Source organism: Neobacillus niacini (genome assembly GCF_046591715.1).
Classification (GTDB): Bacteria; Bacillota; Bacilli; order Bacillales; family Cytobacillaceae; genus Neobacillus; species Neobacillus niacini_L.
The window spans coordinates 1-57671 of record NZ_JAWVNQ010000006.1 but is presented as its reverse complement, the minus strand read 5'-3'; the positions used below and the strand labels follow the sequence as shown (position 1 = coordinate 57671).

The 57671-nt window shown below is 36.9% G+C and carries 64 protein-coding genes and 1 pseudogene; 15 read left to right on the top strand and 50 right to left on the bottom strand.

All coding sequences use genetic code 11. From position 1 onward, the window contains the following. Positions 1 to 72: 72 nt before the first annotated feature. The 4 genes from SFC47_RS16220 to SFC47_RS16200 all read right to left on the bottom strand — a co-directional run bounded on the left by SFC47_RS16220 (position 73) and on the right by SFC47_RS16200 (position 2924). Positions 73 to 468, bottom strand: a complete 396-nt coding sequence (locus SFC47_RS16220; RefSeq protein ID WP_411255346.1) for a hypothetical protein — start codon at positions 466 to 468, stop codon at positions 73 to 75. 236 nt (positions 469 to 704) lie between these two features. Then, entirely contained in the window at positions 705 to 1925 is a 1221-nt protein-coding gene (locus SFC47_RS16210; protein WP_411255487.1) for an FtsW/RodA/SpoVE family cell cycle protein, read from the bottom strand. A gap of 55 nt (positions 1926 to 1980) precedes the next feature. Then, the gene (locus SFC47_RS16205; protein WP_411255345.1) at positions 1981 to 2388 is read right to left on the bottom strand and encodes a PadR family transcriptional regulator; all 408 of its coding nucleotides are present in this window, start codon (positions 2386 to 2388) and stop codon (positions 1981 to 1983) included. Positions 2389 to 2390: 2 nt separating this feature from the next. Continuing rightward, on the bottom strand, positions 2391 to 2924 hold the full coding sequence (locus tag SFC47_RS16200; RefSeq protein WP_411255344.1) for a sigma-70 family RNA polymerase sigma factor: 534 nt from the start codon (positions 2922 to 2924) through the stop codon (positions 2391 to 2393). A 113-nt stretch (positions 2925 to 3037) separates the two neighbouring features. Between SFC47_RS16200 and SFC47_RS16195 the strand changes: the two genes are divergently transcribed. After that, the gene (locus tag SFC47_RS16195; RefSeq protein ID WP_411255343.1) at positions 3038 to 3421 is read left to right on the top strand and encodes a DUF1398 family protein; all 384 of its coding nucleotides are present in this window, start codon (positions 3038 to 3040) and stop codon (positions 3419 to 3421) included. 58 nt (positions 3422 to 3479) lie between these two features. Here SFC47_RS16195 and SFC47_RS16190 read toward each other — a convergent pair whose 3' ends face one another. The 13 genes from SFC47_RS16190 to gnd all read right to left on the bottom strand — a co-directional run bounded on the left by SFC47_RS16190 (position 3480) and on the right by gnd (position 13899). Further along, positions 3480 to 3992 carry a YcxB family protein gene (locus SFC47_RS16190; protein WP_411255342.1) on the bottom strand — a complete coding sequence of 171 codons (513 nt, stop codon included), beginning with the start codon at positions 3990 to 3992 and terminating at the stop codon, positions 3480 to 3482. After that, a complete protein-coding gene (locus SFC47_RS16185) occupies positions 3983 to 4666 on the bottom strand; it encodes an alpha/beta family hydrolase (protein WP_411255341.1) in 684 nt (227 codons plus the stop codon). The genes SFC47_RS16190 and SFC47_RS16185 overlap by 10 nt, the downstream gene beginning before the upstream one ends. A gap of 152 nt (positions 4667 to 4818) precedes the next feature. Beyond that, positions 4819 to 5319, bottom strand: coding sequence for a YbaK/EbsC family protein (locus tag SFC47_RS16180; RefSeq protein ID WP_411255340.1), 501 nt, complete (start codon positions 5317 to 5319; stop codon positions 4819 to 4821). A gap of 346 nt (positions 5320 to 5665) precedes the next feature. Continuing rightward, on the bottom strand, positions 5666 to 6298 hold the full coding sequence (locus SFC47_RS16175; protein WP_411255339.1) for an FMN-dependent NADH-azoreductase: 633 nt from the start codon (positions 6296 to 6298) through the stop codon (positions 5666 to 5668). 586 nt (positions 6299 to 6884) lie between these two features. Beyond that, positions 6885 to 7496, bottom strand: coding sequence for an NAD(P)H:quinone oxidoreductase (gene wrbA, locus SFC47_RS16170; RefSeq protein WP_411255338.1), 612 nt, complete (start codon positions 7494 to 7496; stop codon positions 6885 to 6887). Between the two features lie 134 nt (positions 7497 to 7630). Then, a complete protein-coding gene (locus tag SFC47_RS16165) occupies positions 7631 to 8239 on the bottom strand; it encodes a flavin reductase family protein (RefSeq protein WP_411255486.1) in 609 nt (202 codons plus the stop codon). Positions 8240 to 8265: 26 nt separating this feature from the next. Then, complete coding sequence (locus tag SFC47_RS16160; protein WP_411255337.1) at positions 8266 to 9201, bottom strand: ring-cleaving dioxygenase; 936 nt, start codon at positions 9199 to 9201, stop codon at positions 8266 to 8268. Positions 9202 to 9292: 91 nt separating this feature from the next. After that, positions 9293 to 9691: a DoxX family protein gene (locus SFC47_RS16155; protein ID WP_411255336.1), complete on the bottom strand. Its 399-nt coding sequence runs from the start codon at positions 9689 to 9691 to the stop codon at positions 9293 to 9295. A 53-nt stretch (positions 9692 to 9744) separates the two neighbouring features. Beyond that, a complete protein-coding gene (locus SFC47_RS16150) occupies positions 9745 to 10167 on the bottom strand; it encodes a MarR family winged helix-turn-helix transcriptional regulator (RefSeq protein WP_411255335.1) in 423 nt (140 codons plus the stop codon). Between the two features lie 77 nt (positions 10168 to 10244). After that, positions 10245 to 10649 carry a transcriptional regulator SpxA gene (gene spxA / locus SFC47_RS16145; protein ID WP_411255334.1) on the bottom strand — a complete coding sequence of 135 codons (405 nt, stop codon included), beginning with the start codon at positions 10647 to 10649 and terminating at the stop codon, positions 10245 to 10247. Positions 10650 to 10692: 43 nt separating this feature from the next. Further along, positions 10693 to 11661, bottom strand: coding sequence for a ring-cleaving dioxygenase (locus SFC47_RS16140; RefSeq protein WP_411255333.1), 969 nt, complete (start codon positions 11659 to 11661; stop codon positions 10693 to 10695). A gap of 659 nt (positions 11662 to 12320) precedes the next feature. Continuing rightward, complete coding sequence (gene fsa, locus SFC47_RS16135; RefSeq protein ID WP_411255332.1) at positions 12321 to 12980, bottom strand: fructose-6-phosphate aldolase; 660 nt, start codon at positions 12978 to 12980, stop codon at positions 12321 to 12323. A 25-nt stretch (positions 12981 to 13005) separates the two neighbouring features. Next, on the bottom strand, positions 13006 to 13899 hold the full coding sequence (gnd, locus tag SFC47_RS16130) for a phosphogluconate dehydrogenase (NAD(+)-dependent, decarboxylating) (protein WP_411255485.1): 894 nt from the start codon (positions 13897 to 13899) through the stop codon (positions 13006 to 13008). Positions 13900 to 14164: 265 nt separating this feature from the next. Here gnd and SFC47_RS16125 point away from each other — a divergent pair, with 265 nt between their 5' ends. Further along, complete coding sequence (locus SFC47_RS16125; protein WP_411255331.1) at positions 14165 to 14605, top strand: YaiI/YqxD family protein; 441 nt, start codon at positions 14165 to 14167, stop codon at positions 14603 to 14605. A 47-nt stretch (positions 14606 to 14652) separates the two neighbouring features. Here the strand turns inward: SFC47_RS16125 and SFC47_RS16120 are convergent, their stop codons facing one another. Both SFC47_RS16120 and SFC47_RS16115 read right to left on the bottom strand, forming a co-directional pair. Beyond that, entirely contained in the window at positions 14653 to 15513 is an 861-nt protein-coding gene (locus SFC47_RS16120) for an amidohydrolase family protein (RefSeq protein WP_411255330.1), read from the bottom strand. Between the two features lie 157 nt (positions 15514 to 15670). Beyond that, positions 15671 to 16054: a hypothetical protein gene (locus tag SFC47_RS16115; protein WP_411255329.1), complete on the bottom strand. Its 384-nt coding sequence runs from the start codon at positions 16052 to 16054 to the stop codon at positions 15671 to 15673. Between the two features lie 152 nt (positions 16055 to 16206). On the opposite strand from SFC47_RS16115, the gene SFC47_RS16110 reads away from it, so the two are divergent. Further along, on the top strand, positions 16207 to 16659 hold the full coding sequence (locus SFC47_RS16110) for an NUDIX hydrolase (protein WP_411255328.1): 453 nt from the start codon (positions 16207 to 16209) through the stop codon (positions 16657 to 16659). Between the two features lie 88 nt (positions 16660 to 16747). On the opposite strand, the gene SFC47_RS16105 is transcribed toward SFC47_RS16110, so the two are convergent. Continuing rightward, positions 16748 to 17611, bottom strand: a complete 864-nt coding sequence (locus tag SFC47_RS16105; RefSeq protein WP_411255327.1) for an AraC family transcriptional regulator — start codon at positions 17609 to 17611, stop codon at positions 16748 to 16750. Positions 17612 to 17754: 143 nt separating this feature from the next. Continuing rightward, positions 17755 to 18348 (bottom strand): DedA family protein, encoded by a 594-nt coding sequence (locus SFC47_RS16100; RefSeq protein WP_411255326.1) that lies wholly within the window; start codon positions 18346 to 18348, stop codon positions 17755 to 17757. A 361-nt stretch (positions 18349 to 18709) separates the two neighbouring features. On the opposite strand from SFC47_RS16100, the gene SFC47_RS16095 reads away from it, so the two are divergent. Beyond that, the gene (locus SFC47_RS16095) at positions 18710 to 18901 is read left to right on the top strand and encodes a DUF2187 family protein (protein ID WP_411255325.1); all 192 of its coding nucleotides are present in this window, start codon (positions 18710 to 18712) and stop codon (positions 18899 to 18901) included. A gap of 132 nt (positions 18902 to 19033) precedes the next feature. Here the strand turns inward: SFC47_RS16095 and SFC47_RS16090 are convergent, their stop codons facing one another. The 7 genes from SFC47_RS16090 to SFC47_RS16060 all read right to left on the bottom strand — a co-directional run bounded on the left by SFC47_RS16090 (position 19034) and on the right by SFC47_RS16060 (position 23521). Continuing rightward, a complete protein-coding gene (locus tag SFC47_RS16090; RefSeq protein ID WP_411255324.1) occupies positions 19034 to 19897 on the bottom strand; it encodes an aminoglycoside phosphotransferase family protein in 864 nt (287 codons plus the stop codon). Positions 19898 to 20021: 124 nt separating this feature from the next. After that, positions 20022 to 20573: a GNAT family N-acetyltransferase gene (locus tag SFC47_RS16085; protein ID WP_411255323.1), complete on the bottom strand. Its 552-nt coding sequence runs from the start codon at positions 20571 to 20573 to the stop codon at positions 20022 to 20024. 44 nt (positions 20574 to 20617) lie between these two features. Continuing rightward, positions 20618 to 20833 (bottom strand): hypothetical protein, encoded by a 216-nt coding sequence (locus SFC47_RS16080; RefSeq protein WP_411255322.1) that lies wholly within the window; start codon positions 20831 to 20833, stop codon positions 20618 to 20620. Next, a complete protein-coding gene (locus SFC47_RS16075; RefSeq protein ID WP_411255321.1) occupies positions 20834 to 21697 on the bottom strand; it encodes a hypothetical protein in 864 nt (287 codons plus the stop codon). Continuing rightward, positions 21690 to 22208 (bottom strand): sigma-70 family RNA polymerase sigma factor, encoded by a 519-nt coding sequence (locus tag SFC47_RS16070; protein ID WP_411255484.1) that lies wholly within the window; start codon positions 22206 to 22208, stop codon positions 21690 to 21692. The genes SFC47_RS16075 and SFC47_RS16070 overlap by 8 nt, the downstream gene beginning before the upstream one ends. 322 nt (positions 22209 to 22530) lie before the next feature. Beyond that, positions 22531 to 22941, bottom strand: a complete 411-nt coding sequence (locus SFC47_RS16065; RefSeq protein ID WP_411255320.1) for a hypothetical protein — start codon at positions 22939 to 22941, stop codon at positions 22531 to 22533. A 124-nt stretch (positions 22942 to 23065) separates the two neighbouring features. Next, the gene (locus SFC47_RS16060) at positions 23066 to 23521 is read right to left on the bottom strand and encodes a GNAT family N-acetyltransferase (protein ID WP_411255319.1); all 456 of its coding nucleotides are present in this window, start codon (positions 23519 to 23521) and stop codon (positions 23066 to 23068) included. A gap of 434 nt (positions 23522 to 23955) precedes the next feature. Here SFC47_RS16060 and SFC47_RS16055 point away from each other — a divergent pair, with 434 nt between their 5' ends. Next, the gene (locus SFC47_RS16055) at positions 23956 to 24147 is read left to right on the top strand and encodes a hypothetical protein (RefSeq protein ID WP_411255318.1); all 192 of its coding nucleotides are present in this window, start codon (positions 23956 to 23958) and stop codon (positions 24145 to 24147) included. Between the two features lie 75 nt (positions 24148 to 24222). Here the strand turns inward: SFC47_RS16055 and SFC47_RS16050 are convergent, their stop codons facing one another. The 4 genes and pseudogenes from SFC47_RS16050 to SFC47_RS16035 form a co-directional block, all read right to left on the bottom strand. Further along, a complete protein-coding gene (locus SFC47_RS16050) occupies positions 24223 to 24645 on the bottom strand; it encodes a VOC family protein (RefSeq protein WP_411255317.1) in 423 nt (140 codons plus the stop codon). Positions 24646 to 24670: 25 nt separating this feature from the next. Beyond that, positions 24671 to 25093 (bottom strand): DUF1801 domain-containing protein, encoded by a 423-nt coding sequence (locus tag SFC47_RS16045; protein WP_411255316.1) that lies wholly within the window; start codon positions 25091 to 25093, stop codon positions 24671 to 24673. Between the two features lie 140 nt (positions 25094 to 25233). Next, a pseudogene (locus SFC47_RS16040) lies at positions 25234 to 25350 on the bottom strand (DUF5661 family protein); the annotation flags it as partial. Positions 25351 to 25426: 76 nt separating this feature from the next. Next, positions 25427 to 26032 (bottom strand): DUF4352 domain-containing protein, encoded by a 606-nt coding sequence (locus tag SFC47_RS16035; RefSeq protein ID WP_411255315.1) that lies wholly within the window; start codon positions 26030 to 26032, stop codon positions 25427 to 25429. A 530-nt stretch (positions 26033 to 26562) separates the two neighbouring features. Between SFC47_RS16035 and SFC47_RS16030 the strand changes: the two genes are divergently transcribed. The 5 genes from SFC47_RS16030 (at position 26563) to SFC47_RS16010 (ending at position 28680) form a co-directional block, all read left to right on the top strand. Beyond that, a complete protein-coding gene (locus SFC47_RS16030; RefSeq protein ID WP_411255314.1) occupies positions 26563 to 26820 on the top strand; it encodes a hypothetical protein in 258 nt (85 codons plus the stop codon). Positions 26821 to 26832: 12 nt separating this feature from the next. Beyond that, positions 26833 to 27279 (top strand): conserved phage C-terminal domain-containing protein, encoded by a 447-nt coding sequence (locus tag SFC47_RS16025; RefSeq protein ID WP_411255313.1) that lies wholly within the window; start codon positions 26833 to 26835, stop codon positions 27277 to 27279. Further along, on the top strand, positions 27272 to 27526 hold the full coding sequence (locus tag SFC47_RS16020) for a hypothetical protein (RefSeq protein WP_411255312.1): 255 nt from the start codon (positions 27272 to 27274) through the stop codon (positions 27524 to 27526). Before SFC47_RS16025 ends, SFC47_RS16020 begins: the two co-directional genes overlap by 8 nt. A 295-nt stretch (positions 27527 to 27821) precedes the next feature. Then, positions 27822 to 28220 (top strand): (deoxy)nucleoside triphosphate pyrophosphohydrolase, encoded by a 399-nt coding sequence (locus SFC47_RS16015; protein WP_411255311.1) that lies wholly within the window; start codon positions 27822 to 27824, stop codon positions 28218 to 28220. Positions 28221 to 28245: 25 nt separating this feature from the next. Further along, positions 28246 to 28680 (top strand): very short patch repair endonuclease, encoded by a 435-nt coding sequence (locus tag SFC47_RS16010; RefSeq protein WP_411255310.1) that lies wholly within the window; start codon positions 28246 to 28248, stop codon positions 28678 to 28680. Between the two features lie 343 nt (positions 28681 to 29023). On the opposite strand, the gene SFC47_RS16005 is transcribed toward SFC47_RS16010, so the two are convergent. The 8 genes from SFC47_RS16005 to SFC47_RS15970 all read right to left on the bottom strand — a co-directional run bounded on the left by SFC47_RS16005 (position 29024) and on the right by SFC47_RS15970 (position 41121). Next, complete coding sequence (locus tag SFC47_RS16005; protein WP_411255309.1) at positions 29024 to 30721, bottom strand: DNA cytosine methyltransferase; 1698 nt, start codon at positions 30719 to 30721, stop codon at positions 29024 to 29026. Between the two features lie 303 nt (positions 30722 to 31024). Continuing rightward, entirely contained in the window at positions 31025 to 32839 is a 1815-nt protein-coding gene (locus SFC47_RS16000) for an AIPR family protein (protein ID WP_411255308.1), read from the bottom strand. Beyond that, entirely contained in the window at positions 32836 to 33864 is a 1029-nt protein-coding gene (locus SFC47_RS15995) for a PD-(D/E)XK motif protein (protein ID WP_411255307.1), read from the bottom strand. The genes SFC47_RS16000 and SFC47_RS15995 overlap by 4 nt, the downstream gene beginning before the upstream one ends. Positions 33865 to 33886: 22 nt before the next feature. Further along, positions 33887 to 36523 (bottom strand): Z1 domain-containing protein, encoded by a 2637-nt coding sequence (locus SFC47_RS15990; RefSeq protein ID WP_411255306.1) that lies wholly within the window; start codon positions 36521 to 36523, stop codon positions 33887 to 33889. A 1-nt stretch (position 36524) separates the two neighbouring features. After that, on the bottom strand, positions 36525 to 38000 hold the full coding sequence (locus SFC47_RS15985; protein WP_411255305.1) for an ATP-binding protein: 1476 nt from the start codon (positions 37998 to 38000) through the stop codon (positions 36525 to 36527). A 148-nt stretch (positions 38001 to 38148) separates the two neighbouring features. Beyond that, positions 38149 to 38823 (bottom strand): uracil-DNA glycosylase, encoded by a 675-nt coding sequence (locus SFC47_RS15980; protein WP_411255304.1) that lies wholly within the window; start codon positions 38821 to 38823, stop codon positions 38149 to 38151. A gap of 77 nt (positions 38824 to 38900) precedes the next feature. Further along, complete coding sequence (locus tag SFC47_RS15975) at positions 38901 to 39095, bottom strand: hypothetical protein (RefSeq protein ID WP_411255303.1); 195 nt, start codon at positions 39093 to 39095, stop codon at positions 38901 to 38903. Next, a complete protein-coding gene (locus SFC47_RS15970) occupies positions 39070 to 41121 on the bottom strand; it encodes a glycosyltransferase (RefSeq protein ID WP_411255302.1) in 2052 nt (683 codons plus the stop codon). Before SFC47_RS15970 ends, SFC47_RS15975 begins: the two co-directional genes overlap by 26 nt. A 188-nt stretch (positions 41122 to 41309) precedes the next feature. On the opposite strand from SFC47_RS15970, the gene rfbF reads away from it, so the two are divergent. Genes rfbF through SFC47_RS15945 form a run of 5 tightly spaced genes read left to right on the top strand, consistent with a single transcriptional unit; the run spans position 41310 to position 45529 of the window. Further along, a complete protein-coding gene (gene rfbF, locus SFC47_RS15965) occupies positions 41310 to 42086 on the top strand; it encodes a glucose-1-phosphate cytidylyltransferase (RefSeq protein ID WP_411255301.1) in 777 nt (258 codons plus the stop codon). A gap of 4 nt (positions 42087 to 42090) precedes the next feature. Continuing rightward, the gene (gene rfbG, locus SFC47_RS15960; RefSeq protein ID WP_411255300.1) at positions 42091 to 43200 is read left to right on the top strand and encodes a CDP-glucose 4,6-dehydratase; all 1110 of its coding nucleotides are present in this window, start codon (positions 42091 to 42093) and stop codon (positions 43198 to 43200) included. Further along, entirely contained in the window at positions 43193 to 44137 is a 945-nt protein-coding gene (locus tag SFC47_RS15955) for an NAD-dependent epimerase/dehydratase family protein (protein WP_411255299.1), read from the top strand. Before rfbG ends, SFC47_RS15955 begins: the two co-directional genes overlap by 8 nt. After that, positions 44134 to 44709 carry a P-loop nucleotide/nucleoside kinase family protein gene (locus SFC47_RS15950; protein WP_411255298.1) on the top strand — a complete coding sequence of 192 codons (576 nt, stop codon included), beginning with the start codon at positions 44134 to 44136 and terminating at the stop codon, positions 44707 to 44709. Before SFC47_RS15955 ends, SFC47_RS15950 begins: the two co-directional genes overlap by 4 nt. Positions 44710 to 44746: 37 nt before the next feature. Beyond that, positions 44747 to 45529 carry a helix-turn-helix domain-containing protein gene (locus tag SFC47_RS15945; RefSeq protein ID WP_411255297.1) on the top strand — a complete coding sequence of 261 codons (783 nt, stop codon included), beginning with the start codon at positions 44747 to 44749 and terminating at the stop codon, positions 45527 to 45529. A gap of 340 nt (positions 45530 to 45869) precedes the next feature. On the opposite strand, the gene SFC47_RS15940 is transcribed toward SFC47_RS15945, so the two are convergent. The 10 genes from SFC47_RS15940 to SFC47_RS15895 form a co-directional block, all read right to left on the bottom strand. Beyond that, a complete protein-coding gene (locus SFC47_RS15940) occupies positions 45870 to 46994 on the bottom strand; it encodes a GerAB/ArcD/ProY family transporter (RefSeq protein WP_411255296.1) in 1125 nt (374 codons plus the stop codon). Positions 46995 to 47012: 18 nt separating this feature from the next. Then, complete coding sequence (locus tag SFC47_RS15935; protein WP_411255295.1) at positions 47013 to 48116, bottom strand: Ger(x)C family spore germination protein; 1104 nt, start codon at positions 48114 to 48116, stop codon at positions 47013 to 47015. A gap of 22 nt (positions 48117 to 48138) precedes the next feature. Next, the gene (locus SFC47_RS15930; protein WP_411255294.1) at positions 48139 to 49659 is read right to left on the bottom strand and encodes a spore germination protein; all 1521 of its coding nucleotides are present in this window, start codon (positions 49657 to 49659) and stop codon (positions 48139 to 48141) included. 380 nt (positions 49660 to 50039) lie between these two features. After that, complete coding sequence (locus SFC47_RS15925; RefSeq protein WP_411255293.1) at positions 50040 to 51137, bottom strand: sensor histidine kinase; 1098 nt, start codon at positions 51135 to 51137, stop codon at positions 50040 to 50042. Then, positions 51134 to 51814, bottom strand: coding sequence for a response regulator transcription factor (locus tag SFC47_RS15920; RefSeq protein ID WP_411255292.1), 681 nt, complete (start codon positions 51812 to 51814; stop codon positions 51134 to 51136). The genes SFC47_RS15925 and SFC47_RS15920 overlap by 4 nt, the downstream gene beginning before the upstream one ends. Before the next feature lie 90 nt (positions 51815 to 51904). Next, positions 51905 to 52720, bottom strand: coding sequence for an ABC transporter permease (locus SFC47_RS15915; protein ID WP_411255291.1), 816 nt, complete (start codon positions 52718 to 52720; stop codon positions 51905 to 51907). Next, positions 52720 to 53733: an ATP-binding cassette domain-containing protein gene (locus tag SFC47_RS15910; protein WP_411255290.1), complete on the bottom strand. Its 1014-nt coding sequence runs from the start codon at positions 53731 to 53733 to the stop codon at positions 52720 to 52722. The genes SFC47_RS15915 and SFC47_RS15910 overlap by 1 nt, the downstream gene beginning before the upstream one ends. 184 nt (positions 53734 to 53917) lie before the next feature. Then, positions 53918 to 54568 carry a FusB/FusC family EF-G-binding protein gene (locus SFC47_RS15905; RefSeq protein ID WP_411255289.1) on the bottom strand — a complete coding sequence of 217 codons (651 nt, stop codon included), beginning with the start codon at positions 54566 to 54568 and terminating at the stop codon, positions 53918 to 53920. 119 nt (positions 54569 to 54687) lie between these two features. Next, complete coding sequence (locus SFC47_RS15900; protein ID WP_411255288.1) at positions 54688 to 54972, bottom strand: CD3324 family protein; 285 nt, start codon at positions 54970 to 54972, stop codon at positions 54688 to 54690. A 622-nt stretch (positions 54973 to 55594) separates the two neighbouring features. Further along, positions 55595 to 57340, bottom strand: a complete 1746-nt coding sequence (locus SFC47_RS15895) for a GMC family oxidoreductase (RefSeq protein ID WP_411255287.1) — start codon at positions 57338 to 57340, stop codon at positions 55595 to 55597. Positions 57341 to 57671: the final 331 nt, after the last annotated feature.

The window sequence follows — 57671 nt, the reverse complement described above, 5'->3', positions numbered from 1 at the left end:
TCTACATCAAACCAAGACAGTTCTACATAAAACCGTTCGGTTCATCTGTCCACCTGTCCGTTACCCCAATTACTAATTTTCCTGTTTATTAATGAGAAAGGTAATTGGCACAAATAATAAAAAAGCAAGTAAAAGTAAACTACCTCCTACGATAAAGAACACCATTACAAAGGTCTCATTAAGATTGAATGGATTTAAATTGTACATCCACATTCCTGCGGTCATACCTAAAGCACCTAGCATTCCAAGTATACTGTGAATAGGTACAAGCTTTTTATATTTAATACTATATACTTTATAAAAGATCCCCCAGGCAAACACAGATAACCATCCTACTAATAGAATATGAGCATGGATGGGTCTCATTGAATAATCCATACTTCCTGACATTTGAGAGCCAAGAAAAGTACCAATGATACCGAAAATAGCTGCGAATCGAATGAGTCGTATACTCCAAGTTTGTTCCATTTTTTATTCCTCCAATTTTTTATTTATAATAGGAAGGATAATTGTGAAGGTTGTCCCTTAGGGCCTTGCTATCAACCTTAATTTCTCCTCCATGCAGTTCAATGATTTGTTTTACGATCGATAAACCAAGTCAACAGAAGGATGGAATGTGAAATTTCTCCTGCTGTCTATTATAATGTGGAGTCATACGATGACTCCACACTTTTTAATGGAATTCGTGCCGATTTCCTCTTTTATCAGCTTTTCCATACCAAATCTTTTCGCCGATACACACTTAACACCACTCCAATCAGGATCGCATTAAGCAAAGTTGGCATTAAACCGTAACTCATAAATGGCAGTGACATGGTTGTCAGCGGAAAGAAGCCTAGTACCATCCCAATATTGCTAAACAGCTGTACACTAAAAAGGGCAACGCCGCCTATTAAAAGAAGCTTTCCATAGGAATCCTTTATCTTTGGATGAATGACAATCATTCTAACTGCAAAAAGAACAAGAATCATAACCATGATAACGGCTAAAACCCAACCATAATGATAAGTGAAGCTGACAAAAACAAAGTTAGTATGCGCCTCTGGAATAAAATCCTTATTCACTGGATTCCCAAACCAGCCGGCTTTTGACATCAGTTCTTTTATTCTTAGGATTGTATACCCTTCACTGGCGGCATATTTTTCAGGCTCTATGAACGCTAACAGTCTAACAACCTGATATTCCTTCATAAATGGCCAAACCAATATGCACGTTAGAACAAGTACACTGAATGTTCCCGTTGAAATCAACCATTTAACTTTCTTACTGAATTTACTCGCCCAAAGCATCACGAATGCCATCACACTATAGATGTAGACAGTTGAGATACTTGATAAGGGAAGAAATAGAAATATAGGAAGGAGAAACAATAGAAAAAACTGCCATACCTTAAACTTTTCACTGTAGAAAAACGAAGCCCATGCAAGAAAGAAAAACGGTAGTGCCATCATGCTTTCAATGGTAACAGGTCCAAACTTTATTAGTGGAACTCCATTAATCATACTGTTAGGAAAAAACATCAGGAGGAGAAGAAGTACAACTCCCACAAGGTAAAATTTCCAGCCATATTCTCTCCATTTCCGGTAATCCACCAGCATGAGCCCTGCGGCACAAGCAGCACCGATACCGACAATTAGAATCTTATTGATTAGAAAGTAGCGGTCTCCCATATACCCCAGAGATACCATCGGCAAGAAACTTAGTCCCAAAACTGCAGCTAACAGCGTAAGCAGCCACCAGTCAACCTTTGGGCGATGGAGCTTATTCATCTGGATACCTAGTTTCGTAGGGCTTCCCATCTGTTCGACCGCTTTTTCTTCCGCTTCCCCTTCGGTTAACCCTTTCTCCATCCATGTTTTTTTGGCTTCCTTTATATGATAATTTAACTCTCTTGCAACATATGTTTTTGCTTCCTTAGATTTCATTTGATCAGTGACCTCATCTAAGAAAATCTGTTTTTTATTATTCGCCAATGATCGCTCACCCCTCAAGTAATTCTTTCATAACAAATCGGCGCTCTTTCCGCTTTTGTTCCGCTTTGTCTAATAACTTCCTGCCTTTATTCTTTAATACATAATATTTAGCTCCCGTTTCATCCCAGTTGGTTTCGATGCACCTAGTCTGCTCTAAACGATGTAAAAGGGTATACAAAGATCCCTCGTCCCCCTCGAATCTCTGGATTCCACGTCCTCGCAGCAGACCCGTTAATTCGTGACCTGTTTTTTCATGGACAAGAAGCTGCATTACAGCAAGAAGAATTTCCTCATCGCTAACGTCCAGCTGGTTTATTTTTTTGTGTATGGCCTTTTGGTGCTGATCAGTAAATTCCAAGTCTGTAAATGTTTTTCTATCCATTACCTTTTTTAAGTTCTTTAAGCGGTCTTCCACACCTATTCCTCCAATCTTTCTTTCAGAAGTTCTTTAGCCCGCCTTAGTCTTGTTTTCACGGTATTTACCCCAGTTTCCATTACCACAGCAATTTCCTTAAGCGGCATCTCTTCATAGTAAAATAGGTAAATCACTTCTCGATATTTTATCGGCAGCGTCATAATCGCAGCAATCAATTCATCATCTTCTTCCTTTTGGATCACTGACTGCTCCACAAGTTCTTTTTTAGTACCGGTACTGGGCATTTCTTCACCGGCAATAACCACATTTTTGTTATACCAGCTTCTATGGAAATCTTTACAATGATTGATGGCAATCCGCCACAGCCATGTCCTCAATTTAGATTTACCGCTATATGTATGGAGGCTTTTATAACATTTTACGAAGATATCCTGCGTTAAATCCTCCGCAATCGCTTTATTATTCACATAGGAATAGGTTAGCTGTAAGATTTCCTGTCCATATTGATTCATGATCTCATCCATTAGGAGTTCTTTATCTTCGGCTAAAAATCCATCAATAATCAATTCTTCCACTACTTTCACTCCTTCCTATACTTAGACGATGTGCCTAATCAGGAAGTTTTTAGATATCTTTATTTTTTATTAAAAATGGGTAAAATGATGAAAACATTAGAGGAGGAATCTTCATGAATTCCCAGCACCTTAAGGAAAAGGTCCATGAGATTATTGAGAGAAGAAGTACTGGCAAGACTAGCTTTGCTCAGTTTTTGGAGGAATTACATAGAATAGGAATTATTCAATACGATATTGATGTTGCCACGGGCCGGGCCACTTACAAAGCAGAGCACTCGGAAACAGCAACAGAACCTCAGGTAAACTTTGTCATTTCAACTCACTTCAATCGAAATCATGCCTTACAAACAATCGCAAACATTTCACTTCCGTTTTTAGACTTTCTAAAAGAAATGGCTAATGCCGGGATTGTATCCTATACCGTGAATATTAACGAAAAAAAGGCTGTTTACACGGGGGGAAATGGAGAACAAATTGTCGAACCACTTCAGCTTTAATAGTATCGATTTTAAAAATAAGAGGTACTAATCATATCGATTTGTACCTCCTAATGGATTATTGTGATAACTTACTTTTGATATGATTCCTTACTTCTTCTACATCATTAAGTTCTCGTTTAGGAATGATATAGGCACTTACCGAACTATTGTATACATAGAGGTTGGACTCATCCTCAACTAACTTAATGATACCAGACCAATGAACCTTGGTTTCACCTTTTGTATTGCTGTCTACAATCCCTTCTTCACTCAATATCATGGTATGTTCCCCAAGCAGTCCCTCATTCTTCCCTTCCCTAATCATTTTCTTGGTCTGACTAAGGATACGGCTTTGGAAATACTTTGGATAAAAAATAACCCATAGGATTCCGACAATCAGAAAAGGAATTAATGAATATAAAAATGGGATATCTGCTATATTCGCAAATATGTAAGCAAAAATAATATAAACAAATGGAGTCGCAAACCTTTGTGTTTTCAAGGATTTATTAGCTGACTCAGAATGACTGATGTGAAACATGTTAAACTTTAGATAGTCTTCTTCGGTTAAATTGTATTTTATTTCCATTCCCAATCTCCCAATATTATGTTAATGAATTCATCTATCCTCTTCATTATAACTTTCATGGCATCGATTGTCGCTGAAACATCACCATTCACTTCTAAACTATGATCCGCATTGGGAATAACGCTCATACGAATTAAACTATTATTCTCTAGTAATGAAACTCTTTCCCCTATATAATGATGGTCTTGATTCCCGATGATACAAATAGAGGGTATATCCGTTTTCAATAGTGTTTCAAAAACTAGATCTTCTTTTAGCAGCGGTGTTAACCAAATCCCAATTGGATTTTGGATAAAGTTTCTTTCTTTCCATTCCATAGCCATTGGGATGCTTCCGATCGATTTACTTAATAGAAAACATTGCTCATAGTTGGAGGTATTTAGAATTTCACTCACAACAGCCTCTACATCGTTATACATCCACTGCTCCTGCTCGGCTTCATTAAGATTAGCAAAATGTTTATTTTTCGTAAAATGATAATTGATATGTAAGACATCCACTCCATTGTCTGTAAGCAGGTTAGTGGCATAATGAAACAGCGGCCGTTGGGTTGTATATCCAAGTCCCGGGAGCATGATGCAGATTCTTTTATTTTGCTTTTTACTGCGAATCCATAAATATGGAATCGTTGAATAGTCATTTCTTATCACTTTGTTTTCAATTAACTCATACATTCGGGACACCTCTTATATCCTATTATTCTATTAGCTATTCGATTATATAAGCTAGAAAACCTTCTGCCATATTTTTTATTTTTATTAGGAAAACTTTAAGATAAAAAACAAGCCATCTTTATCAACGGCTTGTTGTACAAATAACATTCTTTTTAACTAACTTTCTCTTCTTGCACAGATTCTTCCCAGCCTTTACAAACATCCACCCATTCTTTTGCATATGAATAGCGATAAATCTCTTCATTCGATAATTCGATCGCTGAATTGGTGCTGCCACATGCCGGGAAAAGAGTATCAAACCTTTTCATGGAAACATCAAGGTAAACATCTAATTCATTTCTTAATCCGAAGGGACAAACTCCACCGATTGCATGTCCGGTCTGCTCCAGCACTTCTTCCGGAGTCAGCATTCTGGCCTTGAACCCGAAGGTTTGACGAAATTTCTTGTTATCAATTTTCGCATCTCCTGCAGCGACAATTAAAAGGGCTTTTTCCCCTTCTCCTCTAAGAGATAATGTTTTTGCAATGCGGGCCGGGATTACTCCAATTGTTTGTGCTGCTAGATCCACTGTGGCACTTGATGTGTCAAATTCCATCACATCTTGTTCTCTGTCCCATTGCTTGAAATGGGCTTTTACACTTTCGATTGACATCCTGTCCATCCTTTCCTATTTGTAATTATGGAAAATAATAACACACTTTAGTTAGGAAAAGCGAAAAGATGCTCACCGCCCAATAGTAAGTAATCCTTAATCGTTTTTATTAATGGAATTCTCCAAGTATTGTTCCCATGAACCTTTGTTTTGGCCGTTCAAGGGAATAATTCTTCAAGTATTGCTCCCTATAACCTTTATTTACTTCACTCAAGGGAACGATTCCTCCAAAATTGTTCCCTTGGAGCCTCATTTTTTCTGTTCAAGGGAACAATTCCAATTCAAGCAATAAATAAAAGGAAGGCGCTTGAAATCAAGCACCTTCCTTTTTGTATACTACAATATATTAGACAGCTACTGGAGATAATTTCATTGCTGCTTGTTTAACCTTTTCTAAACCTTCAGCAATAATTTGCTCAGCTTGAGCACGCATTGCAGCGTGACCTTCAATAATCACTTCGTCTACGATTTCCATACCGAAAACGCCGCCGACAACATTTTTAATATACGTTGCTGCCATTTCCATAGGTGCAGCCTCTGGTGTTGAGTAAACACCCCCACGTGCACTTAGGATAATTGCTTTTTTGTGTGTCATTAATTGTACAGCTTGACCATTTTCATCGTACTTGAATGTGAAACCAGCTTGGTATACATAATCAATGAACGTTTGTAATGGTGCTGGGATTGTTAAGTTCCATAATGGGAACGCGAATACAACTAAGTCAGCTGCTGTAAGAGCATCCATTGCTTTTTGTTTTGCAGACAGCAGGCGTTTTTCTAGGTCGGTCATTTCTTCGCCTGACTCCAATTTACCGAAAGCATTAAATAAATCTTGGCCAAAGTATGGCATATCTTCAGCGAAAACATCAAAAGTTGTTACATTCACACCTGTTAAGTTTTTCATAAAAGTTTCATACATTTTACTAGAAACCGCTTCAGAAGCTGGACGATTGTTTGCTTTAACTACTAACACGTTCATTTATATGACTCTCCTTTTATCTTTAATTTAATTATTTGTATTTCATATATCTCGAATTAATAATATATTAACCTAGTTTTTATGTCAATTAAACGAGACTAGTAGATATTCCCTGTTTTTTATTTGAATTAACTATTAAAAAAGTTCGAGGGATAATGCGGAGCACAAGTACTTTTTGCCTAATTAGCTTCACTTTTATTATTCTAAAATAGTTTAAAGTATCTAGTTCCTAATCGAGTAACCAGCAGGTGAATAAGCGGAGATTTTCCGGTTAATTGTAGAATGGGGCTCGTTTTAAGGGATATAAGCGGAGCTTTTCCGCTTATGTAATGAAAACTCTCTCATTTTTGAACTTTTTGAACCAATAGGCGGAATCTCTCCGTCTAATCAGGGCTTTTTTAGTCCTAATTACCAAATAGGCGGAAATCCTCCGCCTATATTTATAAATATCAGATCGGGTCCAACACATATGTGCCAACCGGAGTTAAAAAAGACGTATGCCAATTGGATACGTCAATTTTTGTGTTCCCAAAATCGGATCCCTTTAGAAATGCTCCGATAAGCGTGTTGGGCTTAGATTAAATTTTTATTGGTTCCCTTTTTTAACCCATTCTGCAACAGTAACCGTACGTTTTGCTTGATGTTTAACCGCTGCTTGAACATCATCAATCATCTTGCCATCTTGGCCTACTGTAACACTTGTTCCATACGGGTTTCCTCCTGCTCCAAATAGAACTGGATCTGTATACCCTGGTGCAGCAATAATAGCGCCCCAATGCATCATGGATGTATATAATGAAAGAAGTGTCGCTTCTTGACCGCCATGTGGATTTTGCGCAGAAGTCATGGCACTCACTACTTTGTTTACTGTTTTACCAGTTGCCCAAAGTCCACCCTGGATATCAAGGAATTGCTTCATTTGTGAAGGCATGTTACCAAATCGAGTCGGAACACTAAAGATGACCGCATCTGCCCATTCAATATCATCCCCAGTTGCAATTGGAACATCTTTTGTTGCTTCTACTGTGTTTTTCCACACTTCATTTTTCTCAATAATTGAATCCGGAGCTAATTCTTGTACTTTTAATACTTTAACCTCAGCACCCGCTTCTTTTGCTCCTTCTTCAGCCCATTTTGCCAGCTGATAATTTGTTCCACCCATACTGTAAAAAATAACGGCCAATTTTACATTTGTCATCTTTTCTTCCTCCTTAGCAGTTGCACTTCTAATAAATAGACAAGAAATCTTTATATAACAACTCCTATTATTTCTTATCTAAATAATTTTCATTCACTTGTAATCAGCTCTTCGAGGTTTCAAGAGACTAAAGTTTACTTAGGTCGTTCTATTTCAAAAATCTCACCGATTTTGGCATAGCTATTGCCAGCCAATCTGCTCACCGCAGCTAACCCACTAGGGTCAATTCTTCCTTTTTCATAAATGTCATTTTCAATATGAAACTGAACAATTCTCCCTATAAACAAATCACATCCCGCTGAATCAGAACCTCCTAATTCAAGTGAATGCTCTAATAGACATTCCATTCGAACTTTGGCTTCCTTTACACCTGGTACTTTAATTTTCACACTTTCTACTGGTGTTAACCTAGCCAACTCTATCTCACTCTCATCTGGAGGCAGACTTGCTGCTGTTTGGTTAATCTTTTCAACATTCTGCTCATCTACGATGTGAATCACAAATTCCTTGTTATCGATAATGTTTCTTGCTGTATCTTTTTGCTGCCCCTCTCTCCGCTGTACAGATAACGAAATCATCGGTGGATTGGAGGAGACAATATTAAAATAACTAAAGGGGGCACCATTCAAGATTCCATCCTTCGAAAGCGTGGTAACAAATGCAATCGGTCTCGGAATAATACTGCCGATTAAAAATTTGTAATTTTCTCTTTCAGACAATGAAGCTGGATCAATGGAAAGCAAAGCAATCATTCCTTTTCATAAAATCATTACAATTCTCTTACTTTAAATGGCAGCAGCCCTCGTTCAATTTGGTCTCTATGCTGTTCATACTGTGCAGGCAGCATTAATTTTTCTCCCATTGCTGATTGTGATTCATCGTGAGCAAAGCCTGGAGGATCTGTTGCAATTTCAAACAAGATTTCCCCATGTTCTCTAAAATAAATTGCATTGAAATAGTTCCGATCTTGAACGGGAGTGACACCATACCCATTGGAGGCAACATACTTTTGCCACTCTAACTGATCCTGGTCATCACTAGCACGCCAAGCGATGTGATGGACGGTTCCGACACCCATGCGCCCCCGTCCAATGGTTGTTAATTTTAGGTCAATGACATTTCCGATATCAGCTGAAGAACGATAACGGGCGAAATCTCCTTCTTTCCCTACGAATTCAAGCCCCATTACATTTTCTAACAACTCTGCCGTTTTATTAGGCTGGCTAGATAACAGAGTAGCTCCGCCAAATCCCTTAATGGCCACATCTGGAGTTACTCCGCCAAAGGTCCAATTATTTACCTCTCCTTCTTCCCTTTCAACAATTTCAAGGTGAAGACCATGTGGATCATCAAATTCCAAATATTGCTCGCCGAATCGTTCCATCTTGGTAAATGGAATGTTGAATGACTCTAATCTGTTTTCCCAGAATTGCATGGCACCTGTATGAACAACATACGAGGTAACGCCTACTTGACCGTCCCCAATTGTTCCTTGTCTTGCACCCGCCCAAGGGAAGAATGTAATAATGGTTCCAGGTTTTCCTCCTTCATCACCGAAATAAAGGTGATAGGTTCCAGGGTCATCAAAGTTTACCGTTTGTTTCACTAACCGCAAGCCTAATACACCTGCATAAAAATCAACATTCTCCTGGGGATGACCTACAATAGCCGTAATGTGATGGATACCCATTGTTTTCTTACTCACTATGAAAACACTCCTTTTAAATTATGATGTCTATTAATTGATAAAAATATCGGTAATATTTACAGATAAAGATTCTTTAATTCGAGATATTCTAGAATAAAAAGGCATCCAAAGCATATTGTCCAGGGCCAATTAATGCTACACCAATGACCACTGCAATGATTGTTAAATTATATTCATATCCATTTTGTGTTGCCCAGTATCCATTTGGAGCATGAACCTTTACAATTGCCATTACCATTGTGCCTGCAATCATGATCCCTGCAAGGGGAGTAAGAAGTCCTAAAGTAAACAGCAATCCCCCGATCAATTCTGCTAATCCCGCCATAAGGGCCATCGTTACACCTGGTTTCAGTCCTAGGGATTCCATCCAGTTTCCTGTACCTTTTAAACCATACCCGCCAAACCAGCCAAATAATTTCTGTGCACCATGCGCCATGAATGATAATCCAATCACTACCCTAATTATTAATAATCCGATACTTATCATTTTATTTTCCTCCTAATATTTATCTCAATTTCAAGATATTAATCAAAAAATTTTTAAACTCTGTTTCTTACGATTTTTAAAAAGCTGGCCATCAACTCGGCCTCATCACCAGTTAAATCTTCAAAAAAAGAATCAACCATATCTTGATACTTCGGCATTATGTTTTCCATCATTTCCATTCCTTCAGTGGTTAAGGTTATATGAATAACCCTTCTGTCTTCTCTACAGTCATTTCTTTTTAGGATTCCTTTTTGTTCAAGTTTATCAATCACATACGTCATCGAGCCGCTTGAGATCAGGATTCTATTTCCAATCTGTTGAATGGTTTGTTTTCCTTGGTAGTAAAGTACCTCTAATACTGAAAACTCCGTAATACTAAGTTTATTTTTGGACATTTCATCTCTTATTCGTTCCTGAATGGCTTTTGAAGTTTGCATTAGCAGCAAAAATGGCTGGTTTGTACATCTCCTTTCCATTATCCACACCTCCTAATTAAAATCCCGGAATTTGAGATATTAGAAATACGTTTACAATATAGCTACAATCTATTTTCCTACATAGCTTCTTCAATAAAGCTATGATCTTCATCAAGTCGAAATACACGCATTTTACGCGGCAAAAAGCTCCGTATCTCTTCTTCATTAAACCCAACTTGTAATCTTTTTTCATCAAGAATTAATGGTTTTCTTAATAGCCCCGGATTCTCTGTAATCAGTGTATATAATTCTCGAAGTGACATAGAATCGATATTTACATTTAGCTTTTGGAATACTTTTGACTTTGTCGAGATAATATCATCGGTGCCATCTTCTGTATAACGAAGAATTTCCTTGATCTCATCTATTGAAAGCTTCTCAGAAAGTATATTTCTTTCTTTATACGGAATTTGATTTTCCTCAAACCAAGCCTTCGCTCTTCGACATGAAGTACAACTAGGTGATACATATAAAGTTACCATTATTAACACTCCTTTGATTGATTGTTCTGTCCGTCGAATGTATTTAATTTAAGTTTAATGGACGTAATTTCTCTTCGATTTCTTTTCGTTTTGGTTCCAAAAATGATGGAAGTGATAGTTTTTCTCCCATTGTTTCCATTGGTTCATCGGTCGCGAATCCTGGTGTATCGGTTGATAATTCAAAAAGAATCCCATTAGGTTCCCTAAAATATAATGCCTTGAAGTAATACCGCTCCACTTTTCCTGAATTCGGCAACCTGTATTCTTGCAAACGTGCTGCCCATAAGTCATATTCTTCCTCATTCGGAACACGGAAAGCAACATGGTGAACGCCTCCCCGGCCTAAGCGGACTCTTGGCAGATCGATTCTTGTTTCAATATGAACCTCCGCGCCGCTGCCGCCTTCGCCAGTTGCATAAACCAATATATCAGGATAATCACCTTCAAGTGACGGATAGGAACCAACAAAGCGAAACCCCATCACTTCTGTTAAAACACCGATTGTTGGTTCTGCAATTGCCACTGTGAGCGTTACAGGTCCTAAACCAATGATGGCATGTTCTAACGGGATGTCATTCCTTTTCCAAGGAACTCCTGCTCTCACTCCTTTTTCATCATTATCGGCTGTTAGTATAATGCGAGTCCCCTCGAAATCTCTAAAAGCCAGGGTATCACGATTTGCTCTTTTTTGAACATCATCATGTTCAATCCCAAATTGTTTAAACCGTTTTTTCCAAAATAACAAAGAATCCGTAGTTTTAACTCTTAGTGAAACAGTAGAAATATCGGAAGTTCCTCTGTATGTTTGCCCAAGATTAGGAATGTCAAAGAACGTTACTTCAGTTCCAGGAGTTCCTTCCCCGTCAGCATAGAATAGATGATAAGATTCGGTATTATCCTGGTTAACAGTTTTCTTGACCAATCTCATTCCTAAAATTTTTGTATAAAATTCAAAATTTCTTTCCGCTTTCCCTGTTAATATGGATACATGATGTAATCCCAAAAGTTTCATATACGAATCACTCCTGTCATTCTATTTTTTATTTATCTCGAAATCGAGACATATTATAAAAAAATATTTCAAACTAACTAAGCTTGCTCATTATTTGCAATTAACGGTTACATTATAAGAAGGGTAAATTATAGCATTTCCATGCCATAAATTTTACATCCATGGGATTTCGTTATCTTGAATTCAATTATCTTGAATACGAGATAATGATAATACTTTTAATCCTTTCTGTCAATAACCCTTTTATTTTATTTAATTTGCCAAAAAAAGTAGTCCGATTTCTGCATCTAGGATCAATAAGGGGCGCTATTATCAGTTTGGGGGATATGGTGAAGCATCCGATATAAAATATAGACGGAAGAATTCCGCCTATTGAAAAAATGCCATCGAAATCTGCTCCAATAGGCGGAGAGATTCCCCCTATTAAGTAAAAAAGCGTGAAAATGATCAAGTTTTCTTTGAATAACCGGAAAACATCCGCTTATTTACCCCGAAATGAGCTCCATTCAAAATATAACCGGAAATTCTCCGCTTATTACATTTTCTAGTTACTGATAGGGACAAGCACTATGAAGGACCGTTTTAGCAGTGTAATAAAAAAGAGCGCTATTTTCTACCCAAAAAGGATAAGAAATAACGCCCTATAGCTTCAGCAATTTTTATACAGTTTTCCAGTCAGCTGCGAACTTTTCAAGTCCTTGATCAGTTAAAGGATGCTTAGATAATTGTTCAATGACCTTAAACGGAATTGTAGCGATGTGAGCTCCAGCCAATGCTACACGAGTTACATGGTCAGGATGGCGTACAGATGCAGCAATGATTTGTGAATCTAGATTTTGAACACGGAACATCTGAGCAATCTTTGCTACCAGTTCTACACCATCTTCATTAATATCATCTAAACGTCCTAAGAATGGTGAAACATATGTAGCTCCTGCACGTGCTGCTAATAATGCTTGGTTCACACTAAAAATCAGGGTAACGTTGGTTTTAACACCTTTTTTAGTTAAATAACGGCAAGCCTCAAGTCCATCCAATGTCATTGGAAGTTTGATGGTAATATTCTTATCTCCGCCGTTAATTTTAATTAGTTCATCGGCCTCCGCAATCATTTGCTCTGCTGTTAAAGCATTTGGAGTAACTTCGGCAGAAACGGATTCAACTTCTGGAACAGCATTTAGGATTTCTGCAATACGGTCTTCAAATTTCACGCCTTCTTTCGCCACTAAGGAAGGGTTGGTTGTAACACCAGATAACACGCCAATTTTATAGGCCTTTTTGATTTCCTCTAGGTTTGCAGTATCGATAAAAAATTTCATTATGTATTCCTCCCATTTCTACTTTTTAGTTTTTTTCGACAGCATGTCCGCCAAATTCATTTCTAAGTGCGGCTACCACTTTTCCTGTAAAGGTATCATCCTCTAATGAACGATAACGCATTAACAAGGACATGGCAATGACTGGTGTTGCTGTTTTTAGGTCTAATGCTGCCTCCACCGTCCATTTCCCTTCCCCAGAGGAGTGCATAATCCCTTTAATTTCTTCCAAATTTGGATATTTAGAAAAAGCACTTTCAGTCAATTCCATCAGCCATGAACGAATAACGGATCCATTATTCCAAACTCTAGCGACCTTTTCGTAATCAAAATCAAACTCACTCTTTTCGAGTACTTCAAAGCCTTCTCCAATGGCAGCCATCATTGCATATTCAATACCATTATGCACCATTTTCAGAAAATGTCCACTACCTGCTTTTCCGGCATATAAATACCCATTTTCAACAGCTGTATCCTTGAAAAGAGGTTCAACTACCTCCCATGCCTCTGGATCACCGCCAATCATATAGCACGCTCCATTTCGTGCTCCTTCCATTCCGCCTGAAGTACCTGCATCCATAAATCTTACGCCGATTTCCTTTAACTCATTGTAGCGCTGGATGGATTCTTTATAGTGGGAATTTCCAGCCTCCACGACGATATCACCTTTTTCCAAATAGGGTAAAAGCTCGCCGATAACGGAATCAACCACTGCATGTGGAACCATTATCCATACAACTCTTGGATGCTCCAAAGACTGTACTAGTTCTTTATAACTTGAAACACCAACTGCTCCATATTGTTTCATCTTTTCTACTGCACTTGGATTCACATCAAATGCTATCACTTCATGGCGATGATCTAAGAAATTTTGTCCTAAATTCAGCCCCATTTTTCCCAAACCAATTAGTCCAACCCTCATCATGATTCCCTCCAGCATTTCGGATATTATTACGTTACCCAACCAATATAAAAAGGATTTAAATAAATTTACTCCTCTTTCAGATCCTGTTTTTTATTATAAAAAAAACGCCTCCGGAAAAGACGCGTACGATTACTATATCCTTCTTTCACTGTTGTATAATTTCTTGTTTTTTGTTAGGTTTACCTCAGGTAATAAATTATTCTTTATTCTTTTAAATATAGATATCAGCTAATGTTTAGATTCCTTTAAGGAGCGATTAAAATTGAAAATTTATGTTGATGCAGATGCTTGTCCGGTAAAAGATATTATTATCTCTGAGAGCAGGAATGCTGACCTTCCTGTTGTTCTTGTTACGAGCTTTTCTCATTTTTCGAATGCAGAACAACCTTCAGGTGTAGAAACCATTTATGTAGATTCGGGAGCCGATGCTGCGGATTATCGGATTATGAAGCTAGCACAAAAGGGAGATATCATCATTACGCAAGATTACGGTCTAGCTTCGCTAGGTTTAGCAAAGGGCTGTACAGTTCTTCATCATACTGGCTATACCTTTACAAATGACAACATTGATCAGTTATTACAATCACGTTATTTAAGCGCAATGGCTCGAAAAAGCGGGAAGCGTACTAAGGGGCCAAAACCCTTTACACAAGAGGATAAGGAGAAATTTAGGGAGCTTTTTAAAAGGGCGATTTTACGTTAAAAAATCACCCCCTTTCAATTTGAGAAGTTTAGAGATCAAGCTTTAAATTATTCAATCAACCCTAAGAAGTTTTTCCCAAGAATATATTCCTTCTGGTTATCGGATATTTGAAGCGAATCAATCCAATCTTTCTTAGCTGAATAATCATATTCATTAAATTCTATCATTCCGTAAGGGCCGTCGCAGCCAAAAAGCACTTTTCGATATCCTAATGTTTCCACTGCATTCTTTACAATGGATGGAGTTAGATAATCACTTGAGGTATCAACAAACACATTGGGTTGATCTTTTACATATTTCCAAAGTTTCTTCCAAAAAGGAAGACCGGCATGGGCATAAATTAATTTAAGGTTAGGATAATTCTCAGGCAGATATTTATAAGAGTCTGTTTCTGATGATAAATGAATAATCATAGGTTTACCTTTTGCTTCACACATCGACGCTACTGGATCAAGTGCCCTGATACTATACTCATGCATGAAGGGGTGAGCTTTGACTCCGATAAAGCCAGGTTTATTGAGATAGGAATGAAGTTGTTCCATGGATTGGGGAATAGTTGGATTTACGGCTGCCCAGCCGAGAAACCGGTCTGGAAATCTATCAATTGCATCGGCAACAAGTTCATTCCTCGGGTTGGCATAAATCTTATAGGAATGACCATACAGGTTGAAAGAGCCATCCTTCACCAGACTGTTATAAATTTTGAGTCCAATTTGCGGAGCATTAAGAATGAGAAATCGGAAAAACCGTTGTAAATTGCGTTGATACGCACTTTCCATCTCAAACATAGTTTCATTCATGGGAGCAATGAGTGCTGTTTTCGCAATATTATTTTCATTCATTCCCTCTAGCATTTTGTCTAGAGTCAACATCGTTTCATCCACATGGAAATGGCAATCCACAATCATCCGAAAACTCCCCTTCAAAAATATCTATCAGTTATCATGCTATCTTGATAAATACCTATTCTGTTTAGGAGTGGAATATCCTTTCTTTACCATAAAAAATAACCAAGAGTTACTTTTGAATGTTTTTCAAAGGTAACTCTTGGTTCTAATAAAGACCTTATTTCGATGGTTTTACTAAATCCTTATTCTTCCGGTTTTTAACTTCTTCCATCTTGGCATAAAAGCTATCTTCTACATGGATTCCAAAGTAATTATAAAACTTCAGCATGTACGCCAGACAATCTGATAACTCTTTGCCGATATTCTCTTTAATCTGATTCTTGGCTAACTCAAATGCCTGCTCTTCTTCCATACCCTCTTCAACATAGGAGGCAGTTAGATTAAATGCCTTCCGCAGCTCTTCCGCCACCTCGGCAACCTCAGTCGTAAGCTGCATGTAATTATTTAATAGAGAATCTCTGCTCTTATCATAGCTCTCATCGGAAATATCCCAACCCATTTCTTGTTGATACTGTTTCGCAAATGTTTGTATATCCTTCATTACTTCTCCCTTCCATTATTCAAAGACTAGATCCTTCAATCAAAAGGTTCTTAAAATACGTTAAAACTTTATTTCAAAAATACCATTGATTCAAAATTTGATAAAGATTAATCTGTTCTTATGGATATTTTTTGACTGTGAGGGTGCCATTGATGAACTATACTCTATGTTTTTTACTAGAAGAAGATAAAGTCTTAATGTTATTGCGAAAAAAGGAACCCAATAAGGGAAAATGGAATGGTGTCGGCGGAAAGATTGAGCAGTGTGAAACGCCAAAGGAAAGTTGCACACGTGAAGTGTTAGAAGAAACCGGATTAAAGCTAAAGAACCCCCTATTTAGAGGGATGATAGCCTTAAATGGAATTGAATGCATTTATGTATATGCAAGCCATGACTTTGAAGGTGAGCTTATTTCATCTGATGAAGGAAAGCTAGAATGGAAGCAACTCGATTGGATTTTATCCTCTAAGGATGTTGTGGGGAATATCCCCTACTTTATTGAGGATGTGTTAAATTTTACGAATGAGCCAAAAGTGTACGACTGCAGCTATTCAGAAAGCGGGGAATTGCTGGGAGTTCAAATTAAGTCCTTACAAGCAATTTAGAAAAAAATCGGCTGACCTATATGAATCCTTATAAAATCAGCCGAATATTTGAACTTATTTACTACGATAAGCATATGTCAGTTGATCATTAACTCTTTTTCTTAACTGGCATCCAAATTTCACTATAAACATTATCTAACGGACCATTGAACTTTGTGAAAGAAATTCCAGGCAAATCTCTTACTTCATATTCTGAAGAAGGCAGCCATTCAGAATATATTTTTGCGTATGTTTCTTGCAGCGTTGCAGGAAATGGTCCTTGATTTGGGAATATCGCCCATTCGCTTTCATCAATTGAAATTTGCTCTAAATCGTCGAACGGATTTTCCTTTGTTGTTGCGAAACCTATTACATGTGTTAAGTAACCTTTTTCCTCCAAGTAACCATCATCAAAATTATATGATACATTCAATACTTGATGAGGATATAAATCAGCTAACTGATGCATTTCATTTCTCTGCTGCTCCGTAATGGACTGAGCTAGTTCTGCAATTGCATTATTTACACCTTCGAATTGAATGGGTACTCTTTTCGATACACCTACAATATTAAACTTTTCTTTTTTTTCTATTTTGAATTCCATAGAAATTCCTCCTTTAATATCGATATAGAATGTGAATTTGGGAAATGATTTTTGAATTTTGTTTTTTGCTACTTCGGAAGGTAAAAAACCACTCCATTCACGAAAGGCTCTAGAAAATCCTTCAATTGACTGATAGCCATATCTATAAGCAAGATCTGTCACTTTTGCACCGTTTATTAATTCAACATTCGCTGTGGATAATCTCCTATTTTTGATATACTCGCTCAATGACATTCCAGCCATATACGAAAACATTCTTTTGAAATGGTAATCAGACATTCCTACAATTCTTGCTATTTCTTTTCCAGAGATTTCTTCCGTTAAATGGGCCTCGATGTAATCCATTAATTTATTGAATTCATGTAACATTACTTTCCCTCCTTACAAATGCATCTTATCATCAATATTTATCATTCACTTGATATTTTATATACGGAAATTATCGAAAAAGGAAAAAGAGCCTGTTCTGAAAAGTTTCACACTCTCAGCTCCAGGCTCTTCTTAAAAAATAATTAGCTCTGTACGTTTATTTTTCTTCTTTTTACAATCATCCAAATAATAAACAGAGCAATAGGAATCAACAAAAAGTTTGCATATTGACTAAACACTTCACCAGCTTTTTCCCACTGTGGGCCAAGAATATATCCTAAATACACATAGGCAGCTGTCACCGGCAGCATGGCTAAATACGTGTAAAGGATAAATTTCCATACACTCATTTTCGCAATTCCACAGGGAATAGAGATGGCCGTCCTCACTCCAGGGATAAATCTCCCAATAAACGCAACCGCTCCCCCGTGTTTAGCAAAGAATTGATCAGATTTGTCCATATGCTCTTCTTTTATAAAAAAGTACTTTCCAAATTTTAGAATCGCGACTCTGCCACCATAACGTCCCAGGGCGTATAGGGTTAGCGGCCCTAGTACTCCGCCAATTGAACCTGCAAAAATCGCACCAAATAAATTCATTTCTCCTTGATATACCCAATAACCAGCCAGTGGTAATACCAGCTCAGCTGGAATAAATTCAAATGTCAATGCTAGCATAATACCAAAATAAGATAGTTCCTTAAAAGATTCCACCATTTGCATGATAAGAGCTTCCATCCAAGTTACCTCCAAATTGTATATTAACTTCTGGTAAGAAGCTGTTCTATATTAACCTCGAAGTTAAAATTATACCATACAGTTGGCGAAGGAACCCATTAACATGTTTTTCCTCATTGCTATATAGACATTAAGCCTCATCATGCAGCCAATCATAATACATGACTTCGCCGTTTCCAAGTACATAGCGAAATGGCTTACTCTCATAACTGTTCAGGTAATTGATGGAGATAAAGTTCTTTTACTTTGTTGACTAATCATAATGAATATGTTTTTTACCTTATTTTTACTTTTTATTACAATAAAGGGTTGCAATATTAGTGAATTTTCTGTAAATTGTAGTTAAAAAGGGGGAACCATCATGAATATTGCAGAAGTAAATGATCAAATTAAATCGAAAAAAGGAATTATCGGGATTGTGGAAAAGGTTTATGAAAACTCCGTAATAATTAAAATACATATAAATCCTACAGATACTTATTATGAAAATAATGTAACCGTTATCAATCATAAAAACTATCAAGTTATTAAAAAAGCAGCATTACAATTATAATGAAAGTCTGGATATAAGATTAGATAAGAGCCATAAGCATTAATAATAAAAGCCTATATCGTTCATAACCAAGTTATCAACGATATAGGCTTATACTCATTAAATTAACCACAGAGGAAAATCTTCTCGATTTTATCGTAACCAACTTTTTAATCTCTTCATATTTTCTTCTAAAAAAACTGCATTTTTTTCAATTCCACGACGTTTACACCATCCAATACTATTGAAGGCATCAGTAAATTGATAAAAAGGCAATACATCTTTTAGTTCAATTAATGGTCTGATACTGTTATAGCCCTCTTGATAAGCACTATATAAGGCAGGATCGTAACTTAAAAAATCACGATACAATTTGGTGAAATCAATTTCTGTTGAACCAAACCTTACGCTTTCAAAATCTATCATTCCTGAAACTTTTTCACCATCAACGATTATATTTGCTGGCCGAAAATCCATATGTATAAAACTAGGTCCATCACTAGGAGGGAGCTGCTGCTTCATTTCTTCATATTTTCTAATGGCTTGTTTGTATAGTGGTTCATCCAAAACGTCCTTTACATCCTCAGCAAAGCTATAAAATTGCCGTTCAATAAAATTAGACCAGTTAGGAAATTCATTTTGTATGCCTGTTAACACTCGGTCTACAGGAGGACGAATCGTATGCATTTCAGCATGAAGGACCCCTACTTGAAACGCCACTGTTGGTGCAGCCTTAGCTGTTAACGGTTCTCCTTTTAATCCTGATAATAAAAAGGCACCAGGACACTCCTCATCACCCGGCCAATAATCCAACATTTCTGGAATGGAAACCCTCCCCTTTAAAATTTCATAGGCTTCTAACTCCCGCTGGCACTTCAAATTTGTAAAAGGAATTTTCAAAAAAGTATTGTCACCATTAAACAAAGCACATTTATAGACTGTTGAACTATGAGAATCATCAACCTCGTTCATTGATTGTACCTTCAATCCAAATTGTTGAATGACACGATTTAACATCAAACTTTCCCTCCTTTGTATTAACAATTCTTCGCTAACCTGTATCGTTGGCACAATAAGAAAAACTGCCAGAATGACTGCTTTGACTTTCAACTATAACACCCATTCGTTGAGGAAGTAACTATTAATTTTCATTCCATTCCTTTGCTAGTATTGAATAAATAATATGGTCTACATAATGGTCATATAGCCATTCTGCTTGTCTTAACGTTCCTTCCTCTACAAATCCTACCCGCTCAGCTAATATTCGGCTTCTTTTATTTTCAACTGCTATACTAACCTCAATTCTATTCAGACTGAGTTCTCCAAATCCATAATTAACAAAGGTTTTTAATGCCTTTGTCATTATACCCTTCCCTTGAAAACCTTCTCCAAGCCAATAGCCAATGGTACCAATCTTACTTACTTTGTTTATTTCATTAAAGCCAATAGTTCCTGCTATTTGACCATTATGAATTATTGCGACTGACTTTGGATATCCGCCAGTTTCAACTAGTGCTTGTAGGCGAGATTTTATTGTTTCAACAGTATCCTCAACTTTTTCAACGTAATCAAGCCATCCAAGCCATTCTCTTAGATAATGCTTTGAACTAATAATTAAATTAAAAAACTCTTCAGCGTCATTAACATTGAACAACCTCAATGATAATTCGTCATCTATTTTATGTATTAACATTTTTCTCCCCCTACCATAGTCTATAAATTCAATATAATAAATGCCTATTCCTTGTTCAACATAACTGCTTGATTTCCAGTTTGATGGTAATATCGATTACGGTACGATTGGTGACTTTGCCCGAATGCTAGATATAAGCAGAAATTCGCTCTTTTTTTCCCTATCGCTCGCCCATTAGAAAAAAGAAACTGCTCATATTGAACAGTCGCACTCGATAGTTTAAGTATTTCTTTAGGAATCATCCTCTTTTGAAAGTCCATTTACTGTTCTATCATAGACAATAATACTTTTTCCATTTCTTCTTTTGATACATGATTAGCAGTCAAAATCAATTTGTACCCTTCTTCAGGAACAGTAACCCTCATCCCTGCCATTTCTCCTTCTGTGGAAAATTCAAAATGATATCCTTCTAAAACATAGGTTTCTATTTTTTCAAAGACACCAGCATCAGGCTCTTCTATAGGAGCTATTTGATTTTTATTATGCTGTTCTATCACAAGGAGAGATTCCCCGCTCCTATACTGTAGAGAAGTGCTTGGTTCCTCACTGATCTTTCTTTGCTCGAAACCTTCGTAAACTTTATTATATCCGTCTGGTATATATATTGGTTTAATTATAGGAAAACTTGCTAGACTTTGGATGAAAGTTGGCATAAATTTATCTTCGAAAGGTTGCATTAATTCTTTAATTTGGTGTGATCTGTTAGCTTCCTTTCCACTTGGCTCTCTATTTTCCCTTTGCAGCTTGCTTTTTAATTCTACCAATTCCTTGATAAGTTTTGTGTATTCGTTATATTCTTCCTCGGATAAAATCTCTTGGGCTGCCACTAGAGATTGTTCAATCAAGTCGAACTTTTCCGGTTCGTCATCAGGATATGTTTTGATTAAATTTTCCTTGGAACCGAAAAGCTGACTGATAATTGACTCCGCTGCACCTGCAAGGTGAGGTCCTCCAATCGTTAAGCCTGTACCCATAATCATTATAGCTCCGACTGCAGCAACAACCCACTTAGGATCTCGTCTCTTCCGCTTTTCCACCTTTGCCTCTTTAACCCCTATTGCAACTCTGCTGTCTAATTCTTTGGGGATTTCGATCTTTTCCATGGCCTGTTTTATGTTATTCACTAATTTGAGCCCCCTTAAATTTTTTCCTGAGTTTAATTAAGGCACGATATAAAACAGACTTTATCGTGCCTAAAGGCATATTCAATAAGTCCGCAATCTCTTTCAATGAATAATCGTGATAGAATCTTAAAATGATAATGCCCTTTTCATCTTCATTTAACTGCTCGATTAGGTCTTTTAGTGTAACTGCAAGGGAGATATCCTCATCCTCAATCCCGATAAACTCTTCATATTCCGGCTTTAACTCGATCACCTTTTTATTTTTTCGAATGAGCTCAATTGAACAGTTTATGGCAATTTTGATTAACCAGGTCTTGAAATATTCAGGATTCTTTAATGTATCGATTTTTTGAAATGAACGATACGCTGTTTCCTGAACCACATCCAAAGCATCATTTTGATTTTTGACATAAATGAAAGCCATCCGGTATATATCTTCTTGATATTGTTGAAAAAGCTTAAGAAACGCTTTGTCATCGCCTTTTTGAGCCCTTGATATTAATCGGTTAATGGCGGGTTCCTCCTCTCTATCAATGCTTTATATCTATTAGATATTCGAACCTCTTATTTGGCTTCAACTTTTTTATATTTTTTGAAATCCATATACAACTATCACTTCAGTTAGGTTCTTTAAAGCTCAACAAAAGAGGCGTTAATCCTTTTGGATAACGCCCCTTTTATTGAACAAAACGCTTTAAATTCATTTAGCAAACCACGCAACATAATATGCAGCGGGAATAAACAAAAGTTAATGATAGCCATATTATAAACTAATTTTAAAATGATTTGGAATTAACCGGAAGAAGACACGCATTAAAGACAGATTTGATATTTTATTCTTGTCTAATTAAATTCAGTGCTTTGGTTGTATACATTTTATCTTCACTAATATCGAGGAATTTATCTTTTGAATTATTGATATTGGGATAATAGCCAAGTGTTAGGACAACATTTTTCCCTTCTTTGAATATGATTAAATAATTGGGCAATGCAATGTCTCTGTTTTCAGTACTTTCTTGTTTAGCCTTTTTTATAGATTTAACAATTCGTTGTATTTTTTCATCCGATTTTATGACTGAAATAATCTCTCCATCTTGTTTTCTGTATTCATCTGGACTTGGTGAAACACCTGCAAATTTCATCATTTCAATTCTTGTAATTGTAGTATCATTTTCAATAATATTGTTTGAGCAACCCCCTAAGAGTAAAAGTAATAATGAAATAAATAGCCATTTAATTTTCATAACTTTCCCCTTTTCTATATATAAAAAGTGCCTTAATCCTTCCTTTGGATCAAAGCACTTGTTATCTCGAGTAAGAAGAGACCAAAGAATGGCCCTTGCTTACTTGAGATATTCTATTAACCTATCATTCTGTTATATTTTTTATAACTGCCATTTCCTTGCCAAACCTATCTCCATTATCAATAAATCCCAAACTCGAATAAAGATTATGTGCTCCCAAATTATCAGGATGATAACCTACAACAATCTTTATAGCATTGGGCAATTTAGCCATTTCAGCAATCATTAACTGTGTTGCAAATTTGCCTATACCCTTACCTTGAAATTCCTTATCAACCATTATTCTATATACCCAATAGCCATCAAGTTCTTCTTTAATAGAATTGAACATCAAAAAGCCAACCACTTTTTCTTCAGCATAAATAGCAAATGGCTTTAATGTAGGTTCAAACTTTGACTGAGCTATTGATATAGCATTGGGTTCAATATAGTCTTTTTGGTCTTTTGAAACTTCTAATAAACAACAGTCATACCAGTTGTCAGCATTTAATTCTACGATTTTCACATTTTCTGTACTCATAATTTTCCCCTTTCAAAATGCGGGGAAACGCTATAAAATTTTTAATTAGCAGTTTTCCCCTTGGTGTCATTAATAATAAAAATTCTATTGTTTGTCATAATGAACGCCTCCTCTAACCACTTTGCCTAAGAATTATTTCAATTAGATTTAGACTTTTAAATTATATCATTATTTTCATAAAATTCCTTATTATTATAAAATGGTAATTTCTTTTTTCTTGTGTTCTTTATGAAAATCACTGTTGTTTTAGCCTTAAAAAACGAGGAGAATTCAGAAAAGGAACTTAATATTCAAGTATTCTTCCTACATGATCTATGATAAACTCATTTTAACATAATATTCCATCTTTGCATTACTGTACAATGTGAGGGAACTTACTAACAGCGACTGTATCTAATAATAAACAAATTTTTTAAGTGAGGAGGTTGAATACGTTGAGGCTGCTAATTGCAATTCCATTTATTCTTATCGGTTCGATTTTAACTGCAACAACAATCGAGGATATAAGCTATTTAGGCAATTTAACTATTAGGATATTGGGGTTCGGGATAATAGCAGTTGCAGCAATGTATGTAAGAGATAAGAAACGCCAAACAAACCCCTTTAACAAAAACGGATTTAAATAAAATCGTGAATGGACAGCCATAAAAAAACGACTTTGTCATTCGTACAAAGCCGTTTTTCTGCTTTTATCGTATGTACTAACCTTGATATCCTTCAGTGTAAATTTGGAAGGTCACACCGAATTTATCTTTAATGACCCCGTATGCTGGACTAAAACTTGTTTCTGATAGTGGCATTTCAACTTGTCCGCCATCCTGTAAGACTTCAAAAATTTGACGGGCTTTATCAGCATTGTTAATCGTGACACAAATGGTCAACAGGTTTCCTTCTTCCGCTGGCTGCCCTGGGAATGTATCTGAAAACATAAGTACTGACTCTTCAACCCTTATCGTAGCATGTGCAACAAGATCTTTTGCATCCTCAGGGAAAGGAGAATCTGGGTCAGCAGGCATTTCACCAAATGTAATAACTCCTAAATTTTCTGCATGAAATACCTTTTCGTAAAATCCAATTGCTTCTCTTGCATTTCCGTTTAACTGTAAATACGGAATTAATTTCAACTCCTTTGATTATATTGGAACCATATTATTCATTCGGATAAAGATTCTGATATGTTTCTACTGTATGTTTAATTAAATCCTTTAAAACATTTGTATCGATATCGGCTAATTTATTAACATAAATACAAGCCTTACTCTTCGTGTGTTTACCAAAGCCTTCTAATAATTTTTCCCTTTCCTCACTTTCATAGGACAAATAAAGACTAATTTTCGCCTTTCTTGGTGAAAAACCCGCTAAAGGGGCATCCCCTTCATGTCCTGATGCATACTTATAATGATAGCTGCCAAAGCCTATAATACTAGGACCCCACATTTTTGCTTCGTAACCAGTTACCTCTTCAAAAATTTCTAATAACTGATAGGCATCTGCCTTCTTCTTCTCACTTTCAACACTTTCAATAAATTCAATTACACTTTTGTCGGTTTCTTTCATCTTCGGTTCATACATATGCGCTCTCACCTATTTCCTGATTAAATACTTGTTAACATTATTGACAGCATTACTACTTTCTAGAATACAATCCTAATTTCCTGCAAAAAATTGAATACTTATAGGAGCTGTTCTTTTCATTCTTGTACCCAATCAGATTATTTGTTCCAATAAGCTTTTGCTTCTTCTTCAAGCACCTTTAATCTTTTGTAGTAATCAGGAAACTCGTTAAGATGGGCCAAAGCGATTTTTCCAGTCATAATCGGGTCATCGCCTGTAACATTTGTTTGGCTGGATACTTAAAAAGGGCTAGCACCACTATCAGTAGTGTCTAACCCCTAATTAATTCGTTTATTGTAAAGTGATTATTTCGGTTTCAGTACCAAAAAGTCCAGTCTGAACTTGTAATTGCAAGTCAGAAGCGGCTGCAACGTCTGGCGCAACATCAAAGACTACAAAACCTTTAACCTCGGAATCAGGATTAACCTCTTGCAGGAAAAAGCTGTTTGTAATGGTTCCATCTTCTCCTTGGTTAGCAGACATACTCGCTGATGAATCTGCTTCGTAGGTTTTTTCTCCACGTTTTAATTTAAAGAAACTGCTATCCACTGTAACGGCTTCATTGCCGCCATTTTTCAGAGTAACTTCAATCACTACAAATTTTTGAGTAGCTTTTGTGGGTAAAATAGAAGGTCCTACTTGATCTTTAACCTCTTTCGATGAAATGATATATGTCATATCTCCAACTGGTACTGTTTCTCCAATTTTAAATGACTTTTCTTCTTCTTTTTTAGAAGGGGCAGTCACTGGAGCTGCTTTTTCTTCTTGTTTCTCTGAGCCTTTTTCTGTGCTTGTTGAATCATTACCATTTGAGAGAACAGAACCAATAATAATTACAGCCAGAACCCAAACCCACCATCTTTTGTAGAATGGTTTTTTTACTTTTTCTTTTGCCATTCTCTTTCCCCCTATTTATAATTTTCAGTATCCTTGTACTACTATCGTCATGGTATCACAACCATATTGATCGAACTATTAGATATATTTCAACCATATTTAACTATTGGTTAAGATCTAGTATTTACAATATGTAAGGGAGAGACATGAAAAAGGATCTGGATCTGAAAGCGGAACACAAGTACAATAGGACCTTATGTTACGATTCTGCATCAGGATAAAATGACCAAATTGATAGGACATCCTGGGGTATAGATAGATTCAGAGCGGCATGTAGAAATACCCTCGTTGACCCAAGCAATACCAAAGATTTCTTCAATAGAATACTTCAAAGATTACTTCAAAGATAAAATAATATGTCTCCTCCTCTATCAATTATTAATCAAGCCAAAATAGGTTTTTGAACCTGTCCATTTTCCTCTTTTATTTATATATAGATGTTGAAGGAACTTTAACCAATCGGGTGACTGCTCGGGTCTGACGGTACAATCAAGGTTCCCTTATTAAAGTTCAGTAGAGGAGAGATTCAGTTGAGTAAGTTATTAATCAATGAAAGTCCAGTTATGATTATTCCTAGTTTGGCAGTTAAGATTGGTGTAAATGAGGCAGTGGTCTTGCAGCAAATCCATTATTGGCTAAGGATCAGCAAGCATACGATCGAAGGGAGAACCTGGGTTTACAATACATATGAGGAGTGGCAGAAGCAGCTGCCGTTTTGGTCAGTGAGTACGATTAAGCGCACTATTCGCTCGCTAGAAATGCTAGGATTACTTCTATCAGAAAATTAGAATCAAATGAAAATGGATAAGACAAAATGGTATAGCATTGACTATGAAAAGCTGAAGGAGTTCGAAGATACCCTTCCTGATACTCGGAATCAGCCTGTTGAGGAACCTGCACCTAAGGAGGAATCAGAAAAGAGTATCGAATCCACTGTCCATTCTTACGAGAAAAAAGAAATTCCCTATGCTGAAATCATCAGTTATTTGAATGAGAAGACAGGAAAGAGCTTTAAACTAAACTCAATTAAAACGAGGGAACTGATTCATGCCAGATATGGCGAAGGCTTTACGCTTGAAGATTTTACGAAAGTCATCGATTTAAAGGCAGCGGATTGGCAGTCTGATCATATTTGGAATAAGTTCCTGCGGCCGGAGACCTTGTTTGGGACAAAATTTGAATCGTATCTAAATCAGCAGAATGATAAGAAGAGAATGATTATGGAGGATTTTAACTTAGATGAATAAAAAGGAGCTTTATACGTTGATGGCCCTTATTCAAGTTTATTATGATAAGTTTCATTTTGATCAAAAGAAACTGGATGCCTGGTATATAGTCCTCCAGAAGTATTCTTATGAACGTGTGCATGAGAAGCTATTAGATTTTGTGCTAGATTCGCCACATGCGCCAAAGATTAGTGATTTAGTCAAAACCTATGGGCGATATATTCCTAGTGGGTTTGACAGCCCTATAGACGAAGGGGAGGATTGGTAATTCAAAAAATCCAAAAATACTAGTTAATCAAACGTTTGATTAGTTTGGCAGGACCAGTCATACCAAGGCTTTTTTGGATTTAATCAAACGTTTGATTAGTTTTCCTAATTAAAAATCCCCTTTACATAGGTGATAATGTTGGTAGCTAGCTGCGCGGAGTTTTTCCTGTAACAATCATTAGGACACAAGTAATTTGTGATTCATAATAAAAATGAAACGCGATGACTTGAAACAAAAAAATTTGTAAAAAATGTTAATGTGATAAGTGGTGGTTTTACGCTCTAGGAGGATCCTATTGAAAAAAATTGTGAAAGTTGTAGAAGCCATTATTGAAAATGAAGAACATGAAATTCTATGCGCCCTCAGGTCCCCTAATATGACTATGCCAAATATGTGGGAGTTTCCAGGTGGAAAGGTAGAAGTTAATGAAGATATCTATTCTGCATTAGAAAGGGAAATTGAGGAAGAACTAGGGTGTAGGATTGTAACAACTGGAGAAGTATATAATGAGAACATTCATGAATATGAAGCGTTTATTGTTCATCTTATATCGATCAAATGCAGCGTCATTGAGGGAGCTCCAACACCAAGTGAGCATTCTAAGTTAATTTGGCTGAAGAGACAGAACTTAGATTCACTTACATGGGCACCCGCGGATGTTCCTATTGTAAACATTTTAAAACTAGAAGAATAATTTTTCTGCATTTTGGATGGTGGATATGGCAGATAACTTGACGAAGGAACAGAGAAAAAAGAACATGAGAGCAATAAAGTCTCAATCTGCACTTGAAAATAAAGTCACGAAAGAACTTTGGAAGATGGGATTTCGCTTTCGTAAAAACGCAAATTTATTTGGTAAACCAGATATCTCTATAAAGAAATATAAGATCGTTATCTTTATTGACTCTTGTTTCTGGCACTGCTGCCCTATTCATGGGAATATGCCAAAATCAAACAAAGATTATTGGGAAAAGAAACTGGAGAGAAATAAATTAAGGGATATTGAAGTGAATCACTATTACTTTGACAAAGGATGGAAAATCCTGAGGGTATGGGAACACGAAATAAAAGAAAGTCCTATAGAAACAATAAACCTTATCAGCGATTTTATACGTAGGAATAATAAAAATATCATTAAGAAAGAAACGTTGTGAAATATTAATAATAATAATACCTTACAATTCTCTATCCTAAATAGCCCCATAGACTGATAGCTTCGGGAGCTTTTTCCTATTGTGAATAACCCAATTCACAATAGGAAAAATTCGAACAAAAAATCTTTTAAACCGGGGAAAACCATGTTAAATTCTCTCCAACGCAACTCCTTTCATGCTAGTTTCTCAACAAATTCAGGTATAAAAGTAGTGGGATGATTGCTTGTATTTTTTTGTCCACTAATTGTGTTTAAACCCCAACAAATATTATAGAGCCATAAAGATATGATATTAAAAAGGGAGCCAAAAATTAATTGGCTCCCTTCAAATCACACTATAGTATTTATTGATATACCTCTTGAGGCTTTATAGTATCTCTAATCTTTTCATTTAAATTTATCCCAAGTGACTCTAGTAAACTTTCAGCAACAAACCTGGCCATTAAAGGAGGAACCGCATTCCCCACTTGCTGATACTGTGAATCCTTCGGTCCGTAAAATTTATAATTATCTTGAAATGATTGCAATCTTGCTGCTTCTCTAATACTAATAGCTCTATCTTGCTTAGGGTGTATCCACATCGACTTTCTCACATTGACCACTGTCTCAGAAGGCTGGTTATAGTCAAGTCTCCTGTAAATCGTGTTTTGGGTTCTGCTGTGATCAGTGTATGTTCCCTTCAACGAATCATCAAGGTTATGGAAGTTCTGCCCAGCTGTTAAAGCTTTGAATCTTTTTTGAGCCATTTCCCTTGATTCCGTTCGTACATGATTATATACAATATTACTGTTATTGATTAGGTATTGGTTTAATACATTGCCGTTACTAGGGATTGTCCTAATTATTTCGTCTTCAGTCACATTTGTCGTGGGTGGTAGATTCTCCAAATCAGCAATGGCATCACTTATCTTATAGAAGTCTTCTTTCTTCTTAAATAATGGTTCTGGAATTTTTACTGATTCACCCACTAATTCGTTCTGTAAAACCCCTATTAGGATAAGCCTTCTTCTCTCTTGCGGCACCCCAAAACTAGCAGCGTTAAAAATTTGATTATCCTCATCATTCAACTCATATCCTAAGCTTGAGAGTTTGGCCCTTATATATTTAAATACATTAAAAGATTTAATATGGACCTCAACACTATTATTAACAAGTCTTATTTCATCCAGAATAATTTTAAAGTTAATTAGTTCAGATATTTTGTTAATGACTTTTTGAGTTTCAAGAATATCTTCCAATAGGTTAGTAAATTCATATATATTAACTTCATTGTTTCTCAGTATTTCTCTTAAAGTTTCACCTAAAACGTTCCAATTTAGTTTATATGAATCATCCCAATATTTCTGATGAACTGTTTCCCACCTATTGCTTAATAATTTCTCAAAATATCTTTTATTTGTTTCTTTATTAAAGAAGTCTAATATTTCGCTAACTGAGTTCTTCTTAGCTTTCCTTAATAATGAATTGAACTTCGATAAAACTTCTATGTCTATCAAATAACGAGATAAATCTATTTTTTCTTGATACGCATTTTTCAAAAAGGTTATTAATACCTCTGCATTATTTGTTAGAGTGCCTATTTTTATTTGCTCATCGGCAGGAATAATATCTAATTTCTCTAATTCTTTTTCATAATTTTCACTTAAAAAGAACTTATGCTTATCAGAAACAATGGATTTAACATTTTCCATAACAAAAGCTTTTGGCCTTATTTCTTCTATCGCACGAATGTACTCTTTAACAAGCTGGTTATTGGATGAAATAAGAGTGTTCTTTTGCCGATTGGCATTTGAAAATCCCTGGCAAGGAGGTCCGCCAATTATAACATCAATATTTCCAACCTCCTGCATTAATCTCTGATAATCAATTTTAGTAATATCTTCTAACATTTTCACATTTTCATGATTTTCTTCATACGTTTTTTGTGCATTTGGATTAATTTCTACTGCAACTTTTACTTTAAATTTATTCGTTTGTTCAAACCCGTTGCTGAGTCCGCCAGCACCTGCAAAAAGATCCATCACTTGTAGTTTATCCGTCATATTCTCACTCCTACAAGAAGAATTCTTCTTGATATTTATAAAAATTTCCTTTCAAATCAGAAAGGATCCTTATACATTTATAATAATCGAACGAGTGTTCTATTTCAAATTTTAAGCTGATAACTAGTCAATTATATCACCAAAACTATTAAAAATGTATGTACCTTTTCAAATGGAAAATTAATAATAATATTCTCAAAGGTACGTTAACTCCTGCAGCAGCCTGGATCATGATTCTAAAAATAAAAGTAAAATGGAAAACACCCTAATCCTCCAATAACCAAGAAAAGGGTGTAATTCTTATTATATAAGATTCTTCAATTCATTCGTACACTCATCCTTAAACTGTATCCAGCAGGCCTCCTGCTTTGCCCATTGAGTAACGTTTCTTTCTCCAGCCGAATCTCTAAGGAAGGAAAGTGTTTTATCTGCCATAATTCGGATGACTTCATCCCATTTATCCGATAGAGACTGTTTCTCCCAAACCTCTACTAAGTCGATCTTTTCACCGTACAAATGATTTAGCATGGAAGTTGTATAATAAATTACATTTGCCTTATACCCTCTCAGCTTCATTTCATCTACTATTTCTTGTACTCGTTTATTTATGATCGACCTGGCTATTAATTTTTGGTAAACAGATAAAGTCATTTTTGTTTGATCTTTTTCTGACTTCCAGAAGCTTTTGTTTAAATCCATAAACTTTTTAAAGGCTTCTTCTCCGCCCTTACTAGAGATATGGGGATAGCCCTCCCAAGAAACAAAGTGTTTTGCGATATCAACTTTCGTCAGCACCTTATCTTTTGGATATTGCTTCTTAAAGTCTGTTTGTTCCTTACCGCGTTTTCTTCGGTTGATATCAACCATATATTGACCCCTGGCACGTTCGAAATACCATTTATTCTCAGGTTTTCGGCCATCAAAGACTGGAATCCAAATATTTCGGGAGAATTTCTCTAAATCAGACATAAACCTGGTGTTTGCAAGAAGGTCAGATTTATTAATTTTGTTTTGTGTATTTGCATACTGAGATATTCTTGAAACCATTTCATCTTCCAGGAGATGCTGGTCCTTCATAACGAATTCGTTTGCCTGTAAAATAGTCAGCTTAGCTTGAACATATACATCTTTGAGCGGGATACCTTCTTTATATGCTTGGTGAATAGAAGCTGTCGTCTGCCCGCCATTTACAATCTGCCATCCGCTTAATCTTTTTATCTTATATAAGTTAGCCTTGTTTTCAATCTTTTCAATTTCACCTTCATGAGCAACGGTTGAAATTCCATTATTATATGCCACAAACATTTTTCGCTGAAAAGGATCTCTTAGTGTATCTCGGATTCCTTTGTTTGTACCGCCTCTTGCCTGCAAAAAAGACCTTACATTTCGTTCAACCAGTTTCTGGCCCCATTCATCATAGGCTTTTGCCAAAAGTTCCGCGGATATATAACCAACATAACAGTCAAAATCCTTTAACCCGCTTGTTGGATCTGGAACCAGCATCATATCAAAGGTTTCTCCGAAATCTCTTTCGAAATCAATATAATCCGTCTGAATACCTTGTTCAGCCGTTATCAGAAGCTGAACACGATCTAAATCCCAAACTTGTACGTTAACACTATCAAACCCAGGGATTGTTAGTTCAACCGGTTTGTTGGAGGAATAGTAAGAATTCGTAACTACATATAAATTTACTTCATTAATTGTTTCACTATTTTCCGTAATAAGTTTTGCTAAATCATAGGATTGTAAAGAATGATCAATTGTCTCCATTAATGCTTGTGCATTCGTAATGAACCGTTTTGCTTTATTTGCAATTTCAATAATGCCCGTCATGCTGATGGATAATAAATCATCCTCATTTTGCTCAAAATTGTAATCGACAACATATAAATCTAAAACATTATTCTCTTCATCAAAAGAATAAGCATTTACAGCAATATTTTTTGATGTATCTAAATATGGAGGAAATAAGATTTCAGGCTCATCCGGCCGATCCATAAAACCAATCATTTTATCTAGAAATGGAATTTGATAACTTCCAGCTTTAACAGCCTTTTCCTCTAGTTCCTCCATAAAATCTAATAGAAATTCTTTTCTCTGCTTTGATTCAATCATGATTCCCCATCCACCCTAAAATATTGATAAATGATCTCTTTGTCTTTTTCGAATTCCGAACAATGGGTAAGGTCAATATTATAAGATACATGTGATATTCCCCTTGGAAGATCTTCTTTTAACAACCTTGGAAACGTCTCACCAGCTTCGTAAACCTCTACCTTTTCCACAAAGTATAGTGTATCAGTATATTCTTCTTCTCTAAACCCAAGATCCGTTAAAAAGTCGTTATATATAAGAGCAATTCTTTCTGACCTTGCAGCAATTTTTTTCCTAACCTGAACAGCAAGCTCCTGAAGAGACATTCCATGTGTTTTGCTAGTTTCTAAAAAACACACATACAAATAGATAGTAGCAATTGCTTCAGTCAGTTTTAACTGGTCCTCATTCGAAATTTTTATTGATTTGGTCAGTCTCTCCGAAACAGTCTTTATCTCTAATCCGGACTTACTTCTTTTAAAATCTATCCTGCCTTTAGTAGGTCCTTCCCATTGCTCAATGACCAGCGGAGGCATGTTTGGAAACTTATCCAGCCATTCATTAATAAACCAAAGTTCTCCGAACAATCCCCTTTGCTGCTCATCTGATAGTTTTTTAAAGCCGCCCCTTTGAAAAAAGGTTCTCCATCTATCTAGTACGCCAAAGATTGTTGTATATATGGAGCTTTCCTTATTGTTTAATAGATGATCCACAAGATTTTGCAGTACAGAATCAAAAATTTCCGTATTTTGCTCATCTTCCTGCCTTATGATAAGTAAATAACGGTTCTTTAAGGAGAAAATCTTCTCAAAATACTCTATCTTTATAGATAATCCCCGCCACTTGGGAAGAGCCCGTAATTGTTCTTCTTCCCAGGTTGATTGTCCCAAATCAATATATAGTTGCCGATTAAAATTTCCGGCATCTATTCCTGCAAAAATGATTGGGGCCTCATAGGTAAGGACATTCAGTTTATAAAATTCACTATCGGTTTGGTTCTTAAGCTCTGCAATCATTTCATCAAACTCAGTTTTTAGGTTTACCACAGCGATTCTCCTTTAAATAACACTATTGAACAGTCTTATTTGTCTGGTATACATCTGTCTCATCTAATTCTGTACTCGGAAAAGAAAGAGCAATACCAATCGGAACCAGGGTCTCAGAAAACGGAACATCTAAGTTTTTAAATACCGGGACATTTGGGTTTAAAGGATAAATAAGGAGTAAGCCTTTTTCTTTTGGCCGTCTGCTCCTTTTTTCTGTTCTATCCTTTATATCTTTAATTTCACTTGGATTAATGTCAATGTATTCCTGATTTGGCGATACAATTGCTTTGATATCTATCGTCTCTGTATTATCCGGCATTTTGACTCTTACACCGCGAGAAACAGCGGATGATAAGGTTAATGGTCCAAGACTTACAGGATATCGCCCAGCCCCTGTCCTGTCTCCCGGGTCCCCTTCCACAATAGCTATCGTCCATTTTAAAAGCTCATTATTTTCATTGGCGAGGTTGATATAATCTACTATTCGGCTTGAGTCGACTTTTTCCCCTCCAGAACTCGTTTTATACTCACCTAAATATTCTTTAACAATGCTGGCATCGATATCAGCTGCAACGTAATAATTCGTTTTCCCTTGTCCAAAATTGCTTTTCTCTAAAGAAAGTTTTCCTGCAAGTTTTACTGTTGCAGTCATATTAGTCCTATAAAACTCTTCGTTAGTATCAAAAAGCCTTGTCTGCTGCAGTGTTCCACCATAAATAATACTTGAGGATATTGCATTTCTCATTTTTAGCGGACTCGTTAAAGTCATAGTAGGATGACTTAACATGCGCACCGCATACTCTGATGGTGTTTTCCCTTGATTAGCCAGTCTTTCAAATTCATGTCGAAGTTCAATCATAGCTATTGCCAAGTGTTCGAAATTCGAAGCAATTTCTGCTGAGGTATAGATTCTGCATAAGTCCATATATCCTTTTCTAAAACCAAACCAGCGGCCCATTTGCATAAGCGTATCGTACATTAATGTGTTTCTAAAATAATAGGTAATACTTAATCCCTCGAGTGTCAATCCCCTGGAAAGCTTATCACCGCCAACCGCAATTACATTTAGACCATTTTCTTTATACTGATGATAATCCAGCGCATCTTTGCTGTTCCCGTTAATCTCAAACACCTGAATTGTTTCTGCACATTTTCTGAGCTCCTCATAAACTTCTTCCCATCTGAAAATTGGAATTTCACTAGACCATTCACGAGTTGTCTGCAGAAAATCTTGTTCATAGAGCTCTTGAAATTCTAATAAAACTTTACTTTGCGGATTGTATTGAACTTGATGTGAGATAGCCTCAAAGGTTCTAGATACCTCATCCTTGACGTTTGACTGGACATCTTTAAAGCGCGATGTGTGAATCAACATCGAATTGTGTTTTTTTCGCTGTCCTCTAAGATTCCTAATAGCTATCGTCAGCATAAATGCTAATATTGCTTCTCTCATTTGAGGAGGAACTTCCTCAAACTTATCTGCATCTGACTTTTTCTTGATAATCGTAAAAACATCTGTATCTTCTTCCCGAAGCGGCCTGATTAAACTTGGTCTTGGATCATCCGCATCTTCTTCAACGTTGAAAAACTCTTCTGGTCCGCAGTAATCTTTCGGTTTCGGAAGCCCTACTAAGAAATCCTTCGGATACAAATCATTACCTTCTTCGGCTGTATTCGCATCTGTCCCAATAAGGAGATTAGCAAATGGTGTGGCTGTGTATCCCACATATGCTTTTCTATTAAAGACTTCAAGTATTTGTCTAATCAATCTATTAATTGTTTTTGGATCCTCTTCTTTATTTGGGTCGGATGTATCAACAGAAGCTTGGTCAGCCTCATCATCAATGACCAAAACCGGTATATCCAAATTGAATAAATTCCTATGATATTTCAACTGATCTCTTAGTGATTCTAGGACCGTTTTATTTTTCTTTACCACCATAAGTGTCGGGGAACCCAAATTACTTGGCCCTCTATGTGCTGAACTAATGTCTCTATCAATCGTGGTCCATGAAGAAATAATATGATCCGAATCATTTCCGTAAATTTTAGCAACTCCAACCGGACTTCCTTTTTCATCGGTTCCTATGACCTCTTCATTTAATCTAATCTGAGTCTGGGTTCTTAAATCATTATGGATTCCCGATAAGACAATTATTAATTTATACCCTACATCGTAAGCCTTATTGATTAAGCCAGTAAAATTGGCTGTTTTACCAGATTGAACAAATCCTAACACCAAACCTCGTTTATCAAATGGAGTTGTATCCTTTGGATTTCCCAATGATTTCATCACTTCATTAGTCGTTTCATCAATTGCCTGAACTGATTCCATTGGCCAGTCTTTTATTTTTGTTAAATATTCACGGTAGCGTGTCCAAAAGAAGCTTGCAGCAACCATTTTAGGACTAAACCAACTGAACCCACTAGGCGGCATGATAATAGGTGGTGGTTTAGGAATATCTGCACCAATTTTATATCTCTTATACATTTCCAGTGACCACAATACAAAAGTATCGTCATCTACACTGCCCAAATTTTTTTCTGTAGTCATCCTCGCTAAATTCAGTGCTTGGTCCGCAGCTTCCTGCTGGCTGCTAATGAATGATTTAAGTGTATAGTAGCTTGCTGAAAAGGTTTGTTCAAATAAACTTTTCATATTATTTGTCAATCAAATCTGCCTCCGTTAAGATCATTTTCAGAGTCGCTCTATTTAATCCATCAAATGCGGGCTGTGTTAGCAGTGCATTTAAAAGTTGATCCTGGTCATTAAAAAGATCAAGATTAATCATGGTAGATGCAAACTGGATGATTAGTTCTTTCTGGGAATCCGATACCTCTTGAATAATCTCTTCATCGACCTTTGGAGAATCAATGATATTGCTTGGAGAGCCCAACTGAACAAATTTAAGGTATAGATTTAATAGCTTGGCCGATTCATCATCCAATTTATTAAATAGCTCTCCGAGAATAGGATGATTTCTATTTAATACAAATTGCGGGCCATCATCCCGTCCAGATTGCTCCCATGTATTTAAACTGCCTTTAAAAGTCTGGTCTCCCCTGGTGGTTTGTGTACGGAAGTAAAATATCTCCTTTGAAACCTTTCTGGCAATTGCAGAAATTGTCTCAAGCCTTCTTTTTGCTTCTTCCGGCAGATTAATACCAGACTTTTTTATATCAACCTGCCATTCAGAATCAGCGTCATTAGGCAGGTCAATTCGTACCCTGGCGAGCTGCGAGGAAGCATCCTTCGGAAAAAGACCCATCCAGTCACCAAAGTATAAAAGCCTATTTTCTCTGTATATGTAGAATCCTTGATGATCTCTCCAGCCTTTATAACCGCCTGCACTTTTATACTCTGGTTCAGTCAGATGTGAAGCATGAGGCAGTATAAAATATTGAACCCTTATCCTATTTTCATTTATTCTTATTACCTGCATTTCACCTTCAATGGTATGCCGATGATATCTCATGAAAGGATCCCATGGCGTTATTTTCTTTCCATTAATATACATAGTTAGATTATTCTTTTCCAAGATTGAATGAAAAACGAACTCTAAATGCCTATTGATTCTGGATACCTTATTAAAAAAACTAGTTTCTCTTAACGTTCGTTTCCCCCCATAACCCATAAATCGATCGAGTTTATCGATGCAGACTATTGTTCCATTTTCACCCTCTATTGTTCCCATTTTTTGCTTAACTTCTTCTGGGATGGAGGTAAATAGCTCCCATTTATTTGTTTGTGACACGTGATCCAAATCCCAGCATCTTTCATAGTAGTCACCTTGAAATTTCGTGAGAACACTTAAGCGCTTACCTAATGAAAAAGAAGCTGTCTTTAATCCCATTCCGAACCTGCCAAGTTCGTTAGCCCCTCTTTTTGCACGAGGGTCTTTTGAACCGATATTCATAGCCGTTTGAAGCATCTCTTCATTCATACCCGATCCATTATCAGTTAATGTAATCCAACCGTTTGAATCTCCATAATCAAAATTAATATGTATAACCGATGCTTTTGCATCGAGGCTGTTATCAACTAAATCTGCAATAGCTGTGCTTGCATTGTAACCAATTGATCTTAGTGCATTTATTACTGGTGCAGCCGACGGCTCTGTAATAACAACATTCATATAATAAAAACTCCGTTTCATAATATATATACTTTTTAGTATATCAAATAAATGAGACTGGAAAAGAATTGGTGGATAATCATAAAGATTATTTTTTATTATAAAAAAATGCTTGTCCCTCTTAGCAGGGGCAAGCACAGAGTATTATCTATAAATTTTTTATTTGCCACTCAATCTCCCCACTCCCAATCTCCCTCAAAAACAGATTCGCTTTAGAAAACGGCTTGCTTCCAAAAAAGCCATTATGAGCAGAAAACGGGCTCGGATGAGGAGATTTAATAATATAGTGGTGGGGTGAGGTAATCAACTGCTGCTTCTGCTGGGCGAAATTACCCCACAGGATGAATATGACAGGTGTTTCCCGTTGATTCAATATCTCTATGACTCTATTAGTAAACAACTCCCAGCCTAGACCTTTATGAGAGTTTGCATTTCCAGCCTGGACAGTCAGTACCGCATTTAACATCAATACGCCCTGTTTTGCCCAGTCCACTAGGTAACCATGATTAGGAATCGTGCACCCGATATCGTCCTGCAATTCTTTGTAAATATTGCGTAAGGATGGAGGAATTTTCACTCCGGGTTTAACCGAGAAACTTAAACCATGAGCTTGTCCAGGGCCATGATAGGGATCCTGGCCAATAATGACGACTTTCGTATCTTTATAAGAAGTGTAATGAAGGGCGTTAAAGATATCGTGTTGGTCCGGATAAATGACCTTTGTTTGATATTCCGCCCGTAGTTTTTCCCTTAATTGTTGGTAATACGTTTTCTCAAATTCCGCCTCCAATAAAGGCGCCCAATCATTTTTAAAAATTGCCATTTCTTTCACTCTCTTTTTAGGATTGTAAATTTCATTATAGGTACATATATCATATCAGAAAAAACGGAGCACTATCTTTATCCACTTCGTTTTTTCATTCTAGCTGCCTTTATTGTCAGGTTCGATTCCGTTCCGTAATCGAATCTGACATTTCTAAAGCGCCATACACAGTTAAAGTCTGAAACAGCCAACCCCATGAGGTTGGCTGTTTCACTCTTATTTACAGTACGGTTCACGACAACATATCTAAATGAGCTTACCCATATTTTCATCAGGCTGTTTTTGTATAGCTTTTTCTAAATCATCGAATGATATTGGATTTTGTGGTGTATAGTCAGGTGAATTGTATGGGAAGGAGGTAGGTGTTTTTTTTAGCAGACCCTTTCTTTTCAGTTCGGTGAATAACTGCTTTAGTGTGCGTAAATACGGGTAATAAATGTTAAACAGGATTGGGTCTGTAAATGAAAGGGGTTCTAATTCCCACAAATCAAATTTACTATCTTTCACCGTCCGCAAACTGCCGAAGTGATAGCAGACCAATTCATGGTTATTTATTTGAACAGTCCCCTCCTTAAAAGTAATATTTTGGCCTTCTTTCATGACCACATTCCATGGGGCAGTATTGATACCTTCGTGTTTAATAATTTTGATATTGGAGAACAGGTTTGGTATGCTGTTCAAATATTTTTGGTCACCCCAGCGATGGCCATCGAAAGAGTCGTAGCACCATTCAAGGCATCTTTGTTTCCACCAATTAAGGATTTTCTGACTATTCCTCTCTTGTTTAAATCCAATAAGCCCCGCTTGATAAATACCATAACGATTCTCAACAAGTTCAGTACTCCGTTGTGGAGTTAGAAAAATGGAGTATTTAGCCCATTCATCAAAAATAGGCTGAGGACTTGAAAAGAAATACATATCGGCATCACAATAAATCAGATGATCAATTTCTTTATATTGATCAAGAATATATTGAGTAAACGGGGCCTTCATGGACCAGCAACATTCTTTTAGTCCACGATCATGATTAATCGTGGATAGGATGTTACCATCTACTTCCTCCACGTGAAGAACAGTAGCATGATCAAGATGAAGGTTAGTTAGGATCTGATAACTTTCCTGATCCATACTGCAAATCCATAGATGGAAAGATCCGGCGGTCTGCTGAACTAAGGATTGATAAAGCGCAAGCCCCTTTAATATATATTCCTTGCTCATGATGGTGGCGAAACAATAAAAGTGATCACTCTCATCCATTTTTTTACGAAAATTAGAGTATTTATAATAGGTTTTTGCTTGGATAGTATCCTTGGTCGAATAAAAACTTGTCATATCGATTCCTTTAGCTTTCATTACTTGTATGGATTCTCTTATTCTTTCAATATATGGCTGATATATATATTTCTTATGTTCTCGGCTCATTTTTATGCTGTCGAGTGACCATAAATCATATTCATCAGGATTAAATATCGAAAGACAGGCAAAGTGATAAGCGACAAGAGGATCTTTTTCAATCAAGATTCCTTGATTCTGTTTCTGAATATTAAAGTTATTGTTGTAAATACAATTCCATGGGGCAGCGTTAATACCTAAATGATTTGAAATCTTTATGTTTGAAAATAACGCTGGAAACTTATCTAAATATTTTTGGTCCCCAAATCGATGATTATCCGGTTCTGCTGAACACCATTCTTCACATCTTTTACGCCACCAATTTAGGCTTTTGAGACCATTTTCATCGTTCCGAAAACCGATTAACCCTGCTTGGTATTTCCCATATTTCTCTTCCACCCAGTCCAAATCGCGTTGAGGACATAAATATATAGAAGCATCTCCCCATTCATTAAAAATTTCGATTGGGTTAGAAAAAAAGGATAAGTCCCCGTCACAATATAGAATGGACTGAAGTTGATACGTTGTAAGCAAGTAATGGACTAATGGTGCTTTTAACGTCCAGCAATATTCATTCTGCTTCCGTTGTTTCCGAAGTTTTCGTAAGGTAGTGTCTTCGAATTGTTCTACATAGAATAGAACCATTTGCTCAAGATTTAACTTTTTCAAAGTCTCATAAGCTAGTGAATCGATACAGCAAACCCAAAGTTTAAACTTAGAAGAATTTAATCGAAGGGATTCATATAAAGCTACTACTTTTATTGTATAATCCCTACTGGCTATGACGCAGAAATGTAAAAGGTCATCATTATCTGTCACGTTTCCAATCACCTCCGTGTTAATAAGTCCCCAGTTAAAAAGCGGGTAGTTGAATTGAACATAACGAATCGTACTAGACAGTTCCACTGGATATCTCCTTCCTTCCATATTAGTCCTGATAACTTATGAAATTTAATAGGAATGGTTCTGGTCTAAAGTAATAGATTATCCAAATCCTGCAGGGATGTGGCAACTTGCCACAATTTGCAATTTGTCCAAACGCTAAGCAAATGAATACATAAACTATTCTGGAATAAAAAAGGAGGGATATAACAATGAAAGTTGTCATATTAGCAGGAGGCTTCGGAACTCGATTGAGTGAAGAAACCATCTTGAAGCCCAAGCCACTGGTCGAAATCGGTAATATGCCGATACTATGGCATATCATGAAAATCTATTCGTCCTATGGCTTTAATGAATTCATCATTTGTCTGGGCTATAAAGGGCGAATGATTAAAGAGTATTTTATGAACTATAGCTTAAGTCAAGCGGATGTGACCATCGATTTATCCAAAGAGACACAGTCATTTGTGATTGAAAAAAATTTTATCGAGCCATGGAAAATAACATTTGTAGAAACTGGACTCGAAACGATGACAGGCGGAAGAGTGAAAAGAATTCAACCTTATATAGGAAATCAAACGTTTATGCTCACTTACGGTGATGGCCTTTCTAATGTAGATATTTTAGCACTGGTAGAATTTCACAAATCTCATAGAAAAATGGCCACCTTAACAGCTGTTCAGCCTGAGGGACGATTTGGTTCGTTAGAGATTGATGCGAACAACACGATCAACAACTTTATTGAAAAACCACAGGGAGATGGCAACTGGGTCAACGGAGGTTTCTTTGTACTAGAGCCATCTGTATTTGATTACATTGACGGTGATCAGTCTGTATTTGAAACCGATGTATTACCAAAAATCGCGAAGGGGAATCAATTAGTTGCTCATAAACATCGTGGGTTCTGGAAACCAATGGACTCACTGAATGACCGTAAACAATTAGAGAGCCTTTGGAATACTGGAAATCCACCATGGAAGGTGTGGTAAAGGAATGGTGAATCAATCTTTTTGGCAAGGGAAAAGAGTTTTCCTAACTGGCCATACAGGATTTAAAGGTGCCTGGTTAAGCTTATGGTTATCACAATTGGGTGCAAAGGTAACAGGATATGCGTTAGACCCAGCCACGACTCCTAATTTATTTGAACTATTGCAACTAAATAAAGTAGTAGATTCACATATTGGTGATATTAATGATGCAGCCAACCTATTCCGTGTACTAGATGAAGCGAATCCAGATATTGTGATTCATATGGCAGCTCAACCTTTTGTGGGGGAATCCTACAGAGATCCTGTCGGCACCTTCCAAACGAATATAGTAGGAACAGTAAATTTGCTTGAGGCTATTCGAAAAGCCAATCAAAAAGGTGCCAAGATTAAAGTCGTTCTTAATGTAACAACGGACAAATGCTATGAAAATGTAGAATCAATCTGGGGTTATCGAGAAACAGATCCGTTAGGAGGCAAAGACCCTTATTCAGTTAGTAAAGCTTGCTCCGAATTAGTAACAAAATCTTATCGTGATTCATTCTTTCATCCATTAAAAATAGCCGAGCACGGGGTCGCCATTGCCTCTGCCCGTGCAGGAAATGTCATTGGTGGAGGTGATTGGTCATCCGAACGACTCATTCCTCAATGTATTGATTCCCTAATGGCGAACAAGCCTATTTTTCTAAGACGTCCTAATGCCATCAGACCATGGCAACATGTAGTAGAGCCTTTAAGCGGCTATTTACAATTAGTTGAAAAATTATATGAAGAAGGAGCTGCGTACACATCTGCGTGGAATTTCGGTCCGGATTTTGCAGATTGCCGACCTGTACGTGAAATTGTTGAGAAGCTGATAAGCATCTGGGGAGGGCAACTGAAATTAGAAAAATACGAGCAGCCATTGTATCCAGAGTCGGATCTTCTCCTGTTAGATTGTACAAAATCAAAGAGCCAGCTAAGCTGGCATCCTGTGTGGAGGGTAGATCAAGCAATAGAGAAAATAGTGGAATGGCATAGAGCATATGAGAAAAATGAGGACATGCTTAAAATTTCTATTCAGCAGCTTGAACAATTTATGCTGGACCAAAATGTAAGGTGTCATTCACATGGATAAAAAGTTAGCGAATCTTCGAGTTTTCGTAACGGGAGCTACCGGGTATATAGGCTCCTTTCTGGCAAAGAGGTTGCTTGAAGAAGGTTGTACGGTCCATATTCTAGTAAGAAACACCTCTAATCTCAAACTGATTAATCCAATCATTGACAACCTTTTTGTCCATGTTTATGATGGCAGCTATGAATCAATTGACCGTGCTATTCAAAAAGCACGGCCTGACCTTGTCTTTCATTTATCATCCTTTGCCTCGATCACGATTCAGACTAGTGACATTGAAAATATGATTAGCAGCAACATACTGCTAGGTACGTTTCTTGCAGAAGCAATGAGCAAACATCGAGTCACTAAAATCATCAACACAAGCTCCTATTCTCAGCATTATAACCAACAAGAATATCTACCTAATAGTCTATACGCAGCAACGAAGCAAGCTTTTGAAGATATCCTCCTTTATTACGCTCATTTCCATAGTTTCAATGTCATAAACCTTGTTTTATTTGATAACTTTGGACCGAATGACCCTAGAAATAAAATCATGAATTTATTATTCCGAGCACTGAAGAATGGAAATGTACTGTCGATGTCGCCTGGAGAGCAGTTCTTAGACCTTTTATATATTGATAACGTGATTGATGCCTATATGATAGCGGCCTCCCGCTTAATGGATGGCAAAGGAAAAAACGTTGAAAGATTCGCGGTTCGTAGTAGTAAACCTATTCAGCTAAAGGAACTGGTTCAACTTATTGAAAAAATATCCGATAAGAAGATTTCGGTAAGATGGGGCGACCTAGAGTATCGACCTGGAGAAATAATGATTCCCTGGTCTAAAGGGGAAATCCTGCCAGGCTGGAGCCCCAGCATCTCGTTGGAGCAAGGAATTTCATTATACCTTCAAGATGACTCCAAAAATCAACAGAGAAAGGAAGAAGGCGAATGAGAAAAAAGGTTGTTCTTATTAGTGGCCCTTCCGGAGCAGGAAAGTCCACACTAAGATTAAAGTTAAGAAAACAGTTAGGTGAAAGACTAAATTTCAAGGTGGCAGGAATCGATATTGATGACGTTTACTGCTTTGTTGATCCTTTATTTGCCGCTCCTAACTACATGGAACTATGGCAATTAGCGCGGCGGAATTCAGGATACCTTACAAATATATTACTGCAAAGTGAGATGGACGTAGTATTTGTTTTCGGAAATACCATTTTCTCAAAAGAACAAGTAATGGAAGTCTTACACGAAATCGAATTGAATTCTGATATTACTATTTTTCATATCTCACTTAATCCAAAACGTGAGGCACTTGAGGCAAGGTTGAAGGCTAGACAGTACTCTGTCCCAAAATGGCTGGATTCGCATTTAGAAGAGAGAAAAAAACATTTAACAGAAGATTGGACAACCTTATTAGATACTACTTCTCTAACACCGGAAGAAACACTCGAATCCATTTATCACTTAATTGCGAAAGAAGAAAATCTCATGAAGATATTTACAAAAAATAACAGGTCGAACTAATTTTTAGTAGTTTGCCACCATAAATTTGGAGGTGCAAATGAAGAGAAAGTGGTTAATTAAGCTAAGAAAATTAAAAAATATGACTCAAAAGGAAGTTTCAATGATTACCTTTATCGATCGGTCCTATTACACACAAATCGAAAATGGCAAAAGAACGCCAAGTATTGCCGTAGCGAAGGCGATTGCAGAGGCATTAGAATTTGACCCTTTGTTATTCTTTTATGAAAATATCAAAGGTGAATATCAACAAGACCCTTTACCGGATACATTAAAAATTTCAGAGATCCTCAAAAAGGAAAATAATAGTCAAATCCTCTATTTAACCTCAAACTTCGAAAATTATTTTGAACATGTCATTACTTTCATTTTAATCGCCTATGAGAAAGGCAATCATTATATAGTATTTGATTCTGAAAGTAACCTGCGCCAGATAAAACAAAAACTGAAGTTCATTTTTCCTGAAGATGATTTCATGGAGCATATTCATTATATTAATCATGCAACTAACCAAGAAGAAATAGACGTAATAATGTCATCTTTAATCACGAATCTTAGAAAAGATGCTTCACTATTAATCTGGGGACGAATATTACACGATTCCACAATTGACCAGACTAAATTAACAGAAACAATTAATCTATTAAAAGGCAGAAATATACTATTTACTTGTGTGTATGATTCATCCTTACTATCAGCTTATACACAACTTGAGTTAATGAGATCCTATCCTTTTCTCATGACAGATCATGAATTAGTCCGTTCACCTTTATTTAAGAGGAAGGACAATACAGATTTATTTCCACAGTTGTTTATTCAGTGAAAATCCAGTACATGCGGTAAAAGATAGCCTAGGTTAAGTTTAAAATGTAAGGTTCGCTTTTGTTCCGTATTACCATCTGACATTTTTGTGTGCCTTACACAGCTAAAGATTGAAAAAGCCAACTCCATTGAGGTTGGCGTTTTCAATCTTAATTACAGTAAGGTTCACAAATTTTTCTATTTGAGGCTTTTAAATTGTTCATCCAAAGGGACTAATTTTACAAATAGTTCCTCCTTGTGGCGTAAATTTAAATATTAAATTGATCCATACTTGGTACATAAGCTAGCCATTCCGTCTTTCGACAGTACACAAACCGTTCGCTGATAGCATTCACGGTAATCTACACCGCTTCATTTTGATTTTTGTCAGATTTTCGTTTTCCTATCATCGATTTGACTAAACTTAAAATAAACAAAAGAGGTATATAGCCGTATATAAAGCATAGGCCGACATAACGAACAGCCGTTTCCAGAATTTGCTTTATTAGGATATCTTCCGCATTACTAGAGAATAAAAAGTAGCTGCCTACAAAAATAAAAAGGATAAAAGTTGGCTTTAGTCTTGTAAAGGTAAGTTTTACGATTCGGACAGAGGACCATAAATAGGTACAGAAAGCTGGGATAATCACTAATAACCACGTAAAGATAAAAATAATCTCAAACCGTTCTAGAAATGGTATTCGGATAATTTTAATCATCGTCAAAGTCGGCCATGCTAAATGGTGAAGTTTAGCTTGTGTGAAGTATGTAAAGGTTAAAATCGTGATAATCAGGTATAAGAATGTAGTGTAGAGTAGACCTAGTTGACCCCACTTTTTAGCCTTCATCCCATTTTTAATAAAAGGAAAATACACCAACATCGTTTCGAATCCCAAAAACATGAATCCACTTTCCTTCGCTGAGATCATGTATTCCTCGAAACGATGAGTAAAGAACGGCATTATGTAAGTAATATGAGCAAATTTAAATAGATACACAAACATTAATAGCAAAAAACTAGGAATGATTACTCCCCAGAATGCAATCCCGGCAACAAAACGAAATCCGCCAGAATTGATATAGTAAATACAAATACAAATCAATAGAGCGAATTCCCAAGACCCAATTCCATCAAACACCCATATTTGAAGGATATCAATATACGACTGGACAGCAACTAACCCAATTAGAAAGAAATAGATGGCAGCTATGATGTTCATAAAACCGCCAGCCACTTTCCCAAAGATATCGGTATGAAATGATACCAGGTCCCCCCGACTAGAATTCCTTAGAATATGTAGCATCATAAGGAAAATAATCTGCAAGCTGAGCCCTACTGCCAATACCGAAATCCAAGCGTCCTGCCCTGCTCCTTTGATAATTTGAGATTGAAACTTTAATACTCCGATTCCTGTTTGCGACGCATGAATGAGGAAAAACAGGAAATAGGGTGACACCATTGCATTTTCTTTAATCTTTGATTTCATCCAAATCACCCTTATTCGTTAAACATTGAGACCAGCATTGATGATTTCTAAATGAACTTCTACATTTATAGGGAAACTAGGGTACATTTCATAAAACTCATTTTTATCCCATACCCGACTTTGGGACCTCACAATATTCCCAATGCCTAGTGGATCAACTTGATTTTTTTTTAAGGTTATAAAAAGATCTTCCACCTTCTTTTTCACTTCACCCACAATTAATTTTCTTAACAGTTCCTTATCTTTTTCTTTTGATAACTGAATCCAATCAGGATATTGAGTGACTGTCCAATCAAGATTTAAATTGAGATTTAACTCAGTTTGATTTTGCCTGCTATCAACCAGACTCCATTTTTGAGTACTTTTGAAACTGCGGACAATTATAATTCCTTTCCTGTCCTTATGCTCTACTTCCATTTTTAAAGATCCTTCGACTCTTCTATCTTTTAGGACAGAAAAAATCATCGTTTTTTCCTCATTTAAGCGTAATTTCAGCTTGTCACCCTTAAAGATCCCAATGCCTTTGACCCTGACTTTCTTTCGGTTATCCAACGTAATGATCGGTAAAAAAGCGTCCATTCCTTCATCATAGTAGTGATTTAAAAAGATATGAAGATCTATTTCCGGCAAGTATTGCCTGGTTATATTATGTTGAATAATATCGATTAAGTTTAACGAATCCCCCTTACTGAAATCCTTTAGAATATGTGCTGCGGATTGTTCAGAAATGGCTAATTGAGCCCTAGTTCCAATTTCAGGGGTGATAATTAATCGTTCTACCATATTATCTATACCTGATTCAGCATACTTCTTTCCTAAAACGAGCACTCTTAGTTTTGCCAGCTTAACTGGAGTATCGGTATGTTTATTTAATTCCTGGTAAAGCAAATTGGGGACAACTGCTTTTTCCGTAATGATTTGGATATCATCTACATTCTTACTTTTTGTGTAATTAGGATAGAGTGCTGTTCCAATCAATTGTTTATCTTCGCCGATATCAAATCCCAATACGTGTACCAGGCTTAACTTATCAATTGTTCTTACTCTCGTGCATCCCCAAAGGCTGAGGCTACATAGGCAAATTAAAAATAGGATGATTAAACTGTTACGCTTATCTATCATTAATCTCAACCCTTGTCAGTTGTTATTCGGTATTAAGACCTTCCTCCGGATCTTGATTATTCTTTGGTTCAAACATCTTCCGGGTTATAGTCCTTAGAAACGAAGGACGCTTATCACTAAATGAAAATGGCATCCTGGTAAATGATTGCAAAAATCCACCTTTTCTATAGGGAAATAAAGGGACCATGTAGGGACTGCCTAATGATTTAAGGCGCATCAAATGTCCAATTAATAAAATTAAACCAATATAAATACCGAATCCCCCATAAAAAGCAGCGAGGACAATAAAAGGATATCTTAGGATTCTAACTGCATTGGACATCTTGTAGATTGGGGTCGTAAAAGACGATAGTGCTGATAATGCAACGATGATTAATAATATATTACTGGTTAACGCCGCTTCAACAGTTGCCTGGCCAATAACAATTCCCCCGACAATACCGAGTGTCTGGCCGATTTTCGTTGGCAGCCTGGCACCTGCTTCTCTTAAAAATTCAATCGTAAATTCTAAAAATAAAACTTCAATTACAGGAGGGAAAGGAACATTGGCCCTTGAATAAACGATAGGTCCCAATAAATCCTTAGGTACAACCTCATAATGATACGTTAAGATCGCTACATAAAAAGGAGTCGCAAATATTGAAAACAACATACCAGTGATTCGTATGAATTTAAAAATGGTGCCCACAAGCCAAGGAAGATAATAATCCTCTGGTGATGAAAAAAAATCCATTAGATTAGATGGCCCTGTTATCACATAGCATGATTTATCGCTTACGATAGCCACTTGACCTTGTACCAAGGCAAAAATTGCTCTGTCTACTCTTTCAGTTGTGATAAATAAAGGAAAAGGAGTGTTGGCGTGATCAGAGATTAATTGTTCCAATCGGGTGTTATCATATACTACATCAATATCAAGATCGCCTATCCGTTGTCTTGCTGTTTTAACATATTCCGGATTGGTGACTCCCTCTAGATAGGCAATCACGACCTTCGTTTTCGATCTTGTTCCAACCACAATCTCCTCAAATATGAGATCGGAGGTTACGAGCCCGCGTCTTATTAGATGAAGATTCGTAGTTATGTCCTCAATAAATCCTGTTTTAGGACCAATCACGCTAAATTCATTTTCCGTATCATTGGTTTCTCGATTACCAAAACGTGAATTATCCATGTTTATCAAGGCAAATTCTTCAGGGGTATCTGTTAATTGAATAATGGCATGACCTTGATGGAGACTATTTTTCACTTCATTAGCATCACTTGACAGTTTAATACTTTCAATCGGAATAATGTTTTTTATATCGGTAAGGACTTTTATCGAATCTATTTTTTCTATCAGGGAAGGAAGAATAGTTTCATGAAGTAAATTCATATCAATTAAAGTCGCATAAAAACTAATTCGAATACGATTATCGGTCTCAATCGGATAAAAACTAGTAAAGTCGCTGGACTTTTTTGCCTTTTCCAGAACCTTATCAATCGTTTCTTCCCTTGTATCATAGTTCAGTTGTTTTATCTGCTTTATTCTTTTTTTGAACATCTAACCACCAAATTCTACCTAAATTGAACAACCTATTCGTCTTAATATGTTTCTTCCAGGAAGGTTTTACTATTCGTAATCACTTGGAAAACTCCCGTTTTTTTTTTGAATTTTTAGTAGCAGATGGACGGAATTCGGGGACTGCAAAGCCGGTTAACTGCTTTAAATAAGACCAACTCCAACAATTTGGGTTCAATAAATTTTTTCAAAATAAAAAGTACCCGAAAGTCGGGCACAATTGTGGAAGATCATTAAGTCTAATTCCTCGGAAAAAGTTAGAGGAATTAGATTTTTTTATCTCTCCAAACCTAAATAATTGAGTAACACTTTCTATTAAACCTCTCCTGATCCTCCAAAGGGAATTCACAAATTCAACACCTTTAATTCACAGGATTCTCATCCAAGATATTTTCACTTAAGGTAACCGTAAACTCGGTTCCTGCCCCGAACTCGCTTTGCACTCGAATATCACCCTTGTGCAAATCGATTATTTTTTTGACGATGGATAGCCCGAGCCCATTGCCTCCAGCCATCCGATTCCTAGATTGATCTGCCTTATAAAAACGTTCAAAAATATGCATGAGTGTATCTTTTTCGATACCTATTCCTGTATCCCGAATTTTTACGATTATGCTGTCTTCCCCTGATTTAAACGCAGCGATTGAAATGGTTCCTCCTTGTGGCGTAAATTTAATACTATTATGAAGTAAATTAATCCATACTTGGTCCATAAGCTCTTCATCTGCTGTTATTGTTACTTTATCCAGTGAAATATCCATGTTGATTTTTTTCTCCATCCACTGAGGCTCGTTGGCCAGTATAATCCGGCGAAGCTGATAATCAAGCCGATAACTTTTTCGATCAAGTGATAGATGCTCGGACTCTAAGGAGGTGAGTTTCAAAAGATTTTCACTCAATTTGGATAGTCGTTTGCTTTCCGTCTCAATTATCTCTAAGTAATGTCTGCGTTCTTCCGGTTTCAGGTCTTCATTCTTCAGTGCATGAGCAAAGCCACTGATGGAAGTAAGGGGGGACTGAATTTCATGGGAAACATTCGAGATAAACTCCTGTCGCATTTCTTCCATTTCTCCCAGCTTAGCTGCCATTAGTTTAATGTTTTCAACAATTTGATAGTAAGGATGATGCTTATCCTGTTCGCGAAACTGGTTTGAATAAAAGGAAAGATCCACATTAAAGTTTCCTTCTGCGATCATCTTCATGGCTTGAATAATCGGATATAAGTGTTGATTTTGTTTTGACCTTACTAAAGGAATTCTTGACAGTAGAAACATAAAGCAAAAAAACAAAGAGAATCCCAAAAACGAGTTGATCAGTTGTCTTATTATTTCATCGGGAAAGTAGTGTATTTCTTTATAGAGCAATGTTGTTAACCAGTAAGCAAGGGACCAAGCTAATAATAGACTACTTGCCACTGCAATCATGCCGCCTATTCGTTTAACATACTTAATTAACTTCAACTTCTTTCCTCCAGCCGATAGCCCAGGCCGCGAATGGTTGTGATTTTGAATGGGCAATCCTCTTGTGAAAATCGTTGACGCAGCCGTTTGATATGAACATCGACCGTCCGTTCATCTCCCTCATAATCAAAGCCCCAAATATCCTCGATTAATTGTTCCCTTGAAAACGTTTTTTGCTGATGGGTGGCGAGCTTAAACAATAGTTCAAATTCTTTCAATGGCAAGGTAATCCGCTCCGTCCCTGCCAATACGGTATGGGACGAACGGTCAATGACCACATTTCCAATCGTAATTTGATTAGCCGCCGTAACTTGATAACGTTTAAGAAGAACTTTTACTCGTGCCACTAGCTCAGCTGCATCAAAGGGTTTGACCAAATAATCATCTGCACCCAGGTCAAAGCCTTTTACTTTTTGGGCCGTTTCCCCTTTTGCCGTTAACATTAATATAGGAAGAATATCGGAATAATACCTTCGAACCTCTTGGCAAAATGACCATCCGTCCATATTTGGCATCATAATATCAAGAATAATTAAATCAATTCTTTCTGCTTCCAGTAATGATAGTGCCTCTTTTCCATCCGATGCTTCTATAATTGTGAACCCTTCTTTAGAAAGAATGACACCAATTAATTCTCTAATATGCGAATCATCATCGACCACTAATATTTTTGCCATAGAATCATTCCTTTTTCATAATTAAAGGGAATCGCCCTGACAATGGCGATTCTATCAGTTTCTATTCTACAACATTACTAGCATTGTTCACTATGCATGCCGCATGTAGGCACGAACTGTAATCGGTGCAAAAATCGCTACGATAATAGCAGCACCACCGAGTGAAATAACTAGATCCCAGCCCATTGTTCCAGAATTGGCTAATTCTCTGACGGCCGTAACTAAATGTGAGATTGGATTCATTTTTACGAACCATTGCAGCCAGTTAGGCATGGTATCAGCCGGTACAAATGCATTTGAGAGAAACGTCAAAGGAAAGAGGATAAGCATCGAAATTCCTTGTACACTTGATGCCGTACGTGCAATGACTCCAAAAAAGGCAAAAATCCAGCTCATTGCCCATGAACAAGCAATGACAAGCAGTCCAGCAATGACAACAGAACCTAGTCCTCCCTCAGGACGATAGCCTAATATATATCCCATCGAAAATGTAAGTACTGTTGCAATGGTATAACGAAATGTATCAGCAAGCAAAGCTCCGGCTAACGGTGCAATCCGGGCAATTGGTAAGGACTTAAAGCGGTCAAATACCCCTTTATCCATGTCCTCCCGTAATTGAGTACCCGTGACAATAGAAGTGGTGATCACAGTTTGAACAAGAATCCCTGGAATAATAATCGGTAAATAATTTTGCACATTGCCAGCGATAGCCCCGCCAAAGATATAAGTAAACATTAAAGTGAAAATAATCGGCTGGAACGTCACGTCAAATAGTTGTTCAGGTGTTCGCCGTATTTTCAATAACCCACGATAAGCCATTGTTAATGAATTCTGCACAGTTTGTTTGAAGCTAGTTCTATTTCGCAGCTGAATGTCGGAAACTAGCGTAGAAGATTGCTTCTCCATTAAATAATCCCCCTCTTTTTATGATTCGAATCGGCTTGGCTGTTCTTTTCACCTTCATCTGTAATGGTCAAAAAGACTTCGTCTAAAGATGGTTTCTGCACACTTAACTCAGCCAATTTGATGTCTGCTTCCCGAAGAGCGACTAACAGATCCGTAACTGTATCTGCAGTTGCCATCGGTGCAGTAATCATACCGCCTTCTGGAGAAACAGCTGATTGTACATTTAATACTCGTTCAACAATCCTTCGAGCATTTTGGTTATCCTCTGTGTGTTGAATACTTAAATGCAAAGATGAAGTACCAATTGATTCTTTCAATTCATTTACGGTACCTTCAGCAACGACACTTCCTCGATCAATTACAGCAATTCGATCCGCTAGTTCATCTGCTTCTTGCAGATACTGAGTAGTTAACAATACAGTTGATCCTGATTTTACTAAGCGGCGAATGGTATCCCACATTTGATTTCGTGTACGAGGGTCTAGTCCAGTAGTCGGTTCGTCCAAGAAAATGAGTGGTGGTTGTGCAATTAAACTCGCAGCTAAATCCAGTCGTCTGCGCATCCCCCCTGAGAAATTTTTCAATGGACGTTTTGCAGCTTCCATTAATCCAAATTCCTCAAGTAACTCATTTGCTTTACGTTTTGCCTCCAGACGGCTAAGCCCCAGTAATCGGGAGAAAATGATTAGGTTCTCTGTAGCACTTAGTGACTCATCGACTGAAGCATACTGACCCGTAACGCCAATTAACTGACGAACAATTTGTGCATCCTTCACTACATCATAGCCAAAAATCTTTGCCGAACCCGCATCAGCTCGGAGCAATGTCGCCAGCATTCGAATCGTTGTTGTCTTGCCAGCGCCATTTGGCCCCAGCACACCGTAAATGGAACCAGTCGGCACCATCAAATCCACTCCGTCAACTGCTCGATGATCGCCAAAGGTTTTGACCAGTCCTTGTGCTTCGACTGCGAACTTCGCATTTTCTAATTTCGTTCTATAATTATTTTTCATATGATCCTCCTTGTAATAAACCTAGCTATAGCTGATGTTCGATTACTTTTGGATTATAGACGCCGTTTATGAACTGAATATGAACAAAAAAAGGAGGGTATCTCATTGTGGTTGAGATACCTCCTTTTTGAAAAACTTATCTGTTATAAAAAACTCATTTCCTTATGATACGAGTCCTCGGTTCTTAATTTCCTTGCGAGTCTATTAGAAAAGAAGTTAAGTATTCCACATTGGTTATCTTTTTATTACATTCACTGCTGTCGGCACAAATAAGATTGCCAATGGCCTTGTAATAATCCGGGTTTTTGGGTTTTTTCGCTTTGGTGACAGTAGAGAAGTAGGCTACCTCACCAAAACAATTACAGAAGGAACAAAGATTTTTCTTACTAGTCGCAGTAAATTCACATTCAATGCCGACCAATTTTCCTTCCATTTCATAAACGATAAACTTTTTATTTGACCGCAGGTCGTTCCAGCTTAAATAGGTTAGCTGGCTGCAATCTATGTTTGCTAAATCAGGCAGCTTTAACTTTTTTTGTTTCGGAAACAGCTTTTTGAGCTGCTGCTCTGTAATCTTTGGAAAAGGAAGCAAAAAGGCGGAAAGATGCCGGATATATTGCTCATATTCATGATCTGTTTTAAGTCTGGAAAGATTCAGCAATTCTTGTTGCTCCAAATTTGCGTTTGGAAATAGGTCCAAGATTTTGGCATTGGCTAAGTCAATCACTGCCGCCAAGACGTGTGGGGGTACATTCTTTCTTACGCTGTCCTTAATTAAAGCAATTTGTTTTTTTATAAAATTTAACTGTTCATTTTTAATAAATTTATCGGTCATCTTCTATTTCTCCCATCGTATAGTTACCTGCTATTTTAATAAATGCAGAGAATGAAGAAAATGGATAAATTGATTTAGAAACGTTTTTTACATAAAAAAGCACTGATGATGGATATTCATCAGTGCTTTTCGCCAGCTTTTTTATGTGAATATATAATTTTCTTAATCGTTTCAGGTGAAAGATAATATTCTTCAGCTAGTTGCCGGATACTGCTGCCATTATTATAGGAATCTCTTATCGCAGCATTACGGCGGTCAAGCAGCCGTCGTCCTCCACTTGCGGTTCCCCATTCCCGATATTCCGTTTCCTGCTTAGGTATATAAAGGGTTTCCCCCTGAACATACTTCTGGATTTCCATAATCAGCTTCTCAGGTAGAACTTTATTTGCATTAACATACTTCATATATGCCCGCCCCTTATTTTGATTTTGATAAAAAATAAGGTGCAAAGCCCGAGTATTAGGAAAGCTTATTTTTAGCGATAACTATATGTTTCGCCCCATGCAAAGTATCGCCTTTCCAATAATAGGCTTTGCATGAGTGGAAGAAGTACCAGATAATCTTTTATGATTCTCCATCTGTAAGCACCCCCTTTAAATTTACATTATAGCTTAAGTTACGGATCTATTAAATTACTATTTTTTAAGATAATAAGAGCTCTATCCTCATTTGATTGGTAGAAATAAGTGGAGATATTCCGGTTAATTTCATAATGGAGCTCGTTTCGGGGTAAATAAGCGGAGGTTTTCCGCTTATGCATTGCTAAATTGCCTATTTTCACCTTGTTTTTGGGCAATAGGCGGAATTCTTCCGTTTATTTAGGCTATTTTTAATGATAATTAAAATATAAACGGAATTTCTCCGTCTATTTATTAGATTTGGTCCTTGGCCATCCCAACTAAATCGAAGGCTAGGCATTTACTTATGAGTAACCGGCAATCCCTTTGGTAACAACTTATGTAGAATGCTGTCACACCCTCGAGAAATGTTGCTGCAAGCAAGGAGGTGACAGCCATAACGAACTAATTAATCACTTTCTTCACAATCCTCAGCTACATCATTTTCATTCACATTTAAATCATGGTTATTTTGAATAAAGCGTACTGCATTTAAACCGATCATTTGAGCAGGAATGGAGGTGTTGCCATCTGGTAGGATTGGTGCAATTGAAAGGTCAGCAACTTTAAGATTTTTAACTCCAAATACATTTAGGAATTCATTAACTACCCCGTCTTGAATACTCGTTCCCATTTTACATTGACCTCCAAAATGGTCGAAATTTGTATAAGATGCTCTTGCATAATCTGCAAGCAGATCACGCTTTTCCTGTTCATCTGCTGTATGAAATATATTCTCAGGAGGGTAAACAACCTTATAAATGCCTCCCTCATCTATTTCACGGGCTTTTTCTATAATATTAAATGTCTCAATATACTGGTCAATGACAAAATTTAAGTCATCTGGATTTGCTAACGGGTTAAATTCAATGGATGGATATGCTTCAGGACCGCTATGGGAAGCCAAAATGGTTCCTCTACTCTTTGGATTAAGGTCGGCGATTGCAATACTCATCACATTACTAGGCTGCTCAGGGTTAAACTGCCAGCGATTTGCTAACACTTCTTGGTTCGGGATCAAAAGTGCCACTGGTAACCCTATTAATTGAAGGCGCCGTCCTGGTCCATCCCCCTGTTTAAATGCCCCTAGCGATAGTGGAGAAGGATCGGAGGTTACTACCTGTAAAAGACGGGTTGTTTCTACTTCAACACCCATGCCAACAAAATACTGGGTTTGGAAATTGTGTCCTACATTAGGACTTTCAATCAGTGGTGTGATCCCCGCATTAACTAAATCTGTTGATCGGCCAATTCCAGATCGTTGTAATATGACGGAAGAAAATATACCTGCGGAAACTACGATTCCTTTTCGGGCAAATGACCTTTTCGTCACTCCATCTTTAACAAATTCCACCCCAACCGCTGTGTGCACACCTTTTTTAGTCTGGAATAAGATTTTATTTACCGTTGTTTTTGCGAAAATGACTAACCTTCTTTTCCCTACCCCAAACTCATTAGGATGAAACTCATTTCCTTGTGTAACAATTTGGGCATTTAGGTAACCAGTTGCAGTAGATGAACGTACAAACATATTATTAACTTCTTCTTGAGTAATTTGCCCTTTTAAAAAAGTACAATCTCTTATTCCAGTATTATAGTCTTCTACAATCGGAATCCCCAACACTTCTGATGTGGCCTCAGCAAGAGTTTGAATTAGCCCGTTATTGGGAATGATTTGTTGTCTAATAAAAATAGGGCCCCTTGTTCCCCGTTCACTGGGGCTTTCTGTATCTCCTGTATAGGTTTCATTTTTTATAAATAATGAGCGGATATTTTCATAGCTCCATTGATCCCCAACAAGACTAGCCCACTCATTATAAAGTTCACTGCTTCCTCGTACAGCTGCCATTAAATTATGATGTGAACTTCCTCCAATAACTCTTCCATTTCTCAATCTAAGCTGCCGACCGATATTTCCCTCCGTTTTAGAAAGCATATTAAACGAAAGAGTATTATCATTAGCTCGAAGTTCTGCTACTTCAATGGAAGGATTAGAATTCTCCATATTGGTCCCAGCTTCCAGGACCAGAACTGAAGTTTTTTTGTCATCTGTTAATTCTTTAGCTATTACGCCCCCAGCGGTCCCAGCTCCAATGATAATATAATCAAATTGGAGTTTCTCGTTATCTTTTTTCTTCCCTTTATTTTTCGACAAATTCCTTCATCTCCTTTCATAATATGAGATGAAAATTGGTTGAAAAAGGTGTGGACTAGCATAAGACATAAATAGCCTTTTTTCTACTAATAGGAGGATTTAGAAAAATAGATAGCTTTATAAAATAGTTCTCGAAGGGTGTGGGAGGATTGGAAGAGTCATTGCTGCTAAACTCTAGGATTGGATGAAGTTTTTGCTAGAGATTGGATTTTTCTAGATATTTACTAGGGTATTAAGTTCTTTTAGCGAACAGTGCCAAGCACCATTTGCTTATTTAAATTAGAAGTCTTGCTCTTTGGGTAAACCCTGCGGAAGTAAATAAACGGAGATT

Coding starts and splice junctions, on each gene's coding strand:
- SFC47_RS15910 (WP_411255290.1), bottom strand. CDS start 53,733: ATGAAAAATAATTATAGAACGAAATTAGAAAATGCGAAGTTCGCAGTC.
- SFC47_RS16025 (WP_411255313.1), top strand. CDS start 26,833: ATGGATAAGACAAAATGGTATAGCATTGACTATGAAAAGCTGAAGGAG.
- SFC47_RS16210 (WP_411255487.1), bottom strand. CDS start 1,925: ATGAAATCTAAGGAAGCAAAAACATATGTTGCAAGAGAGTTAAATTAT.
- SFC47_RS15915 (WP_411255291.1), bottom strand. CDS start 52,720: ATGGAGAAGCAATCTTCTACGCTAGTTTCCGACATTCAGCTGCGAAAT.
- SFC47_RS16065 (WP_411255320.1), bottom strand. CDS start 22,941: ATGAAAATTAAATGGCTATTTATTTCATTATTACTTTTACTCTTAGGG.
- SFC47_RS15940 (WP_411255296.1), bottom strand. CDS start 46,994: ATGAAATCAAAGATTAAAGAAAATGCAATGGTGTCACCCTATTTCCTG.
- SFC47_RS15945 (WP_411255297.1), top strand. CDS start 44,747: ATGAAGAGAAAGTGGTTAATTAAGCTAAGAAAATTAAAAAATATGACT.
- SFC47_RS16220 (WP_411255346.1), bottom strand. CDS start 468: ATGGAACAAACTTGGAGTATACGACTCATTCGATTCGCAGCTATTTTC.
- SFC47_RS16020 (WP_411255312.1), top strand. CDS start 27,272: ATGAATAAAAAGGAGCTTTATACGTTGATGGCCCTTATTCAAGTTTAT.
- SFC47_RS15905 (WP_411255289.1), bottom strand. CDS start 54,568: ATGACCGATAAATTTATTAAAAATGAACAGTTAAATTTTATAAAAAAA.
- SFC47_RS16095 (WP_411255325.1), top strand. CDS start 18,710: ATGAATATTGCAGAAGTAAATGATCAAATTAAATCGAAAAAAGGAATT.
- SFC47_RS16100 (WP_411255326.1), bottom strand. CDS start 18,348: ATGGAAGCTCTTATCATGCAAATGGTGGAATCTTTTAAGGAACTATCT.
- wrbA (WP_411255338.1), bottom strand. CDS start 7,496: ATGACAAATGTAAAATTGGCCGTTATTTTTTACAGTATGGGTGGAACA.
- SFC47_RS15935 (WP_411255295.1), bottom strand. CDS start 48,116: ATGATAGATAAGCGTAACAGTTTAATCATCCTATTTTTAATTTGCCTA.
- SFC47_RS15920 (WP_411255292.1), bottom strand. CDS start 51,814: ATGGCAAAAATATTAGTGGTCGATGATGATTCGCATATTAGAGAATTA.
- SFC47_RS15975 (WP_411255303.1), bottom strand. CDS start 39,095: ATGAAAATATGGGTAAGCTCATTTAGATATGTTGTCGTGAACCGTACT.
- SFC47_RS15955 (WP_411255299.1), top strand. CDS start 43,193: ATGGATAAAAAGTTAGCGAATCTTCGAGTTTTCGTAACGGGAGCTACC.
- SFC47_RS16060 (WP_411255319.1), bottom strand. CDS start 23,521: ATGAGTACAGAAAATGTGAAAATCGTAGAATTAAATGCTGACAACTGG.
- SFC47_RS16175 (WP_411255339.1), bottom strand. CDS start 6,298: ATGAACGTGTTAGTAGTTAAAGCAAACAATCGTCCAGCTTCTGAAGCG.
- SFC47_RS16120 (WP_411255330.1), bottom strand. CDS start 15,513: ATGATTGTGGATTGCCATTTCCATGTGGATGAAACGATGTTGACTCTA.
- SFC47_RS16140 (WP_411255333.1), bottom strand. CDS start 11,661: ATGAAACTTTTGGGATTACATCATGTATCCATATTAACAGGGAAAGCG.
- SFC47_RS16180 (WP_411255340.1), bottom strand. CDS start 5,319: ATGTCAATCGAAAGTGTAAAAGCCCATTTCAAGCAATGGGACAGAGAA.
- SFC47_RS15930 (WP_411255294.1), bottom strand. CDS start 49,659: ATGTTCAAAAAAAGAATAAAGCAGATAAAACAACTGAACTATGATACA.
- SFC47_RS16115 (WP_411255329.1), bottom strand. CDS start 16,054: ATGAAGGATATACAAACATTTGCGAAACAGTATCAACAAGAAATGGGT.
- SFC47_RS16080 (WP_411255322.1), bottom strand. CDS start 20,833: ATGGACTTTCAAAAGAGGATGATTCCTAAAGAAATACTTAAACTATCG.
- SFC47_RS16045 (WP_411255316.1), bottom strand. CDS start 25,093: ATGTATGAACCGAAGATGAAAGAAACCGACAAAAGTGTAATTGAATTT.
- SFC47_RS16185 (WP_411255341.1), bottom strand. CDS start 4,666: ATGTATGAGTTAATTGAAAACAAAGTGATAAGAAATGACTATTCAACG.
- SFC47_RS16000 (WP_411255308.1), bottom strand. CDS start 32,839: ATGATTGAATCAAAGCAGAGAAAAGAATTTCTATTAGATTTTATGGAG.
- SFC47_RS16105 (WP_411255327.1), bottom strand. CDS start 17,611: ATGTTACATGAATTCAATAAATTAATGGATTACATCGAGGCCCATTTA.
- rfbF (WP_411255301.1), top strand. CDS start 41,310: ATGAAAGTTGTCATATTAGCAGGAGGCTTCGGAACTCGATTGAGTGAA.
- spxA (WP_411255334.1), bottom strand. CDS start 10,649: ATGGTAACTTTATATGTATCACCTAGTTGTACTTCATGTCGAAGAGCG.
- rfbG (WP_411255300.1), top strand. CDS start 42,091: ATGGTGAATCAATCTTTTTGGCAAGGGAAAAGAGTTTTCCTAACTGGC.
- fsa (WP_411255332.1), bottom strand. CDS start 12,980: ATGAAATTTTTTATCGATACTGCAAACCTAGAGGAAATCAAAAAGGCC.
- SFC47_RS15900 (WP_411255288.1), bottom strand. CDS start 54,972: ATGAAGTATGTTAATGCAAATAAAGTTCTACCTGAGAAGCTGATTATG.
- SFC47_RS16110 (WP_411255328.1), top strand. CDS start 16,207: ATGAACTATACTCTATGTTTTTTACTAGAAGAAGATAAAGTCTTAATG.
- SFC47_RS15990 (WP_411255306.1), bottom strand. CDS start 36,523: ATGAAAAGTTTATTTGAACAAACCTTTTCAGCAAGCTACTATACACTT.
- SFC47_RS16010 (WP_411255310.1), top strand. CDS start 28,246: ATGGCAGATAACTTGACGAAGGAACAGAGAAAAAAGAACATGAGAGCA.
- SFC47_RS15985 (WP_411255305.1), bottom strand. CDS start 38,000: ATGAATGTTGTTATTACAGAGCCGTCGGCTGCACCAGTAATAAATGCA.
- SFC47_RS16005 (WP_411255309.1), bottom strand. CDS start 30,721: ATGACGGATAAACTACAAGTGATGGATCTTTTTGCAGGTGCTGGCGGA.
- SFC47_RS16190 (WP_411255342.1), bottom strand. CDS start 3,992: ATGGAAATAAAATACAATTTAACCGAAGAAGACTATCTAAAGTTTAAC.
- SFC47_RS15950 (WP_411255298.1), top strand. CDS start 44,134: ATGAGAAAAAAGGTTGTTCTTATTAGTGGCCCTTCCGGAGCAGGAAAG.
- SFC47_RS16090 (WP_411255324.1), bottom strand. CDS start 19,897: ATGTTAAATCGTGTCATTCAACAATTTGGATTGAAGGTACAATCAATG.
- SFC47_RS16085 (WP_411255323.1), bottom strand. CDS start 20,573: ATGTTAATACATAAAATAGATGACGAATTATCATTGAGGTTGTTCAAT.
- SFC47_RS16035 (WP_411255315.1), bottom strand. CDS start 26,032: ATGGCAAAAGAAAAAGTAAAAAAACCATTCTACAAAAGATGGTGGGTT.
- gnd (WP_411255485.1), bottom strand. CDS start 13,899: ATGAGGGTTGGACTAATTGGTTTGGGAAAAATGGGGCTGAATTTAGGA.
- SFC47_RS16155 (WP_411255336.1), bottom strand. CDS start 9,691: ATGATAAGTATCGGATTATTAATAATTAGGGTAGTGATTGGATTATCA.
- SFC47_RS15980 (WP_411255304.1), bottom strand. CDS start 38,823: ATGGCAATTTTTAAAAATGATTGGGCGCCTTTATTGGAGGCGGAATTT.
- SFC47_RS16150 (WP_411255335.1), bottom strand. CDS start 10,167: ATGGAAAGGAGATGTACAAACCAGCCATTTTTGCTGCTAATGCAAACT.
- SFC47_RS16195 (WP_411255343.1), top strand. CDS start 3,038: ATGAATTCCCAGCACCTTAAGGAAAAGGTCCATGAGATTATTGAGAGA.